This window comes from Thermobacillus sp. (assembly GCF_003390775.1).
GTDB lineage: Bacteria > Bacillota > Bacilli > Paenibacillales > Paenibacillaceae > Thermobacillus > Thermobacillus xylanilyticus.
Genome location: NZ_QEWA01000038.1, coordinates 56601 through 113984 on the forward strand (window position 1 = coordinate 56601; position 57384 = coordinate 113984).

Genomic DNA, 57384 nt, shown 5'->3' on the forward strand with positions numbered 1-57384 from the left:
GACGAGAAAATCGGCGGCTCCGTCCATCTCGCGCTCGGCCGCGCCTACGAGGAAGCGGGCGGCGGCAACCAATCCGCCATCCACTGGGACATGGTGAAAAACCTGAAAGACGGCGGCGAGATCTACCTCGACGGCGAATTGGTGCAGAAGGACGGCAAGTGGCTGTTCTGATCCCCCCATCCGGCAAACATGAAACCCGCGGTGAGCGGAGCTTGCAACGAATGCAATGCGCCGTCCCGCGGATTTTTGCGTTTACGTAATGAAGTTTCAAGCCCGGCCTTCCTTGACGTCGAGCACGGCCCGATGAATCGTGTCAAACAGCTCCTCCAGATGCTCCTCTTCGATGCACGAGAACGCGACGCGCAGATCCGTCTCGCCCAGCGCGATCGTGCCGACGCCATAGGCGTCGAGCAGCCGCTTCCGCACCTGCTCGGCGGAAACGCCGTTCAGCTTCAGGCACATGAAATATCCGGAGTTGAACGGGTAATAGTCCCACGCGCCCGCGTACCGGCCGCTGTCGAGGAGCTCTTTCACGCGGTTCGCGCGCCCTTTCATGATGTTGTACTTCTCCAGCTTCTGCGCTTCGAAATCCGGCGACTGCAGCGCGCGCAGCACGAACGTCTGCGAAGGATGCGGACCGCTCGAAATCGTGGCGCGGATGATGCCGAGCGTCTTCTGCTCCAGGGCGTCGAGCAGCGCTTCGGACTCCGACGCAAACGTAATGAATCCGACACGGAAGCCCCAGACATATTCTTCCTTCGTGGCTCCGTCGACTTTCACGGGCAGGACGCGGGGGTGCAGACCGGCCAGCTTGCCGAACAGCGATTCGTGCAGCGAATCCTCGAAGAACAAGGCGAAATAGGCGTCGTCCGTCACGGCCACGACGTTCACGCCCGCTTCGGCCGCGTCCCGGATGGCGGCGACGATCTCGTCCCCCTCTTCGCGGGTCGGCGTGTATCCCGTCGGATTGTTCGGGAAGTTCAGGATGACGATCGCCTTGCCGCTGCGGTTCCTGCAGGACAGAAGCGCGTCGCGCAGCCCGGCGCTGTTGAACTTGTTCCGCTCGTCGTACAGCGGATAATGCACAATCTCGGCGCCGCGGCGGATGCCGAAGGTCAGCTCGTAGTTCTCCCAATTTTTATCGGGGATGATCACCGCGTCGCCCGGGCCGGCGAACAGGTCGGCGACGATGCTGAGGCCGTGCGTGAGCGCGTTCGTCGCGATCGGCAGGCCGAACGACTTGCCCGCGAGCGACGGATTGTCCTTCAGCATCTTCTCGCGCCATGCCTTGCGCAGGTCGGGTTTGCCGGCCGGCGGGGCATAGTCGTACAGATCCTTCGGTTCATATTCGGAGAGCGTCCGCTGGATGACGTCGAGGTGCATCGGCACCCCCTTCTCCAGCGCGATGCCGATCGTCGCGTTGAAGCGGTTCGCCTTCGCACGCGCCTCTGCAGACTGGCTCAGAATCCCGACTTTCGGAAAATAGATCGCCCGTCCCAAATCCGACAACATGGCATAAACGTGGGCGTTCTCGCGTTCAATCGTCTCATTCAGTTGTCTGGCTTGCGGATTCATGGTCAATCGTTCCTCGCATCCTTTCCGTAGAAGCTGTCGTCCGGGCAGCCGGACAACGTCCGATGCCGAATATTATAACATCCCGGATGCCCGAAACGCCATGAATTTCCGAACAATGGCCCGCGATTTTCCCCGGACCGGTTGTGTTGCGCGCCGTTTTGCGGCTGATGTATGATGGGTTCAGAACGATGCGGACATGAAATGAGGTGGCCACATGCTGAAATTGTCACCGAATTCGCTTGTGCTGCTGCCGGCGCTGGCCAAAATCAGCTGTGAGCCGAACTGGCGCTGGCAGAAACGGGAGAAGCCGATGCCCAATTACGATCTGTTCTACGTCTGGAGCGGCCAGGGATGGCTGGAACTGAACGACAAGACGTACGAGATCGGCAAGGGCAGCTGCTTCCTGTTCCGTCCGGGCGACCACCCGACCGCGACGCACAATCCGCAGAAGCCGCTCGTGCTGACCTATATCCATTTCGATGTAACGGAACCGGTCGAGATCATTCCGAAATCGTACCGGGTGCTTCAGGAGACGGTCGAGTTCGAACATCTGCTGTCCCGGTATGTACGCATGTTCCTCATCAAGACTTACGCTGCCGAGGAAGAAGCGCGGCTCATCCTCAAAATGCTGCTTATCCATCTGCTGCGCGAGGACTACGGCCAGCCGCCCGAGAAAAAAGCAAGCAATCATCTGACCGAGACGATTCACGAGATCGCGAACTACATCCGTCAGCATCCGGGCATGCAGCACCGCGTCGAGGATCTCGCGAGACGCGCCAACCTGTCGCCGCGCTATTTCGCGATCAAGTTCAAGGAGCTCACCGGCATGTCGGTGCAGCAGTTCCTGATCCGCTCCCGGATCGAACGCGCGCAGCATCTTCTGATGCACACCGGGATGAATGTGACGGAAGTGGCGGATGCGCTCGGGTATCGGGACATCTTTTTCTTCAGCAGGCAGTTCAAACAATATACGGGCAAGAGTCCGTCGGAAGTCCGGTAACGTAAGCCGTCCGCCGCAATCCCGCAGGCAGGCGGCTTTATTGTTGCGGCGCGCCCGGGCGGTACCGCTCCATCAGACCGGCTGTCTCCCGATCGAGCGGAAGTCCGCGCTCCAACAGTCCGGCGGTAGCCGCCGAACGTGCCTTGTCCGACAAGTTCTGGCCGAATTTGAACTTGGCGGTGATGGAACTCGGCACGAGTTTCAGGACGGCGACGCTTTTCAGCCGCGGAGCGTAGCGCGGATCGTCCGGACGGATCGGTTCATAACCGCCTTCCGGCTGCAGTTTCTTCATCATCGCTTCGAGGGCCATGGCTTTCTCCGCAATGTCCTCGACGATTTCGATGCGGCCCGCGATCAGCACCGATTTGAAATAGGCCGACGCCCGACAGGCCATGACCGGATCGGTAAAATAGGACGGAATGATCGCATACTCCCTGGCGACGGCGAAGGCCGCGTGCGGATTGCTGCGGATCGCGTCCATTTTGTCTCCGGCCCGGCTTCCGTGGAAGTAGACCGCACCGTCCGCATACACGAAATTGAGCGGCGTGATGCTCGGCCGTCCGTCCGGGCGGACCGCCGACAGAAAGCCGAAGCTCGATTCCTCCAGAAACTGCTCGATTTCCCGTTGATCCGTCATTTCAAATTCCCGTCTTCTCATTCCGGAATCCCCCTTTCGTGTGAAATCGATCATAAACTGACGATTGACAGAACAAAAGTGCCATTTCATAGTGAGAAGAACAGGTCCATTTTCAAAGGGTGTCGGGGGGAAACGAAATGAGCGGTTTCGAGATCGCGGTCAAACCGCTGTATTTGAGGTTTTTGCAGGAAGGATACGGCAAACGCGATGCCCTCTACGAGGCGATCCGCGCCGCGATGCTGGCGGGGGCGGTGCCGGAAGGCGCGCGTCTGCCGGCCACCCGGCTGCTCGCCGCTTCGTTCGACGTTTCCCGGGGAGTGGCAGCGGCCGCTTACGATATGCTGCATGCGGAAGGCTATGTGCGGACCGCCGTCGGTTCGGGAACGTATGCGGCGTACCGCGCCCCGGTCGGCGGCCTGATCAAGGAGACGGCGGATCCGGTTCATCCGGCGGGCACCGAGAACGCGCGAACGGGCAAGGTGCAGCTGTCCTCGCTTGGCAGGCGGGTCGTTGCCGCGGGCAGGCGCATGGAGCTTTCCCTGAATGACCGGGTGCCGTATGATCTGCGGATCGGACAGCCGGTGATTGCGGATTTTCCGTATGATGATTGGAAGCGGGCCGTCTATGCGGAGATTCGCCGTTTTCCGGGAAGGCTGCAGGAAGACGCTTTTCGGGCCGAAGGCCATGAACCGCTGCGCAGCGCGATTGTCCGCCATCTGGTGACAACGAAGGGCATAAGGGCCAATCCGGAACAGGTCGTCGTGACGAACGGATCGATGCAGGCGCTCGCGCTGATCGCGATGCTGCTGCTCGATCCGGGGGATCCTGCCGTCGTCGAGGACCCGGGCTATCCGGGGACGTGGGCGTCGGTCGAGGCGGCCGGCGGGAGACTCATCGCGGCGAAGGTGGACCGGAGGGGCATTGTGCCGGAAGACTGGCCGGCGCGGCTGCTGTTCGTGACGCCGAGCCGGCAGTTCCCGACCGGCGGCGTATTGCCGATGGAACGGCGCGCCGCATTGCTGGATTGGGCGGCGCGGCGCAATGCCGTCATCGTCGAAGACGATTACGACAGCGAGTTCCGCTGGGGCGGGCGGCCGGTGGAACCGCTCAAGGCGATGGACCAGGGCGGCTGCGTGATTTATATCGGAACGTTCTCGCGGACGATGTTGAGGGATGTCCGAATCGGCTATGCGGTGCTGCCCGATGGGCTCGTCGAGCCGTTTCGCCGCGCGAAGGCATGGACCGAGCCGCATCCGACGGATCTGATCTGGCAGCGGGCGCTTGCGCGCTTCATGGCCGCGGGCGCGTATGCCCGCCATTTGCGGCGCATGCAGCGCATTTGCGGGACGAGGATGCAGCGGTTCTGCGAACGGCTGGAGAAGCTGCCGGGAGAGCCCTTCGACTGGTATCCGTCCGTCAGCGGGATGCATGTTTACGGCGAATGGCGCAGGGATCCCGGCGAATACGACGCGTTCCGGGCAGCATGTCTGGAGCGGGGCGTCGTCTGGACGGACGGGGACCGGTATCGGCTCACCCCGCCCGTAAGGCGCAGCGCGATGTTCGGCTTCGCCCATCTCGACGACCGGACGATGGACGCTGCCGCGGAGCGGATGGCGGATGCGCTGCTGCGCCTGCGCAGCCGGCGGCGCTAGACTTCGTACCGCATGAGCGTCGGCTTTGCAAGGATAGGGTGCGGCTCCCGGAGCGGTCAGGATCGGGTCTTCAGCAGGCGGCCGAGCGCTTCGCCCATGCGGACTTTGGCGCCGGGCGCCAGATCGCTCCGCGGTTCGAATGTTCCGTTCTCGGTGAGCAGGACGACGGTCGAGCCGAATTCGAACCAGGCCAGTTCGCCGCCGCGGCTGAGCCGGTCCGCCTTCGGATCGGCATAGCGTATGCCGCTGACGTTGAGCGCGCCGACTTTCACGACCGCCGTCTCGCCCGTTTCATGGCGGATATATGTGACAAGGCGTTCGTTCCGGCTGAGCACCCGCGGCATGTGGGTGAGGCCGAAGTCGTTGACGGGATATACGCGTCCCGGCAGATGATGGCGTTCGACGACGACGCCGTCCACCGGCGAATGGATGCGGTGGTAGTCGGACGGACTCAGGTAGAGCACGATGCCGTATCCGTTCCGGTAGCTCTCCGCGCGCGGATTGCCGCCGAGCAACTCGTCGATCGTGTAGTCCTGGCCTTTCACGTTGAAGATCGTTCCCTGGCGGATCGGTCCCATGCCGGTGATCCGCGCGTCGACCGGACTGACCAGAACGCCGGGCGCATCATCGACCGGACGGGCTCCCGGTTTCAGCCGGCGGGTGAAAAACTCGTTCAGTGTCGCATAGTCCCCGATCGCTTTCTCCGCTTCTTCCACCGCGATGCCGTAGACGCGCGCGAATCGCGGTATGAGCAGCCTGCTGGCCGGCGAGTGCGCGAACCGGCCGGCGAGACGGGAAATCCATTTCCGCGAACCCAGTTCCGTGAGCGTTCTCAGCAGCCATTTGCTCAACTCCGCTTGCTCCTTCCGTGGGCTTTTGCCGCCTAGTGTGCCACAATGCCGGGGACAAATCAATAGACCGATGGACGCGGAAGATTCATAGATGCCGCATATTTCCGTACGCGGGAGCCGGGATCCGGTGCGCCGGATGCGCCGACCAATCGCCCGCCCATGGGGAGCCGCCGTGTCCGGCCGGACATTTGCCGTATATGTTGCTGGCAGGACTCATGCGAGAGGAGGTCGGGCCGATGGCGGTGCCCAGGGTGGCCTTCGTCACGCCCGGATCGTTCGCCATCCCTTCGTCCAAGGGAAGTTCGGTCGAACGCGTCATCGAATACCTCGCCCCGCGTCTGGACCGGCGGCGGTTCGAGCCCCGGATCTACGGCCGGACGGGACGCGGGCTTTCCCGCGTCGGTTCGCTCGGCGGCGTGCGGATCGAGCGTTTTCCGGCCGCCGACAAGAAGGCGTATGTGCGCGCGGTCGGCACGGCGATGCGGAAGTTCCGTCCAACCCTGATCCAGGTGGAGAACCGTCCGCTGTACGTGCTCCGGTTGAGGCGGCGTTTTCCCCGAACAAAAATTTGGCTCAGCCTCCAGTCGAAAACGTTCATCGGGAAGCGGTACATCAGCAGATCGGCGCTGAAACGGAGTCTGGCCGCGGCCGACCGCGTGCTTGTCAACAGCCATTGGCTGCGCCGGACGGTAGCGGAGATGGTGCCGGAAGCTGCGGACAAGCTGCGCGTCCTCCATTTGGGCGTCGACATCGACCGGTTCCGGCCGCCGGACGACCCGGGGAGCGGCGAGCGAAGGCGGCGGCTGCGCGAAGACCGCGGTTGGACGGACCGGACGGTCGTCCTGTTCATGGGCCGGCTCATCCCGCGCAAGGGCGTGCATCATCTGCTGGCCATCCTGCCGAAGCTGGCCGAGGCGCATCCCGACGTGCTGCTCGTCATCGTCGGCAGCCCGTTCTACGGTTCCCATCGGGATACGGCGTACTCGCTGCGGCTGAAGAGAATGGCGCGCGCGATGAAGCGGCACGTGCTGTTCGTTCCGTATGTGCCGTACACGAAAGTGCCCGACTGGTTCCTCGCCGCCGATATCGCGGTCGTGCCGTCGAAGCCGGGCGAGGCGTTCGGCCTTGTCAACGTCGAGGCGATGGCGAGCGGGCTGCCGGTCGTCGCCTCCCGGGTGGGCGGCATCGTCGAGGTGGTCGAAGACGGCGAGACGGGGTATCTTGTGAACCCTGCGAACATGGAGGCGGAACTGCTGGACCGGATCGGCGCGCTCATCCGCGATCCGGAGTTGCGCAGCCGAATGGGCGCGGCCGGCCGGAAGCGCGTCGAGGAAAAGTTCACGTGGCAGCGCACCGCCGAAGTTTGGATGGAGCTGTACGAGCGCGGATAGGCGGCGCCGGGGGGGGTGACGTGAGCGGCTGTAACGTGGATGGCACGTTACAGCGCATGTGCGGCGGTGCCGTGAGCGGTTGTAACGTGGATAACACGTTACAGCGCATGTGCGGCGGTGCCGTGAGCGGCTGTAACGTGGATGGCACGTTACAGCGTCTGTGCGGTGATGCCGTGAGCGGCTGTAACGTGGATGGCACGTTACAGCGTCTGAGAGGTGGTGCGGTGAGCGGCTGTAACGTGGATGGCACGTTACAGCGTCTGTGCGGCGGTGCCGTGAGCGGCTGTAACGTGGATAACACGTTACAGCGTCTGAGAGGTGGTGCGGTGAGAAGTTGTAACGTGGATGGCACGTTACAGCGTCTGCGGGCGGTGCTCAAATGAATTCACAACTCCGGTTGACAGTTGCAGGAAACTCCTGTATAGTCAAAGGCGAATCCACTAGGGGCGCCCTTGCGGGCTGAGATAAGGCGAATCCGCCTTGGTCCCTTTGAACCTGATCTGGGTAATGCCAGCGTAGGAAAGTGGGAAGGCTTCGGAATTCGGAATACGATGCAGCGTGCACCCGGCGTGCCAACGGACCGCCGTATGTCCGTCGTGTGCCCGCCGTGCCCGTCGTATGCGAATGAGCCGCTTCCCCGTGAAGCGGCTTTTTGCATATGCGGGATCTTGCGGGCGGGATAGGCCTTGGCATACTGTGTGCAGGTGCATTGTGGAAGCATGCTGACGGCGGCGATATGCTGCAACCGGAGTGACTCCATGCGCGGAGATCGTTTTGCGGCGATCGCTGCACCGCGCATGAAGGCCGCGAGGCAGCAGCACTCGTCAGGCAGGTTTGTCTTGCCGCATGCATCACACCGCCGAATGTCATGATCCGGAGCCGCCGGCGCTGGCCTCCTATTGGATTCACATCATCCAAACGGGAGGTCTTTTTTCATGTCCATTCACCTCTCCACATCCCCGATTCCCGGAAGCCGCAAAGTGTATCTCACCGGCAGCCGCCCCGATCTGCGCGTGCCGATGCGGGAAGTCGCGCTCGCCCCGAGCCGGACACCGCAGGGCGAGACGCCGAATGATCCGGTCCTGCTGTACGACACCAGCGGACCGTACACCGACCCGGAGGCCGGCATCGACATCCGCCGGGGCCTGAATCCGCTGCGCGGCACCTGGATCGCCGAGCGCGGCGACACCGAAGCGTACGAAGGCCGCGCCGAACGGCCGGAAGACAACGGCTGGCGCACGCCGGAACAGGCGGAGCGGGCGGGCATCGAACGGTTCCCCGGCCCGCCGAGGCGGCCGCTGCGCGCGAAACCCGGCCGCGCCGTCACCCAGATGCATTACGCCAGAAAAGGCATCATCACGCCGGAGATGGAATTCGTCGCGATCCGCGAAGGGATGGATCCGGAGGTCGTCCGCGCCGAAGTGGCGGCCGGCCGCGCGGTCATCCCGGCGAACATCAACCACCCCGAGAGCGAGCCGATGATCATCGGCCGGAAATTCCATGTCAAGATCAACGCGAACATCGGCAACTCCGCCGTCGCGTCCTCGATTGAAGAAGAAGTCGAGAAAATGGTCTGGGCCACCCGCTGGGGCGCCGACACGATCATGGACCTGTCCACCGGACGCAACATCCATGCGACCCGTGAATGGATCATCCGCAACTCGCCCGTTCCCGTCGGCACCGTGCCGATCTATCAGGCGCTCGAGAAAGCGGGCGGCAATCCCGCCGATCTGACGTGGGAGATCTACCGCGACACGCTGATCGAGCAGGCGGAGCAGGGCGTGGACTACATGACGATCCACGCGGGCGTGCTGCTCCGGTACATCCCGCTTACGGCGAAACGGGTGACGGGCATCGTCTCGCGCGGCGGCTCGATCATGGCGTCCTGGTGTCTCGCGCATCACGAGGAGAACTTCCTGTACACCCGGTTCCGCGAAATCTGTGAAATCTTGCGCGCCTACGACATCACCGTCTCCCTCGGCGACGGACTCCGTCCCGGTTCGATCGCCGACGCGAACGACGAGGCGCAGTTCGCCGAACTCGAGACGCTGGGCGAGCTGACGAAGATCGCCTGGGAGCACGATGTGCAGGTGATGATCGAAGGTCCGGGCCACGTCCCGATGCACATGATCAAGGAGAATGTCGACCGCCAGGCGGAAATCTGCCAGGATGCGCCGTTCTACACGCTCGGTCCGCTGACGACGGACATCGCGCCCGGCTACGACCACATCACGTCGGCCATCGGCGCCGCGATGATCGGCTGGTTCGGCACGGCGATGCTCTGCTACGTGACGCCGAAGGAGCATCTCGGCCTGCCGAACAAGGACGACGTCAAGGAGGGCGTCATCGCCTACAAGATTGCCGCCCACGCCGCCGACCTCGCCAAGGGCCATCCCCGGGCGCGCGCATGGGACGACGCGCTGTCCAAGGCGCGCTTCGAGTTCCGCTGGCGCGACCAGTTCCATCTGGCGCTCGATCCGGAGCGGGCGATGGCGTACCACGACGAGACGCTGCCGGCCGAGGGGGCGAAGACGGCCCATTTCTGTTCGATGTGCGGACCGAAATTCTGCAGCATGAAGATGTCGCAGGAGCTGCGGGACTATGCGGCGAGCCGCGGCATGAGCCTCGAAGAAGCGGTGGAAGCGGGGCTCAAGGAGCGCGCCGGCGCGTTCCGCGATGCGGGAGGAAGCCTGTATGGCTGACGATCCGGACAAAGAATGCGGCATGGCGGAACATATCGCGGGGCTGACGAACGGTTCGGAACAGACGGCTGCCGGTCGGCAAAAGGAAACGGCGGAACCCGGACGTTCGGCGGATCGGACGGACATGGAGCGGTACAGCCGGCAGATCCGGTTCACGCCGATCGGTCCCGAAGGACAGCGCCGGCTGCTTGAAGCTTCGGTGCTGATCGTCGGAGCCGGCGCGCTCGGCGCATCGCTCGCCCAGCATATGGCGAGGGCCGGCGTCGGCCGCATCCGGATCGTTGACCGGGATTTCGTCGAGCCGAGCAATCTGCAGCGGCAGACGCTGTTCGACGAGGAGGACGCCCGGCTGGCGCTGCCGAAAGCGGCGGCCGCCGCGGCGAAGCTGAGGCGGATCAACAGCGGCATCGCGATCGAGGAGCATGTGGCGGACGTCACTTCGGCGAACGCGGCGGCGCTTGCCGAAGGGGTGCAGCTCGTTCTGGACGGCACGGACAATGCCGCAACGCGGCTGCTCATGAGCGACGTCTGCTTCGCCCTCGGCATTCCGTTTCTGTACGGCGGAGCGGTCGGCGCGTCGGGCATGAGCGCGGCGCTCGTCCCGGGCGAGACGGCCTGCCTGCGCTGCCTGATCGGCGGGGAGCAGGAGGCGGCGGACGCGGGCACATGCGAGACGGAAGGCGTCATCTCGCCGGTCGTCGAACTGGTCGCCGCCCTGCAGGCGGCCGAAGCGCTCAAATGGCTGACCGGCCGCCGCGAGGCGCTGCGCCGGACGTGGATTTCGGCGTCGCTCTGGCCGTCTGAATGGCGAGAGTGGCGGCTGCCGGGCCCTTCGCGGGATTGCGCGGTATGCGGGCGGGCGAAGCCCCCGGCGGAATCCGGCTTGCCGATGGAACGGGCTGAGGCCGGGCCGAAGCGGCTTGCCGTCCGGGAAGAAGCGTCGGCGGCCCCGTCACCGCGTCCGGCCGCCGGCCCGATCCGCGCCGCGGTCCTGTGCGGCCGGGATACGGTGCAGTTGACGCTGGACCATCCGCTGCCGCTCGAGCGGATCGAGGAGCGGCTCCGTGCGGACGGCTGCATCATCACGCGCAATCCGTGGCTCATCCGCGCGGAGACGGGGGACGGCAGGCGGTTTGTTGTGTTCCGCGGAGAAGGGCGCGTGCTGGTGCAGGGCGTCTCGGATGCGGAAGAAGCGGTTCGCGGACTGACGGAGCTTTTGCATCAACCGAATGAAGAAGGAGTGACGGTGCGATGAGCCGTGCGGCGTTTGATTTCCGGCTGTATGCCATTACGGCCGAGTCCTGCCACCCCGGCCGGGATCTGATCGAAGTCATGGAAGCGGCGATCCGCGGCGGCGCGGACATCGTGCAGCTGCGGGACAAGGAGACGCCGCCGGAACGGCTGCTCGGGAAAGCCCGCGCGCTCCGGGAGCTTACGCGGCGCTACGGCGTGCCGTTCATCGTGAACGACTATCCGGAGCTGGCGCTTGAGGCGGAGGCGGACGGCGTCCATCTCGGCCAGGAAGACATGCCGATCGCGGAGGCGCGCAGGCTGCTCGGCGAGGACAAGATCATCGGCATCTCGACCCATTCGATCGAGCAGGCGCGGGAAGCGGTCCGGGCGGGCGCCGACTACATCGGCGTCGGGCCGGTCTATCCGACGCCGACGAAGCCGGGCCGGCCGGCGGCCGGATTGGAATACGTCCGGCTGGCCGCGGCGGAGATCGCCATCCCGTGGGTCGCGATCGGCGGCATTACACTTGACAATGCGAACGAAGTGCTGGACGCAGGGGCGCGCCGGCTGTGCGCGGTGTCCGCCATCGTCGGCAGCCCCGACCCCGAGGCGGTCAGCCGGGAGCTGAAGGCCCGGATCACCGCCCGGGAAGCGGGGCAGGCGGCAGATGCAGCCCGTGCGGCGGAAGGCCCGATTCGGCTTCGCCTCAACGGGCGCGATACGGAGACGACGGCGCGAACGCTCGGCGAACTGATCGAGCGGCACGGCCTCAAGGACCGGCGGATCGTCGCCGAGGTGGACGGCGAGATCGTCACACGTTCCGAATGGAGCCGGACGCCGCTTAAGGCCGGCGCCGCCGTGGAGCTGGTCCATTTCAGGGGAGGGGGGTGATCGGATGCACGAGGCGTTTTATCGCGTTCCGCCGCTCGTCATCGGCGGCCGGACGCTGCGGTCGCGGCTGTTTCTCGGCACGGGGCGGTTCCCGAGTCCGGCGGTCATGCTCCAGGCGCTGGAGGCGAGCGGGGCGGAAGTCGTCACCTTCGCCGTCCGCAGGGTCAATCTGGACGAAACCGCCGACGACTCGGTGCTGCAGCATCTGGAAGGACGGGATCTCATTTATCTGCCGAACACGTCGGGCGCATCGAGCGCCGCCGAAGCGGTGCGCATCGCGAAGCTGGCCCGCGCCGCCGGGCTCGGCGATTGGGTCAAGGTCGAGATCAGCGCCGATCCGCGCACGCTGCTGCCGGATCCGGTCGAGACGCTGAAAGCAACCGCGATGCTGGCGGAAGCGGGATTTACCGTGCTGCCCTATACGTCCGACGATCCGGTGCTGTGCCGGCGCCTCGCGGAGGCCGGTGCGGCCGCCGTCATGCCCGGCGGATCGCCGATCGGCACCGGGCTCGGCATTCTGAATCCGTACAATCTGCGCCTGATCGCGGAAGAGGCGAACGTGCCGGTCATCGTCGACGCCGGCCTAGGCTCGGCTGCTGACGCTGCGCAGGCGATCGAGCTCGGCGCCTCCGGCATCCTTGTGAACACGCCGGTCGCGAAGGCGCTCGACCCGGTCGCGATGGCCCGCGCGATGGCGCTCGCCGTCGAGGCCGGCGCGCTCTCCCGCGCGGCCGGGCGCATTCCGAAGCGGCTCTATGCGACGGCAAGCAGCGATCCGGACGGCGTGCTCGAGCCGCTGGCGGACCTCGCGGCCGAACAGGCCGCGGCCGGCCGGCGGGTGACCGGCGGATGAGCGGGCGGGTCGTCATCCTCGGCGGCGGCATCATCGGCCTGTCGGCAGCGTTCGCGGCGGCCGCAAGGGGCTTCGGCGTCACCGTCGTCGAAGCCGGAAGACCCGGCGGACAGGCGTCCGGCGCGGCCGCCGGCATGCTGGCGCCATATACCGAAAATCCCGACGGGCCGGACCCGTTCTTCGCGCTCTGCCTCAAGAGTCTGCGGATGTATCCCGACTGGGCGGCCGAGATCGAAGAAGCGTCCGGGCGGAAGATCGAGCTGCGGCGAAGCGGCAGCCTCGCCGTCGCGTTGGGCGAAGCGGACGTGCTGCCGCTGACCGCGCGGATGGCGTGGCAGAATCGGTACGGCGCCCGCGCCGAACTCGTCGGTTCGTCCGAATTGCGGCAGCTTGAGCCGCAGCTCGCGCCGGACATCGAGACGGCGCTCTACATCCCGGAGGAGGGCCATGTGTACGCGCCGGCGCTCGTCGAGGCGCTCGAGAGCGCCTGCCGCCGCCGGGGCGTCGCCATCGCCGCGGAGGCCGGCCGGACCGTGCGGCTGAACCTGGGCGCGGACGGGGTCGAAATCGGGACGGAGCGGGCCGGAACGTTCACCGGAGACGTGCTCGTCGTCTGCACGGGCGCCTGGACCGGGCTGTTCGAACGGGAGCTCGGCCTGCCGCTGCCCGTCCATCCGATCCGCGGGCAAATCTGCGCCTATCCGATGCCGGCCGGGCTCATCCGGCGCATTGTCGTCTCGCCGCAGGCGTACTGGACGGCCAAAAACAACGGCACGCTCGTCTGCGGCGCATCGGAAGATGTCGCCGGATTCGACACTTCCGTCACGGAACGCGGCATTGCCCGGCTCGTCCGCTGGGGGCCGAAGGTGTTCCCGATCCTGAAGGATCTTGAGCCCGTGCACCGGTGGGCGGGCCTGCGCCCGGGCACGCTGGACGGCCGGCCGCTGATCGGCCGTCTGGGGCATGCGCCGCGCGTCGTGATCGCGGCCGGCCATTACCGCAACGGCATTCTGCTGGCGCCCGTGACGGGCGCGGCCGTCGCCGCGCTGCTCACCGGCGAAGCGCCGCCCGTGCCGCTGGACGCGTTCGATCCGCTCCGGTTCACGGCGGTGCGGCAGATCGAGTTCGGAGGGATGAGGGCATGATGCAGAACGCGAAACGGCATTCCTTGCCGCGCGCGCTGACGATCGCCGGCTCCGATTCCGGCGGCGGCGCGGGCATTCAGGCCGATCTGAAGACGATGCAGGAGCTCGGCGTATTCGGCATGAGCGCCGTAACGGCCGTTACGGCGCAGAACAGCCTCGGCGTGCAGGCGGTCTGCCCGCTGCCGCCGGAGGTCGCGGCGGCGCAGATCGATTCGGTGCTCGGCGACATCGGCGCCGACGCGGTCAAAACCGGCATGCTGCACGATGCGGCCGTCATCGAGGCGGTGGCGGACGCGCTGGAGCGCCGTCCGGTTCCGAGTCTGATCGTCGACCCGGTCATGATCGCGAAGAGCGGCGACCGACTGCTCAAGGCGGACGCGGTTGACGCCCTCAAGCGGCGGCTGCTGCCGATGGCCGAGCTCATCACGCCCAACATTCCCGAAGCTTGCGCGCTGCTTGGCATCGGGGAGGGCGAGATCCGCACGGAACGGGACATGATCGAAGCGGCGCGGGAACTGCTCGCGCTCGGCATCCGCAACGCGCTGCTGAAAGGCGGCCATCTGCCCGCCGCCGGCGGCACGTGCGTCGACGTGCTCTGCGGCGCGGATGCAGCCGATCCGGTCATCATCCGCGCGCCGCGCGTCGAGACGCGGCATACGCACGGCACCGGCTGCACGCTGTCGGCCGCGATCGCGGCTTTCCGGGCACGGGGCGCGCCGCTCGCCCACGCGGTCCGATCCGCGCGGCGGTTCCTCGGCGAGGCCATCGCGCATGCCGTCCCGACCGGCGGCGGCATCGGTTCCCTGTGGCATGCGGCGCATCGGCTGAAGCCCCCTGTTGCGGCTGAAAGGTGACATCGGCGGCGGGAAGGCGCTTTCGTTCCGACCGGTACTTTTTCCTCCCGCAACCGTTGAACCTGCCCATAGACGTTTGCATATGATGCAGATGACTCTATGGTGGCAAAGAAGGAGTGGCCCATGGCGAAAAAACGGAGGGGAAGACCGGTCAGAGCGCGAAGACCGCTCTTTTATGTCGATGATCCGAATCGTTCCGAACTGACCTGGCTCGACGAACAGCCGGCGGAACGGCCGAAGGCGCCGGAAGTCAAGCAGGCCGAGGTGCTCGGAACCGTCGTGAAAGAGGCGGAGACGGCGTCCGTTCAGGCCGTCGAGGAGGCGATCCGGGAAGCGGAGCAGGAAACGATCCGCGAGACGGAAGCGGTTGAAGCGCTTGCGAAGGCCGAGGCGGAAAGGGAAGCGAAGCTGGAGAGCATTGAGGAGAAACGTTCGCCGCTCAAGCCCGAGCCGATCATTTTTACGGACGATCTGGCGGACGAGTCGGTGACGCGCGAGAAGCTTGCCCCCGGCGCGGTCGACACCGTCCGGATCCAGCCGGGCGCGGTCGTGACGCATACGATCGGCGACTACGCGGTGGAGAGCATCAAAATTGCGGACGGGGCCGTCACGTCGGCCAAACTGGCGCCCGAATCGGTGACCGGCGAGCATCTGGCGCCGAATTCGGTCTCCGGGGACAAACTGCTCGATCGGTCGATCGGCGGGGAGAAGCTGCGCGACGGGAGCATAACGCCGGACAAACTGGCGGACCGCTCGATCAGCGGCGACAAGATTGCGGCCGGTTCGATCGAAGCGAAGCATTTGCAGCCGAACATTCTGACGAGCGAGATGATCGCCGACCATGCCGTCGCGACGGATAAACTGCGCAGCGGCGCCGTTACCCGCGACAAGCTGGCGAATGAGGCGGTCGACACATCCAAACTCGCCGAAGCGTCCGTCACGACCTCGAAGCTGCGGGACGGCGCGGTGACCGGCCCCAAAATCAAGGAAGGTGCGATCGAGGGCGTCCATCTGAAAGAAGGGATCCTGCTTGCGCATCACGTGTCGCTGGGGGCCATCCAGGGAAAGCATCTCGCTCCGGGCGCCGTCGAAGCCGTCCATCTCGCCGAATCGGCGGTCGCAAGCCGCGCGCTCGCGCCGGAAAGCGTAAAGACGGAACACTTGGCGTCCGGAGCGGTCCAGTCCGAACAAATCGCCGCAGCAGCGGTCCGCGGCGAACACGTCGCCCGCGGTGAGATCGGCACGGAACAGTTGGCGGACCAGTCGGTGACGGCCGCCAAGCTGGCCGACGGATCGGTCGGCACGATCAAGCTGGTCGATCACGCCGTCACCGCATCCAAACTGGCCGACCAGAGTGTCAATGCGACGAAGCTGGCGGACGATTCGGTTCATCTGCGCCATATGGCGCGCCATTCCGTCAATGCGGACAAATTGGCCGACCGTTCGGTTCACTCGCGCCATCTGACGGATCTCAGCATCGAGGCGCGGCACGTGCAGCAGAACGCGATCGGCACCGCGCATCTGCAGGATGAAGCGGTGACAAGCGACAAGCTGGCGGCGTTCGCCGTGCAGGAAGACCATATCGGCCCGGGCGCCGTCGGCATGACGCAGCTGGCGGACGGCGCGGTCGGGAACACGAAGCTGGCCGAGGGCAGCGTCCGTTCGGCGAACATCGCGTCCGGCGCCGTCAGGACGGAGCATCTGGCGGACGACGCGGTGACATTCGACAAGCTGGCGCCGGGGGCGCTGCGCACATTCCATTTCACCGAAGGGGCCGTGACGGAGGAGGCGATCGCGCCGGGAGCCGTCACGTCCGAGCGAATCCGGGCGAAGGCGATCGGTGCGGCGCATCTGCTGGAAGGAGCGGTCGAGACCCGGCACCTGGCGGAAGACGGCGTAACCGCGGAGAAACTGGCTTCCGGCGCCGTGCATGACCGCCATATCCGGCCGGGGGCGGTGAAGCCGCACCATCTGGAGGACCATGCGGTCACTTCGTTGAAACTGTCGCCGGAGAGCGTGTCGACTGACAAGCTGGCGGATCAGGCCGTGACGGCCGCGAAGCTGGCGGACGGCGCGGTGACGCAGGAAAAGCTGGCTCCGGGATCCGTCGGTCCGGATCAGCTGGCCGGACGGATCATTGCGGCGGAGCATCTCGCGCCCGGATCCGTCGGAAGCGATCATCTGCAGCCGGGAGCCGTCGGCGGCGCGCATATCGCGCAGGGTGCCATTACCACCGAGCATCTGGCCGTGCGGTCAATCGGCGGCAAACTGCTGGCCGACGGGGCGGTCGGATCGAAGCATCTGGCCGGCGAGGCGATCCGGAGCCGGCATCTGGCGGACGGCGCGGTGCTGGGCATTCACATCGCCGGCGAAGCGGTGCGGGAGCTGCATCTGGCGGACGGCGCGGTCACGTCCGGCAAAATCGCCGCCGGCGCCGTGACATCCGGCCATCTGGCGCCCGGTTCGGTCGGCGCGGAGCAGCTGCAGCCGGAGACGGTGGACGGCGCGCACATCCGGCCGGGAGCGGTGGCGCAGCATCATCTGGCGCCGGGATCGGTCGGAAGCCGGGAGCTGCAGGAATCCGCCGTCGGGTCCGAGCATCTGGCGCCCGGTTCGGTCGGCCCGGAGCATCTGGCGGAGTCCGCCGTGACGTCGGCTGCGCTCGCCCAGGGTGCGGTCCGGACGGAGCACCTGGCGTTGGAATCGGTCGGCAGCAAGCAGCTGAAGGCGGAAGCGATCCAGGGTTACCACATCCGCCGCGGCTCGATCACGCTGGCGCATGTGGCCGAGAATCTGCTGCAGCCGGATCGTCTGGAAGACGGCTCGGTGTCCGGGCGGAAGCTCGCGCCCGGCTCGGTGACCGGGGACCGGCTGGCGCCGGGAAGCGTCGGCGGCGCCGCCATCGCCGACGGCGGCGTATTCGCGGCGCATCTGGCGGACGGCGCGGTGACGGCGGAGAAAATCGCATCCGGCGCCGTCGCAAGCATTCATCTCGCGCCGCGGTCGATCGGATCGGAGCATCTCGGCGAAGCGGCCGTAACCGGTGAAAAAATCGCGCGCGGTTCGGTCACCGCGGACCATCTGGCGGCGGATTCGGTGGGCGGCCGTCAGCTTCAGGCCGGCGCGGTCGGCGGCGAACATCTGGCGGACGGAGCGGTGACAACGGACAAAATCGCTTTCGGCGCCGTCGATGGCGATCGTCTCGCGCCGCAGTCGGTCGGCACGGAGCATCTCATCGAAGCGTCCGTGACGGGAAGCAAAATCGCCGGCGGATCGGTGACGGCCGACCATCTGGCGGCGGACGCCGTGGGGAGCGGGCAGCTTCAGGCCGGCGCGGTGGGCAGCGTGCACCTGGCGGCGGATGCGGTGGGCGGAAGGCAGCTCCAGGCCGGCGCCGTCGGCAACGAGCATCTGGCGGACGGCGCGGTGACGGCGGAGAAAATCGCGCCCGGTTCCGTCGCGGGCATTCATCTTGCGCCGCTGTCCATCGGTTCGGAGCATCTCGGCGAAGCGTCCGTCACGGGCGGCAAGATCGCGCGCGGTTCGGTGGGCGCCGCGCATCTGGCGTCGGATGCGGTGGGGGGCGAGCAGCTCCAGGCCGGCGCGGTGGGCAGCGTGCATCTGGCGCCGGACGCGGTGGGCGCCAAGCAGCTCCAGGCCGGCGCCGTGGGCGGCAGGCACCTGCAGGCCGGCGCGGTGGGCGCCGACCATCTGGCGGCGGATGCCGTGGGCAGCAGGCATCTGCAGGCCGGCGCGGTGCGGGCCGGGCATCTCGCGGCCGGTTCGGTGGGCGGTGCGCAGCTGCAAGCCGGCGCCGTCAGCGCCGTCCATCTGGCGGACGGCGCGGTTACGGCCGCGAAGCTGGCGAGCGGCGTCATCGAAGCGCTGGCGGAAGCCGCGCGCGCGGCGGCCGCGCTGGCTCCGGGCGGCGGGTCGTCGGCATCCGCCGACGGCGCAACGGGTGTGATCGACGGCTTCCGGATTGCCGAGGGCGCGGTGGACGGCCGGCACATCGCGGTTGAAGCGATTAGCGACCGCCATGTCCGGGACTACAGCCTGCCGGCGTCGAAAATGGCGTTCAATCCGGTCGCGGCGCCGGAAGGCGGAGGCGCGGTGCTGCAGCAGTTCGGACTGACGCCGTTCGCGTTCACCGGGCTGGAGGAGCAGATCGAAGTCGCCCTGCCGTTCGACGAGACGTACGCCGACGATCAGTATGCGCTCACAGTGACGGCGGATCAGCCGGGCGTCATCGCATCGATCAAGGAAAAATTCGCCGAGTACGCGGTGGTTACGGTGAGCCGGCTGCGGATCGGACCGGCGCCGAACGGGATGTTGAACTGGATTGCGGTTGGGTATCGGTTTTGACGAGCATTTTGGCGGCATTTCTACGGTATTCACTGGAACAGTGATATGGGGGATGCCGCTTTTTTTCTATTTACAGCTGTAGCTTTTCAAAGGCAGATGGGATAGTTGTAAAGGTTTGGATACCGAATCACTAATCATAAACATCACTGTACTTTCGTGCTGGTATGCAGATGGGGACTTGTTTGCTATCAAATTAGATGCTCCGTAATTCCTACGGAAATTAGGATTTCAAACGATCCTGAATTATGTTGTCAAGTGAGATGCGAAACCGGTGTAACAAATTTTTATACTTCACAGAAAATCTCCCCTCAAAAGTAGTCCTGATAATTGTTTCAGGTGTCTACTATGAGGGGAGTTTACAAGTGTGTTTTACTTTAGAATAGATTAATCATTGCGACTTAGATAGACTTTATGACCCAACTGTAAAATTAGTTGTCCAAGTGAAGTAATCTCCAGTTCCGCTGAATGTAAAGGATGCCCAACCAAGGTTTATTGTTACCCTATCCATAAATGAAGGCAGCCAGGAATGTGCGTATGCAGAGCCGAATACTTCAGTTTGTCCATATCTCGAATTCGGAATTCTTACTTCTTTCTCAAATTGTTCTAATAGCCTTTTTAGACAAAATCAATATACATACTATATTTAGGTAATTTATCCACCATTTATTATCTTTGTTATTAATAAGTGTGCCAAGCGGTGATAAGTTAAAATGACAAAAAAAATATCTATTTCATTATTTGCATTTTTATTCCTCATTTTACTAACATCCGCTTTTCTTGTGAAAGGTTTTCTCTTGAAAGAGTCTGAAGTTACTGCTGAACTGGCTGAAGTAATAAACATTGATCGAGATCAATCAACGATTGTGATTAGAAATGTAAGTGGGCAAGAGACATTGGTGAATGTCAAAGTAAAGGACATTGATAATTTTCAGTTAAATTCTTTTTATTGGATTGAATATAAATCTTTTTTGAGAGGCATGCCCAAATTGATCTCCTATAAACTTATAAAGTTCGATGGTTAATGCAATTCCTGTTCCCCTATTCGTTTGTCCTCACAACCAGTTGAGGCATGCACAGTTTAGAGTTTTATGGCAACTGATGTTCAGCAAAACGGTCGCGATTGATAATCAACCTTATCCCCATACGCCGCTGCGTCATGCCGATCGTCATGCCGGAAATGTCGGTCGAATGGACAATAGGCGGCGTTTTTGCTTTCTCTCCTTTATCCTGCCTCGCGGTAAAATTGTCTTTCAGCTAGCATCTCAATTTTTCTGATCGTATGAATTTATGAAATCTGCACCACATTTATCGAGTACATTTTTGTGTTATTTTGTCGTGTCGTTATACGGGTGCGGGTGTCCCGCCCACGAGTCATTTGCCGTTGCGCGCTCGTCTCCGGTACATACAATGGGATGGAAAAGTTCGGCCAATGCCGATCTTCCGGGGGTGATGGCTGTGCGGACATCCAGGAGGGCGCGGCGGACCGGGGGCCGGCGGCAGGCAGCATCCCGCAGGCCGCGGTCAGGCCGAAGCGCGGCGCCGCTCAGGCCGCCGTATGGACGGGCGGCGGGAAGCCGAAGCCGCACCGGCGGCAAGCGGCGGGGCATCCCCGCTCGGCGGGGCGCCGTGCGCATCGAAGCGGGACAAGCGCCCACGGCGGCCGCCGATCCGATGGCATTCCGGATGGAAGACAGCACTGCTGCTGCCGGGACTGCCGCAGACGCCAGGCCGCTCGTGTCGGTGATCATTCCCGTCATGAACGAAGTCCGCACGATTGCGGCGGCCGTGCGGGAAGCGCGCGGCGTCCATCCCCGCACCGAGGTGATCGCCGTCGTGAACGGCTCGACGGACGGGTCCGCGGCCGCCGCCGGACAGGCCGGCGCCCGGGTGATCGCGTTCCCCGAGCCGCTGGGCCACGACGTCGGACGCGCGGTCGGCGCGCGCGCCGCGCGCGGCGACATCCTCCTCTTCATCGACGGCGACATGGTCATTCGAAGGGACGTGCTTGCGGCGTTCGTCGCGGCGGTCGAGGCGGGCGCGGACGTCGCGCTGAACGATTATCACGGGCCGACCGGCAAGAGCCGCGTCCACGGGGTCGTGCTGGCGAAGCACGCGCTGAACGCAGCGCTCGGGCGCGCCGATCTCGGCGGAGCGTCGATGACGGCCGTGCCCCATGCGATCAGCCGCCGGGCGCTGGAGGCCATCGGCGCGGACGCGCTGGCGGTGCCGCCGCTCGCCCAGGCGAAGGCCGCCGCCGCCGGCCTGAACATCCGCCTCGCCCGCCGCGTGCCGGTCGGGCGGCTCAATCCGCCCCGCCGGGCGCGGGAGCGAAGCCGGCCGCTCGCGCCGCTGATCGTGGGCGACCATCTCGAAGCGATCGCCTGGCTGTCCGAGCGGATGGATCCGCGGGGCGGATTCAGCGACGGGGATCGCAGGCGGAACAAAGTGAGGTGAGAGCCGTTGAGAAGCAGGCGCAAGGCAGGAACGAAGCAACGCGCGCATGCGGCGCGCAGGCGGCGGACGCTGGCGCCGCGCCGCCGCGCGGGGCGGCCCGGCTCCGTACGGCGCCGGAGAGTGCAGCGCGGCAAGGCGGTCCGCCGGCAGCTGCGCCGGCACGCCGCTCGGCCGCCCGAAGCCGGCGCAGGCCGGCTGGCCGTCATCATAACGGCCTGCAACGAAGCCGCGACGATCGGCGGCGTCATCCGCGAGGCGCAGGCGCTGCATCCGGATGAGCTGATCGTCGTGCTGAACGGCTGCACGGACGGCAGCCTGGCCGTCGTCCGCGCGATTCCCGGCGTGACGATTCTCCATTATCCGGAGCCCCTCGGTCACGATGTCGGCCGGGCGGCCGGCGCCGCCGCGGCGGACGCGGACGTCCTGCTCTTCCTGGACGGGGACCTTGCGATTCCCGCGCGGCAGCTCAGGCCTTTCGTCGACGCCGTCCGGCGCGGGGCGGACGTGGCGCTGAACGGGCTGGGCCGGCAGCTCGGCCCGTTCAGCCGGTGGGACGATGTGACGCGGCTGAAGGCTTTCCTGAACCGCGCGCTCGGCCGGCCGGATCTGGGCGCGGCTTCGATGACCGCGGTGCCGCATGCGCTGAGCCGCCGCGCCGTCGAGCGGCTCGGTCCGGCGGCGCTCGCCGTGCCGCCGAAGGCGCAGGCGCTCGCGCTCGCCTCCGGCCTGAACGTGCGGATCGGCGGCTCCGTCGATGTCATCACCCGCAACCGGCTTCGCGAAGCGAACACGGGCAAGGCCAATCCGGTGTCGCGCATGATCATCGGCGACCACATCGAGGCGCTGCGGGCGGTCATGGACAAGACCGGGTCCCGCCTTGCGCATCCCGACGCTTCGCGGCGCCGCGATGCGGCGAAGGGGGAATCGCTGTGCGATACGGCCTGACCAGCATTGTGATTCCGAGCGTGAACGGTCTGATGCTGCTGCGCCGCTGCGTCGCGTCGATCCGGCGCCATACGGATCCGGAGAAGACGCCTTACGAGATCATCGTCGTCGATGACGGGTCGGCCGACGCCACGGCGGAATGGTGCGCGGACGAGCGGCTGCCGTTCGTCCGGCTGCCGGTGAACGCCGGTTTCCCGCGGGCGTGCAACAAGGGGCTCCGCATGGCGTCCGGCGATCAGCTGCTGCTGTTCAACAACGACGCGATGGCGACGCCCCGCTGGCTCGAAAATCTGCTCGACGCGCTCCACAGTTCGGACGAGATCGGCGCGGTCGGGCCGGTCTCCAATTACGTCGGCGGCCGCCAGCGGGTCGACCTTGCGTTCGACGGTCCGGACGAGTTCATGCGGATCGCCGAACGGATGAACGTGCCGGACCCGGCGAAATGGGAGCCGGCGCTCCGGCTCGTGGGTTTCTGTCTGCTGTTCAAGCGGGCGGTGTACGAGCGGGTCGGCGGTTTGGACGAACGATTTTCGCCCGGACACTATGAGGACGACGATTACTGCTTCCGGATCCGCATGCTCGGATACGGGCTGCGCATCTGCCGGGACACGCTCGTCTATCACGAAGGAAGCGCCAGCTTCCGGCTTGGCGGAGAAGCGGCGCAGCAGGCGCTCATCGCCCGCAACCGGGCGTTGTTTCTGGGCAAATGGCAGGCGGACCCGGCATGGTTCCACTGACCGCGAAGCTCGAGGGGGGAACGGCTTGAAGGCAGTGCTGTTGGCCGGGGGCACCGGAACGCGTCTCCGGCCGCTGACGAATCTGTACAACAAACATATGCTGCCCGTCGGCGACAGGCCGATGATCGGCCACGCGATCGCCAAGGTGAAGGAAGCCGGCATTACGGATGTCGTCCTGGTGACGGGCAGGGAGGCCGCCGGCTCGTTCATCGCCTATCTGGGCAGCGGGCGCGAAGAGGGACTGTCGATCACGTACCGGATCCAGGAGGAAGCGGGCGGCATCGCGGAGGCGCTGGCGCAGGCCGAATCCGCCGTGGATCCGGACGACAAGATCGTCGTGCTGCTCGGCGACAATCTGTTCGAGGAATCGCTGAAGCCCCATGCCGAGGCGTTCGCCGCCCAGCCGGACGGCGCGATGGTGCTGCTCAAGCGGGTGAGCGATCCGAGGCGGTACGGCGTGCCGGTCTTTGACGAGTCGGGCCGCATCGTCCGGATCGAGGAGAAGCCGGAGCAGGCGGCGACGAATCAGTGCGTGACGGGGATTTATTTCTATCATGCGGACGTGTTCGGGATCATCCGGCAGCTCAAACCGTCCCGGCGCGGCGAGCTGGAGATTACGGACGTGAACAACGTGTATGCCGCCGCGGGTAAATTGACCCACCGGACGCTCAAGGGCTGGTGGACGGATGCGGGCACGTTCGATTCTTTGTATGAAGCGGCAAACCGGGTACGGAGGGGTCGGCGATGAACGGAGTGGTGTTGCCGGAAGCGTCTGCGGTGCCGGAAGCCCGCCCGGTGCGCCGGGTTCGCGGCCCGCGGCGGAAAGCGCGGGGAACGGGCGTCGTCCGCGTCCGGAGGCGGAAGCGGACGGCCGGCGCGCTCCGCAGGCGCGGTGCGGCGGCCGGAGCGGCGGTTGGCAGGCGGAAGGGCGGACGCCGGCGCTACCGAATCGGCGGGAAGCGGCCGGCCGTCCTGCAGCGGCGCCGGCTTCCGGCGGGGACCGAAGGGACGGAAGCCGGCCGGGAGCGCACGGAAGCGGGCCGGTCCGCCGCCTCGATCGAGGAAGCGCTGGAACGGGGCCGCTACGAAGGCGGCGAGCTGCTGTTGGAGCAGGCGGTGCCCGCGGGCTTCACGCTCGGCGATCTGACGCTGCAGGACGTGATCGCGGCGGGCGTCGACGCCCTGCGGCCGCGTCTGCTGCCGCTGATTGATGCGGCCGGGGTCTTCCATGAATTCGAAGCCGCGCTCGCGGAGGGGCGGCCGCTCTCGGTCGTCCGGCTCGGCGACGGGGAGCTGCTGGCGCTCTCGCACGACAGGGTCTATGAAGCGGCGGTGGTCCGGCGCGAAGCCCCGTTCCTCGCCGGCGCGGGGATGGCCGTGCCCGATCACGCGGCGCGGGACCGGCTGGCGGCCGCGGTGCGGCAGGCGTCGATCGTCGGCGTGCCGCTGTCGCGCCGGCGCCACTACGGCCCGCTGCTCGGCCCGGCGCTGGCCGGAAACGGAATCGACATCCGGTCGCTCCGGCTGACGGAGTCGACGATCAATTACAGTCTGTATCAGACCGGGCTGCTCGCGCGGCTCATGCAGGGCAGGCGCCTGTTGGTCATCGGCAACGCGGCGCCGGGGACGGCGGCTCGGCTGGCGGCCGCGGGCTATGCGGTGACAGGCGTCATTTCGCCGGTCCGCGGATTCGCGGACATCGACCGGGTGATCGGTGAAGCGGCCGCCGCGCGGGACAGCTATGATCTGGCGCTTGTCGCCGCGGGCATTCCGGCCGTCGTCATCGCCGCTGCGCTGGCGGCGGAGTTCGGCAAGGCGGCGCTCGATTTCGGCCACCTCGCGGATCATATCGCCGCCCGGCCGCCCGGTGAAATCTAGCGGCCCGCCCGCTTGAGGCGGCGCGTGCGGCTGGTCCGCGATAACCGGAAGGGGTGAGAACATGAGAGCACTCGGTGTAGCGGCGCGGATGCGCGGGCGCCGCCGCCGGCCGGGCAAGGCGCGTCCCGGGCGTGCCAGGAAGGCGGCCGGACCGGCCCGGAGGTTCGGAAGGGCAGGCGCAGGTGCAAGCGCGGTCCGCGGTGCCGGCGCGAGCCGGCGGGCCGAAGCGATCCGGCCGCGCCCGCTGCGCGGAGAAGAACGGAGCGCCTACGAGGCGGGCCGGGAAGCCGGATACCGCGAAGGCTTCGAAACCGGACTGCACGGTTTCGGCCGCCTGTTCGAAGGGACCAGCATCATCATTCCGACGCTGAATCAGCTGGAATATCTGCGGATGTGCGTGGACAGCATTTTCCGGCATACGGATCTTCCCTATGAAGTCATTGTGGTGGACAACGGTTCCACGGACGGGACGGCGGATTATCTCGAGGCGATGCGCGGCCGTGTCCGGTACCGGCTGCTCGATCGCAATTATGGGTTCGCGGGCGCGGTGAACCGCGGACTCATGATGGCGAAAGGGCAGACGATCGTGGTGCTCAACAACGACACGCTGGTGACCGAGCGGTGGCTTGACAATCTGCTCGCCTGCCTCGCGAGCGACGACCGGATCGGGCTGGTCGGACCGGTGACGAACTATATCGGCGGCGAGCAGCGAATCGAGGTGCCGTATCGCAATCTGACAGAAATGCAGGCGTTCGCGGCGGCGCATAACCGCTCCAACCCGGCGCTGTGGCAGGACGTCGAGCGGATCACCGGGTTCTGTCTCGCGTTCCGGCGGGAGTTGTGGGAGCGGACCGGTTATTTTGATGAAGGATACACGGTCGGCAATTACGAGGACGACGACTATAACATCCGTGTCAAGCTGCTGGGCTTCCGCCTGGTGGTCGCCCGCGACACGTTCATTCACCATTTCGGCAGCGTCAGCATCAAGGCGCTCGGACCGGCGCTCGAAGCCGTGAACGAGCACAACGCGGCGTATTACGGCGAGAAATGGGGACACGATCCGCACGGATTGGTCGGAAGGGTGCGCGACTGGGTCCGGGCGCGGCAACCGGGAGGCGTGGAGAACGGATTCCCCGCCGCGTTCAGCGAAGCGGATTTCTATCCGCGCCATGTGGCGGTGCGTGCCTTAAGCGGCACGGTTTACTGGCTCGCTCAGGGCGAGCGCCGGCCGGTGGAAGGGGAACTCCATATTCCCGTGGTCCGGCTGACGATGGTCGATCTGATGCGCTGGCCGATCGGCTCGCCGATCGCCGCCGCGGATGCGGAGCGGCTCTGGCACGGCGGCACGTCCGGCGAAGGTCAGGCGGGCGCGATGCTCATCCGCATGCCGGACGGTTCGCTGCAGCATCTGGAGGAAGGCGTCCGCCGTCCGATTGCGTCGCGGCTGGCCGCGGAAAGCTGGGGATTGGCGGCGAAACCGGCCGTTCCGCTGACGGAAGCGCTGGCGGCGGCGCCGGAAGGGCTGCCGATCATCGCGCCGGTGCACACGGAGCAGCGGTTGTGACTGCAAGTGGCAGCGGGCTGATTTTCGCATATGCTGTAACGGATACGGCGGGACACAGGGAGGCTGAGCGGTGTCATGCAGCATTTGCTGGACGAACTGATCCACCATCTGTCCGAGGCGCACCGCCAGGCGGCGCGCGTACTGGAAGCCGAGCGGCATGTCGCGGTGCGGATGGCGCAGATCATCCATGCGATGCCGGACCAGCAACCGGATCTCGGCGCGTTCGACGGGCTGATGGAGCATTCCCAGGCGATCGGCAAAAATATCGTCGCCTATCTGAACAACATCGCCGATCTGCAGGATTCGATGGCCGAGCATCTCGCCGCCGTCATGAAAGAACTGGACGGAGCTTCCGAAGAATGAGCGGGAGGATGGACGCAAGGTGAGCCGGGAGCAAGCGTATATGCGCATGTTGAATGCCGCCGCGAACATCGAATGGAACGTCGCCATGATTCTCGAAGCCAAAGCCGTCGAAGCGGAAAAAATGCGGAACTGGCTGATCAACCACGTCACGTCCGACGCTTTCGCCGATCATGAGAGCCAGGTCAAGCAGCCGATTGGCGTGCATGAGCATGTGCTGGAGACGATAGAAGGGCTGACGAAGCTGAACCGCGGCCTGACGGGCGTCCTCAAGGCGGTGCTCGGCGGGAACGAGGACGATGGCGGCAATTTCGGCGGGTTGTTCGACGGCAAAATTGATTTCGAGGATCGATAGCGATGCCGCGGCTGAACCGGGAGCGTGAAGCGAAGCTGGCGCTCCTCGAAGCGCTGGCGTCGAGCCAGCGGGCCGTCGCGCGCATGCTGGACAGCACGGCTGACCTGAACGCGCGCTTTCCGGGAGGGAAGCCGGAAGATGTCGCGGCGATGCTGGCGCGGCTGGCCGGACTCCAGCTGCGCATGTGCGAATCGCTGCTTGGCGTGAAGCTGCGGCGCGTCATGCAGGGCCGGCCGGCCGGTCCGTGGCTTTCGGACGAGCGGCTTCGGATGGATGGCGGGCAAGGCGAGGCGCCGGGCGGCGCGCCGGCGCGCATGGCTTGCCTGCAGGTGAATGCGCCTGCCGGCAAAGCCCGTTCAAGGGAGATGCGGCGGGGCGGCGGGCCTGTCGGTCAGGCGTCGGAATAAGCGGCATCTGGATGCGAACAGCAGGTTGAACGGACGGGAGGGAGCCGGTATGATCAGGCGAAGAAGCAGGCGGCGGCGCTCCGGGACGGGCCGCCGGCGCGTACGGACCGGAGGAACGGCTCGGCGGCGGCTGCGCCGCAAGACGGGAGCGGCCGGCAGACCGAACCGGACGGTGCGGCGCAGGCGCGCGGTCCGGCGCATCCGCGGCCGGCAGGCGGGCCGGGCTTCCCGGCGCCTTCGCAGGCGGACGGAACGCGGATCGGCGGCTTACCGCAGGGGCTACAACGAGGCGTACAATGAAGGGTACAATGCCGGGTTTGCGCAAGGGTTCGAGGACGGACATCAGCTTGCGTACGAAAGCCAGCCGTAGCGGGCTTATCGTGTGCGCACGCAATAGAAATCCGTTGGAGACGAAACGTTCGGTTTCGTTCCAGCGGATTTTTTTTGCGCCCGGGACAGGCAGAAGCCTGTTTTTGCGGCGGGCGGACAAGTGACCATGTGCGTGTGGCCGGCCCGGCATATATTACCCAGGACGGCACAAGAAGGCGCAAGCCGCACAAGGCCGGCGCCTTTCGCTTCATTTGCAGCCGAATCTGCGGAGAAGGCGGTGAGCCGCATGCAACAACGGCCATTGAGCCGCAAACGCAGCACGCCGCGCGTCCGAACGGCCCGGCGCAGCGCGTATCAGGCGGGCAGGCGGGACGGCTGGCGGGAAGGGTGGTCGATCGGCTGGCGGGAAGGCGCCGCGGCGGCGGCGGCCGCTGTCTTCCCGCCCGCAGCGCCCGAGCGTCTGCCGATCCGGGTGCTCTATGTGCCGCAAGGGTTCGAGTCGATCGACGACGGCATGATCGGCGCGCTGCAGCTTCATGCGGCGGAGCTGCATGTCGCCGATCCGACCCGGATGGCGGAGATGGCGGCGCTCATCCGGCCCGATCTGGTGCTCGTGCTAAACGGCTTGCACGTGTTTCCGGATGACCATCTGGAGCAGGTGGACCGGATTCGGGAAATGGGCATCCGGACGGCCGTCTGGTTCGCGGACGATCCCTATGTGACGGAGCAGACGGTGGCGATCGCGCCGCACTATGACGTCGTCGTGACGCATGAGCGGTCGACGGTGGAACTGTACCGGTCGCTCGGCTGCCCCGAAGTCCATCATCTGGCGTTCGCCGCCGATATCGAACGGTTCCGTCCGGTGACGCCGCCCGCCGCCTACCGGTGCGACGTCTGCTTCATCGGCCAGGCGTTCTGGAACCGGGTCGAGACGTTCGACGCGATCGCGGAGGAGCTGGCGGACCTCAATGTGTTCATCGCCGGCGGCCTGTGGGAGCGGCTCAAGTCTTACGGGCTGCTGAAACGCGCGATTCGGCCGGGCTGGCTGCCGGTTGACGAGTCGGTGCTCTATTACAACGGGGCGAAAATCGTCATCAACCTGCACCGCACGGCGGAGCCCGGCTCCGACAACGCGAATGCGAGCGGACTGCCCGGGCTGTCGGTCAACCCGCGCACGTTCGAGATTGCCGCCTGCGGCGCCTTCCAGCTCACGGACCGGCGCGAAGATCTCGAGACATATTACCGGCCCGGGCTTGAACTCGAGACGTTCGACAGCCCTGCCGAACTGGCCGTGAAGATCCGGCACTATCTGAAACACGACGACGAGCGGCGCCGGATCGCCGTGCGCGGGCTCGCCCGGACGCTGCGCGAGCATACGTACACGGTCCGCGCGGGCAGCCTGCTGCGGCTGCTCGGTTACGGCGGTTGATCGTGCGGCGGATGATCGTGCAGCTGAAGATCTTGCGGCAAGGACGCGGAATCTGCGAGAGGACAAAGGGGTGATGCGTGTGACCGCCGCTGCAAGAAAACGTTCCGTCCGGAACAGGGCGTACGCCGGCCGCTATGCCGCCGGCAGGCGCGACGGCTGGCGCGACGGCTGGCGGGACGGGTATTGGATGGGACTGTGCGAGCGGACCGTCCGCGCCGCCGAGGCGCCGCTGCCGGTGCGGGACGTTCATGTCATGTATGTGTCGACGGGCAAAGGGTTTCCCTATTCGCCGATCGACGAGGCGATCGCGGGAAGCCTGGAGCAGCTGGTGACGCGGCTGACCGTCGTCGAGCGGAAGGAAGAGGCGCCTTCCGCGGCCGCGGCCGTCCGTCCGGATGCGGTGCTGTTCCTTGACGGCCTGCATGTCCCGCCGGACATCCCGGACCGGATCCGGGAGCTCGGCATCCGGACGGTCATCTGGTTCACGGATGATCCGTACTATACCGACATTACCGCTTCGCTGGCGCTTCATTACGACGACGTGTTCACGCTGGAGGCGAACTGCGTCGAATTCTACCGCGCCGCCGGGTGTCAGCGCGTCTGGCATTTGCCGCTGGGCTTTTATCCCGGTCATTTCCGACCGCAGAATGCGCCGGCCGGCGTCCGATGCGACATCGCGTTCGTCGGATCGGGGTACTGGAACCGGGTGGCGTTCTTCGACCAGCTGCTGCCGTACCTCAAGGGCCGGGATCTCAGGATCATCGGCTACTGGTGGGAGCGGCTGCGCGACTACCGGCAGTTCGCTTCGCGTATTGAGGGGCGCTGGATGACGCCGCAGGAGACGGCGCTGGTTTACGGCGGGGCAAAAATCGTCATCAACATGCACCGGGAGCCCGACGACGGCACGTTCAACAGCAACAGCGTTGGATTGGGCGCGGTGTCGCCGAATCCGCGCACGTTCGAGATCGCGGCCTGCGCGTCGCTGCAGCTGACGGACGTCCGCAGCGAGTTGGCCGCTTATTACGTGCCCGGGCGGGAGATCGAGACGTACGCCTCGCCGGAAGAGCTGGCGGCGAAGATCGATCATTATCTCGTGCATGAGGATGAACGGCGGGCGATTGCGCTGAACGGATTGTACCGGACGATGCGCGATCATTCGTACGCCCGCAGGCTGGATGCGATGCTTGGGGCATTGTTCGGATGACCATCGGACGGCGCGCAAGATGTGCATCCGGCGCCGGGCCAAATGCCGGGCCGTGTTGTCCGCCTTCCCCATATGGTGTAGTACACGCAAAGGAGGTGCCGGGCTTTCAGGCGCCCGAACGATGTGATGAATGCATGGCGCAAACCGCGGCTCGTTGTATTCGCCCATCTGTGCAACCCCGACTTCGTCACCGGAGCGGAGAAACTGACCGCCTTCATGCTGCGTGAACTGGCGGCTTACTACGACTGCATCCTGGCGGTGCCGGGTGAAGGACGGATCGCGGCGGATGCGCGAGCGGCCGGCTTCCGGACCGTCGTGCTGCCGCTTCCCCTCGCCGTTTCCTTCTATCTCGGCCTGCCCCATTGGCAACAGGAAGTGCTGGGCGGGATGGCCGACGAACCGTTCCGGCAGCTCGTGCGCTGGCTGGCGACGGAAGAGCCGGCGGCCGTCGTCACAGCCACCTGCGTCCATCCGCTGCCGGCCATAGCCGCCCGCGCGCTCGGTATTCCGGTCGTCTGGGCCGTAATGGAGACGATGCAGGAGACGGCGCACACGGCGCACATTGCCGCCTTCATGGGCGGGCATGCCGACCGGATCATCGGGATCTCCGAATCGGTGCTCGCGCCGTTCAAGCTGGCGGACACCCAGGCGAAGTCGGCGTTGCTGCCGCCGTCGTGGGATGAGCGGGAGCTTCGGCCGGAGGAATGGCCGCTGAACCGCGAAAGCATGCGCCGGATGCTCGGCGTAGGCGACGGGCAGCCGCTCGTCGGATTCATCGCCTCATCCATCTATGCGAACAAAGGCTTCCATCATTTCATGGAAGCGACGCTGACTGCGGCCGCCCGCCATCCGGAGGCCCGGTTCCTGATCGTCGGCAATCCGGTCGACCAGCCGTATTTCGATGCCGGGCTCGGGATGGCGCGGGAGGCCGGCGTGATCGACCGCTACCGGTGGATCCGGTACGAGTCGCGGATCGAGCGGATTTACCCGGCGCTCGACGCGCTCGTGGTGCCGAGCGTGGCGGCCGAAGGGTTCGGCCTGACCGCCCTCGAGGGGATGATGTTCGGCAAACCCGTCATTTCGTACGCCTCCGGCGGGCTGGCGGAGATCCACGCCGCCACGGGCAATACGGAGCGGGCGGTGCCGCCCGGCGATGCGGGCGCGCTGGCTGCCGCGCTGATCGGGCTGCTCGATCATCCCGACCAGATGGCCGGGATCGGGGCGCGCAGCCGCGAGGCGGCGATCGCCGCCTACGGCATCGACGCGTACCGGGCGAGGCTGCAGGCGTTCCTCGCCGCGTTCCGTCCCGAGTCGATGCCGCGCGCCGTCTTGATCCGCGGCAGCGGGCCCGCGATCTATCTGCGCCAGGGGATCGCGCTGCGCCGGTTCGCGTCGAGGGCGGCGTTCCTCGCCGCCGGGCACCGGTTCGAGGAAGTCCGGCAGGTGCCGGACGAGGTGATCGCGGCGCTGCCGCACGGTCCGGCCATCGGGGACGGCGCGTCCCGCGGCGGAAGGCGCCGCCGCCGGCGCGCGGGGCGCGGGAGGAGACGGCTGCGGAGCCGCAGGGCGAGGCGGCTTGCGCGCCGCGGCAGGCGCGCCGCCGTTCGCAGGACGGCTTCGCGGCGCGCCGCTGCGGCAAGGCGCGGACGGCATCGGCGTGCGACAGGCAGCAGAGGGCGGACGGCCAGGAGGACCCGCAGCCTCGCTCGGCGCCACTAACGGCATGGTGTGCCGTTAATCAGCCAGATCGTGCCATGCGGGCGGGCAATAACGGCATCGGATGCCGTTAAACGGCGGAATTGCGCAGATCCTGCATTCGCTGGGGACAAACAACGGCATGACGTGCCGTTAATCAGCAAGTTCGTGCCGTGTAGACGGGCAATAACGGCACCGGATGCCGTTAATAGGAAAACGGCTTGCGTATTCTGCGTACTTCGCAGCATTTCGGAACCTGAACACCCTTGTTCGGCAGCTTCGGTTGATCCTTGTAGGAAGGCAGGTGGGCGAATTGCGCGTCGCGACGATTCTCGGCACGCGGCCGGAAATTATCCGGCTCAGCCTGATCATCGAAAAGCTGGACCGGCTGGCGGATCGGCATGTGCTCGTGCATACGGGACAAAATTTCGATCCGCGGCTCAGCGATATTTTTTTCACGGAACTCGGGGTGCGGAAGCCGGACTACGCGCTGCCTGCCGCGGCGGACGATTATTCCGTCGGCGGGCAGCTCGGCAAGATGTTCCGCGAGACGGGCCGCATTCTGGCGCAGGAGAAGCCGGATGTCGTCCTCGTGCTCGGCGATACGAACAGCGCGCTGTGCGCGGTGCTGGCCGAGCGGATGGGCATTCCGGTCGTGCACATGGAGGCGGGCAACCGCTGCTACGATCTGAAGGTGCCGGAGGAGAAAAACCGGCGGGTCATCGACGCGGTGTCGACGATCAACATGCCGTACACGCCGTACAGCAAGCAGAATCTGCTGCGCGAGGGATTCCCGAGCGAACGGATCGTCATCTCGGGCAACCCGATCCGCGAGGTCATTCTCCATCAGGAAGACCGCATCCGGGCGAGCGATGTGCTCGACCGGCTGGCCCTCACGCCTGGCGAATACATCATCGTGACGGCGCACCGGGCGGAAAACGTCGACGTGCCCGAGCGGCTCGCCTCGATCGTGGAAGGGCTGAACCGGACGGCGGAACGGACGGGCAAGCGGCTCATCTGCAGCGTGCACCCGCGCACCCGCCACCGGATCGAGTCCGGCGGGGCGGCGATTCAGCGCCATCCGCTGGTCGAGTTCCATGAGCCGTTCGGGTTCTTCGACTTCGCAAGGCTTGAGCAGTCGGCGTTCTGCGCGATCACGGACAGCGGCACGGTGCAGGAGGAATGCTGCCTGTTCCATGTGCCGACGGTGACGATCCGGGACACGACGGAGCGGCCGGAGACGGTGGACTGCGGCAGCAATGTCGTGTGCGGCGTGGCGGCGGAACGGATTGCGGAAGCCGTCACGGCGATGACGTCGCTGCCGGCCCGCTGGAAGGTGCCGGAAGGATACGATGCGGACAATGTGTCGGATATCGTGGTCAAATTTTTGCTGGGAGGGAAATGGGGTGTTCACTAATGCACGCATCCTCGTGACGGGCGGCACCGGTTCGTGGGGACACGAGCTGGTGCGCCAGCTGCTTCCCCAGGACCCGGCGGAAATCATCGTCTTCTCCCGCAGCGAAGCGGCGCAGGTGGCGATGAGCCGCGAGTTTGAGGACCGGCGCCTGACGTTCCGCATCGGCGATATCCGGGATCGGGAAGCGCTGGTTGCCGCCTGCGCCGGCGTCGATTACGTGTTCCACCTGGCCGCGCTGAAGCATGTGCCGGTCTGCGAGGAGCAGCCGTACGAGGCGCTCAAGACGAACGTGCTCGGCACGCAGCATGTCATCGAGGCAGCGATCGCGAACAAGGTGAGGCGGGTCATCTACATTTCCACCGACAAGGCGGCGAATCCGTCGAATTTCTACGGCATGACGAAGGCGATCGGCGAAAAGCTGATCGTGTACGCGAATCTGCTGCGCAGCGGCACGACATTTGTCTGCGTCCGGGGCGGCAACGTGCTCGGCACGAACGGCAGCGTCATTCATCTGTTCCGGCAGCAGATCATGGAGAAGCAGGAGGTCCGGATTACGGATCGGCGCATGACGCGGTTCTTCCTGACGCTGGAGGATGCGATCCGGCTGCTGTTCAAGGCGTCGGCGGAAAGCGTCGGGGGTGAAATTTTCGTCATGATGATGCCGACCTGCCGGATCGTCGATCTGGCGGAAGTGATGATGGAGTCGCTCGGTCGGCGGGTGCCGATCGTGGAGACGGGCATCCGTCCGGGCGAGAAAATCCACGAGATTCTGCTCACCGAATTCGAGAGCCAGAGCACGGCCGTCTATGACCGGGAGTATCTGGTCATCCTGCCGCCGCTCCCGATTCCGGGGCTTGCGGAGCGGTATGCGGGTCATCCGCGGGTGGCCTTCCAAAGTTTCAGTTCTGCCGATTCGCTCATGACGAAGGACGAGATTCGCGCGATGCTGATCCGGGGAGGGTTCCTCTCATGAAAGTGCTTGTCATCGGCGGCAACGGCATGGCCGGGCACATGATGGTCCGGTATTTCCGGAAGACGGGCGCTGATGTGTGGTACACGGTGCGGAGGCTTTCCGGAGGAATCGGGGAGCTAAAGCTCGATGCGACGGACCTCGACGCCGCCGCGGAGACGATCGGGCGGGTCTGTCCCCATCTTGTGATCAATTGCGTCGGGGTGCTCAATCAGGATGCGGAGCGCCGGCCGAAAGAAGCGTATCTCGTGAACGGGCTGCTGCCGCACTGGCTGGCGCGGGCGGCGGAGGCGGTGGGCGGCCGGCTCATCCACATCAGTTCGGATTGCGTTTTCCTTGGCGATCGGGGCGGGTACCGGGAGTCCGACCGGCCGGACGGGGTGTCGGCGTACGCGCGGACGAAGGCGCTCGGCGAGGTGCACGATCCGCGGCATCTGACGATCCGCACGTCGATCATCGGGCCGGAGATCCGCCCGGATGGGATCGGACTGCTGCGCTGGTTCCTGCAGCAGAAAGGGACGGTGAACGGCTATGCCCGGGTGCTGTGGAACGGTGTCACGACGCTTGAACTGGCGCGGGCGGTGGAATATGCCGCCGGCCGTCCGGAGATCGGCGGACTCGTGCATCTGACGGCGCCGCGCATCGTCAGCAAGCTGGAACTGCTCGGCATGTTCCGCGAGGCGTTCGGCTGGGACGATGTGACGATCCGGCCTTCGGATGAGCCGCGCATCGACCGGACGCTGGTCCGGGAGCGGACGGACTTCGATTATATGCCGCCCGATTATCCGGAGATGCTGGCGGAGCTGGCCGACTGGATGCGGGAAGGGTGACCGGCATGGTCGGCATCCGGCTGCTCGTGACGGGCGCGGGCGGCTTCTGCGGCCTGCACGCCTGCCGGTATTTCGCCAGGCAGGGGTTCGATGTGGTCGGCGTGCTTCGGACGACGGACGATCCGCGCGCGGTGGTGCTGCGGCGTGTGGGGGCCGCGGTGGAAGGATGCGAGCTGACGGATCGGCATGAGGTTGAGCGCTTGATCGCCCGGGTCCGGCCGGACTGGATCCTGCACCTGGCGGGCTTGAGTTCCGCCGGACCGTCCTGGCGCGAGCCGGCGAAGTATATGGAAGCCAACGTGATGGCAGCCGTCTATCTGCTCGAGGCGGCGCGGCGGGAGAAGGGCAGGGACTTTCGGTTCGCGGCCGCCGGCTCGATGCTGCGCTTCGACTGGCCGGCCGCCGGCGGGGCGCCCCGGCCTCCCCACCCGTACAGTCTGAGCAAGACACTGCTGACCGCGGTCGTCCGCAGCTGGCATCATCTGTACGGGACGGCGGCGGTCGTCGCCGAGCCGGCCAATCTGATCGGCCCCGGATCGTCCATGGGGCTGCCGGCGCTGATCGCCGCGCATATCCGCGCGCTGCGGCGGGCCCGGCTGGTCGGCGCGCCGGACCCGGCGCCGTTCCGGCTGAGCAGCCTGGTGGAGCGGCGCGATTACGTCGATGTCCGGGACGCGGTGAAGGCGTATGCGCTGCTGCTCGAGCGCGGCGAGCCCGGCGGCGTCTATCCGATCGCGTCGGGCCGGCAGCGGACGCTTGGCGAAGTGGCGGCGGCGTACGAGAGGGCGGCGGGTTTTCGCGTCGAATGGTCGGTCGGCGATTCGGATGCGCCGTCGCCGCGGCCCGCCGATCCGTCGGCTTTGAATGCGCTCGGCTGGCGGCCGGAGATTCCGTTTGCGCTGTCGGTGGCGGATACGCTGGACGATGATGCCGGAAGCGTCGCCTGGTTCATGCGGCCGGGGGGAAATTGATTTGGCTTCCGGCGATGGATCGGGTCTGAAGAGATGGAGCGGGCAGCCTGCGGCATGGATGACCATTCGGTATGTATGCGGTTGTCCAGAATGTCGGCGTTTGCGCAGGGGGTGCTGTGAATGGCTGACGCGACGATCGTGATTCCTTTTTACAATGATCCGTATGTCGAGGAGGCGGTGGAGAGCGCGCTGGCGCAGACGCATCCGTCGGTCGAAGTCATCGTCGTCGACGACGGATCGACGGTGCATGCCGATCGGCTTGCGCCTTATCTGGACCGGATTCATTACATCGGCAAAGCGAACGGCGGCACGGCCAGCGCGCTCAATGCGGGTTTCCGGCTCGCCTCCGGCCGTTACGTCGCGTGGCTCAGCTCGGACGACCGGTTCCGTCCGGAGAAGATCGCCCGCCAGATGGCGGCGATGGAGGCGGCGGGCGCGTGGATCGGCCATACGGCGTTCGCGGTCATCGACGGTGAGGGGCGCGTGACGAATCCGCATGTGTCGCTGGCGGGAGACCGGCCGGATTTGTTTTATCGGGCTTTCGTGAACGGCAATCCGGTGAACGGCTGCACGGTCATGATGCGCAAGGAGCTGTTCGAGCCGCTGGGCGGATTCGACGAGGGGCTGCTGTACACGCATGATCTCGATTTCTGGTATCGGGCGATGTTGGCGGGGGTCCCTTTTCACTATATCGGAGAGCCGCTGACGGAGTACCGCATACACGACGCCATGGGCACGGTGCGCCACCGGGAGGCGATCCGGGCGGAGGTGGCGGAGACGTTCGCGCGGTATGCGGGGCGGTGGAGCGCTTTTCTGCGGCAGCTCGGGATTGCGGTGTAGGTTGGCGGCGGGATTGCGGCGATCTGCCATACACTTCAAGCAGGAAATGGCATGCTTGAAGTGTATTTTTTTATCAAAGCATCGAGAAGGGAAAGAAAGCATGAGACTTGGTTGAGCAGCACGATTACCGTTGCGGTCATCGAAGACAAATTTGTTGAAAAAGAGAAAAAGTACATTCATATCCGAACAGAAGGCGGGCAACGGACAAAAGTCGAAGTTTCCGAAATCGCATGGCCTCTTGTTGAAGTTGGCTCGGAATATAGCGCGAGGCCAAGCTGCCCCGTAGCTAGCAGGCAACTTAGGGCGAAATCCGTGGGTTGAAGCCCTGCGAAAAGCATGCCAGAAGCATGTGAAGCAACTCCGCAGGCCGTAACATGAAGTGAATCCTGCCGCATCGTCAATTTTAACCCGAAAGGGACAAGAGGGTGCCGAGCGCCGAGAGGAAGCGCGAAGGCCATGGAACGTGTGAAGAACTTGGAGCAGCACGGAAGAACCCTCCGGTGTATGGGGATCGGCATGTGGAGACCGTGATGTCTGGAACCAGGGAGAGCCCTCCCCCACACGGCGAAACACGCCGTAAAGAGCGAACCTATAAGCCCTGCAAGGTGAAGTGGCAAGCTGTGGGAAGGGAGTGAAGATCGACTGGTACCTCATCAAGAGGCTCATGATCTTCTGCCGGAAGAAGTACAAGAAGTGGTCGCTGAGACGATCCCGCTTCTACGAGATCCTGAGGGATGCCAGACTGCGATCCGCAACCACGTGGCGAAGTACGTATTGCGCAAGGTGAAGAACGCCGGAAAGCCGTATGCGGGAAAACCGCACGTACGGTTTGATGAGGAGGGGCTGGTCCCCCAGCCCTTTACTCTACAAATCGGAATCAGCCTCCGTTGCACCCGCCAATGAGCGGGACAGCCGGAGGCTTTCTCGTGTTCACGCAGCGCATCCAGACCCGCTCAACCCGGCATAGCGTTCACGCGGTGTTCGAGCAGCCAGCGGTAGCGGTTTTGCACCATTTGCACTTCGGCCTGGATGGCGGGGAAGTGGAGCATCGTGCCCATGCCGGCGTGGCGGCGGTAGATCGTGAGCGGTTCGTTGATGAAGTGAAAGTCGATGCCGGAGAGCAGCGCGCGGATCCACAGGTCGTAGTCGTGGGTGTAGGGCAGCGATTCGTTGAACCAGCCGAGCTCGGCGACAAGCGTCTTCTTCATCATGACCGTGCAGCCGTTGACGGGGCAGAAGGTCAGGAACGCGGCGGCGAACTGCTTGGCCGTCGGGAATACGGCGGCTCCGTTGTGCTGGACGATCCCGCCGCTCTCGTTCATGACGTGGAAGTTGGTGTGGCAAATGCGCGCGCCGGTCTGGTGCATATGCATGACCTGACGCTCGATCTTCGTCGGCACGAACCGGTCGTCGGAGCTGAGCCAGGCGACGTACTGGCCGGACGCCATCCGGATGCCGTGGTTGAGCGCGCTGGCGGTACCGCCGTTCGCTTTGCCCAGGTAGTGGATGTGGCGCCGGTACGGGTCGAGCAGATGCTGACAGGCGGTCGAGCCGTCGTCGACGACGATCACTTCGGTGTACGGGTATGTCTGGCTCAAGGCGCTCTCGACCGCCTGCGCGATATACGGGTCGTTATGAAAAGGAATGATGATCGATACGGTCGGTCCCATGCGCTTCATTCTCGCCTCGATTCCATGGTGATCTCTCCTACACGATACGGCGCCGTCACCCGGCCGGTCACGACACCTGTCTTCGTACGGGAGCGGTTCCCCGCAGGTTCAGCCGGCTGCCGCTTGTCAGCCAGGAGGCCGGATGCCGAGCGCGACGAGCACATTGTGAAAATCGGAGGCGTACCGCGCGGCGGAGAAGTTCTCCTGCACGTAGTTCTCGCCCTGCAGCCGGATGGCGGTGCGCAAGGCGCTGTCCTCGATGAGCGAAATCGCCTCCTGCACGCCGCTGTTTAAGTCAGGCGGGATCAATTTGCCCGTGATGTTGTGCATGATCGTGTTGCGCACGCCGTCGGAGTCGGTCGAGAGCACCGGACAGCGGCAGGCGGCTGCTTCGGCGACGGCGTACCCGAATCCCTCGACATGCGAGGTCGAGACGAGCAGACCGCCGGAGTCGCCGATGGCCGAGTAGTAATACGGCATATGATCATGCGGGATGTTGGGGAAAAGCCGCAGTCTGTCCTGCAGTCCGAGCGTATGGGCGGTCGCTTCGAAGGCGGCCCGCTGCCACGGTTCGCTGATGTTCGGATCTTCGAACATCCACAGTTGCAGGAGCGGATAACGCTGCGCCAGCGCCGCGCCGAGTTCCAGGAAAAGCTGCCAGTTCTTGTTCGGCTCGATGCGTCCGACCCAGGCGAGAATCGGCGCGTTCGTCGGATTGAGCCACGGGGCGGGCCGGTAATGGAAAAGGGTTTTGTCAACGATGTTCTGCAGGAAGAACCGCGGAAAGTCCGGGAACACGCCGTTGATCAGCTCCAGCATGTGCGAGGACGGCTGGGCGAGGACGGCGTTGCCGTACATCCGGACGAAGAAGGAAGCGGCATGCAGGGTGCCGACGGCGGCTTCTCGGCTGCCGTAGCCCTGGGCGTCGTACAGGATCGGGCCGCCGTAGCCAAGGCCGCGCAGCCGCTGCAGCATGAGATGGTCGCAGACGGTGACGATGGCGTCGTAGCGATAGGTGTTCAGAATGTTGACGATGTCGACGTCGTAATTCGTGATGAAGAGCGGAATGTCGCGGATGTTCTGCCGCCCGGCGCCGTCGTGCAGGTAGAGCAGATGCCCTTCGATGCCGATCTGGCGAAGCGCGATGCAGCGCGTCCGGTTCAGCGTCTCGACGCCTCCGCTCGGAACGAAGTAGGTGAAAAGAATTCTCATGGCATGCAGTCAGCCCGCTTTCGCATAGGGTGTTGAACCGTTCGGTTCATCCTATGCGGACAGGAACCGCCCCGCAAGGGACGAGTGTTTAGCGGGCGGGGAATTGGACTGCGTGCATCGAACTGGCGTTGCGCGGCGTTACGTCAATGTCCACTTGAGCAAAAGCCCCGCCTGCGTCAGCCCGCCGCCGAAGCCATGGAGGAGCAGCGTGTCGCCGCGCATGAGCCGGCCGTCCCGGACCGAGAGATCGAGGGCGAGCGGGATGGTGGCGGCCGACGTGTTGCCGAACCGTTCGGCGCTCGTCAGCGTCCGCTCGTACGGAATGCCGATCCGCTCGCAGATGGCGGCGATCATCCGCAGATTCGCGCTGTGCGGCACGAACCAGTCGATCTGCTCCGGTGACATGCCGCAGGTGTCGAGCGTCGTCCGCACCGCCTCCGGGACATGCTCGACGGCCCAGCGGTAAACTTCGGGTCCGTTCTGGATCAGCTTGCCGTTTCGGGTGATCGGCGTACCGCGAAGTTCGGAAGCAAGGGACGACAGGTACACGTGATGGCCGATGCGGCCGTCCGTCGATGCGCCGCCGGCCAGGAATGCCGGAGGTTCGCCATCAGGCTGCGCTTCGACGAGGACGGCGCCCGCGCCGTCGCCGAACAGGATGCAGGTCGTGCGGTCGGTGTAATCCGTCACCTTGGACAACGTATCGGCGGCGATGACGAGCACTTTGCGGTACAGGCCGGACAGAATCAGGCCGTTCGCCATCTGCAGCCCGGAAACGAATCCGGCGCAGGCGGCTTGCAGATCGACGGCCGCGGCCGTCCGGATGCCCAGTTCGGCCTGCACGAGGGCGGAGACGCTCGGAAAAACGGCGTCGGGTGTCGAGGTGGCGGTCAGGATGCAATCGACGTCGTCGATCGGTTTATTCCAGCGGGCGGCGAGATTCCGGACGGCTGCCGCCGCGAGATGGCTTGCATATTCGCTTTCCGAGGCGATGCGCCGTTCGCGGATGCCGGTGCGTCTTGTAATCCACTCGTCGCTCGTATCCACCATTTGCTCCAGATCGGCGTTCGTCAACACCCGTTCGGGCACGCAGGTTCCAATGGCGGTGATGGCGGCGTTAGAACGAATGCGGGAAGCATGGTACATGGCCGGCACTTCCTTTCGTATCTTTTCAGGAGTGTATGGAAGAGGAACTGTCATCTGATATTAGTACCTGGTACTAATACTAGGCATAATATTTTGGAGTGTCAAGCGAGACCCAATAGCAAAAAGAAGGAATAATAATTTTTGGTGTTATGATCTTGGTTGTATCAAGCAGGGGAGGGCAAGCCGCCGGTGCGCATCGATTAGCGGCTTGGAGAGGCGATTGCCGTCCGCCATGAAGCCCGGTATCCCGGCTCATTTTTTGGTATAATGGCAGCGAATGGAGCGTGAAGCATGATGCCGTATGCATTGAAGAACAAGGAAACCTCCGAATTGTTCTCCTGCGCGCTGGAGAACATCTACGGGATCCCTTACCATGGCGTGAAGCTCTGGGAAGACCGGGAGGCCGCCGAAGCGGACGCCCCTTCCTTCCTCGTGGAGAGGGGCGTTGACGACCCGTGGCGGTGGGAAGTCGTGAGCCTGGACGAGCACCAGGCGAAGCTCTGCAACGTGAAGCTGAACAACGACCCGAAGCGGCGCGTTTTTTTGACGGATGATGGCAGGATTGAAGCTCAACAGGGCACGACCTGAAACGCCGAAAACCGTTCGATCACCGAATCGCGGAACGCCGCAGCGGCCTGCGTGAAGCAGCGGTCCCTAGTCGATCATCAACCGCATCTCATAATCGCTCCACCGTTCGCCGTTTGAAGCTTGGCATACCTTTTCGTTCCTGGTGCAGATCCGAAGCTTCTCGTAGCATTTGATGGCGGGCAGGTTGAAGTCGAAGACCCGAAGGGATAACTGCCGCAATTGAAACTGCTGGACGGCCTTGTCGATCAATTTCCGAAGCGCCGCGGTGCCCACGCCTTTGTTCCGCAAGTGCTCCTGAATCCAAAAACGTTCCACGACGGCTGTTCTCGCTGTCCGGTCGATGCGGCACAACTGAATCATGCCTGCCGCTTCGCCAGTCAACTCATCCATGATCTTGTATACGAATGTTCTCGAAGTCTCATGGTTTATCCCTTCACTGTAATGATTCAATAATTGCTCGACGGTCAGGGGATAAGTAAACGTCGGCCCGGCCCATTGAAGCAACAGATCCGGCGATTCCCGGCCAAACCATTCGACAATCATACTGAAATCGTCTTCGGACATGCATTCCAATTGAACCATTTGGCACCTCCCCTGCAAGATTCGCTTTTGATCCAGGCTGTCGCTGGCGACGAGTCGTACGATGATACCAATACGCGCGAAACCGCGTCAGAACCGCTTAACAAAACGGTGGCCCGTCACCTGGAAGCCGTAGTCCTTATAGAACTTGTGCGCTTCCTCTTCACGGCCGAAACCGCTCACCAGCCACAGGCCGATGCATTATAAAAATCCGAATACGGCGAATCCGGCAATCGCTTTGATGATGCGGAGCCCTCCCTTTCGGGACGGTCGTACCAAGCGGAGGACGCCGGCATAGAGCAGCAGATACAATACGATGAACGCGAGAAAAAAGAACGATTCGAAATGCTGGCGCGGGGCCGCCCATATTGCCGCGCCGACCGCGATGACAAAAGATAAGCATGCATATCCCGCAAAGGCGAGCGCCGCCATTACATACTTCAACGTCTTCACCGTGTGCAATCCTCGCAATCGTATGGCGCAATCGGTGCGTCAGTGAAATGAATCAACAATACCTACCTATTATTACCATGACCAGGCATATCCGGTTTCAACTTTTTTCCACGATAGGCAAGGCGGCGCAATCGATTCTCATGCCATCATGAGGTTGCAAGCTTCCCCGCCTTGGCAATGCGCAGCGACATCAGGGCGGCGAAGAGGCAGATAAACCCGGCTACGACAAACGGGACGTTGTATGTGCCGAACCAGTCTCTTGCGGCACCGGCTGCGTAGGCCGCCGCGGCGGCGCCGACTTGATGCGCAACGACGACCCAGCCGAAAATCATGCCCGCCCGTTCCTTTCCGAATTCCTGGATCGACAGTTTGACCGTGGGAGGCACCGTGGCCAGCCAATCGAGGCCGTAGAACACCGAGAACACCATCATCGTCGCCGGACCGGCGCTGAGCGCATGGGGCAGGAATATGAGCGACAGCCCTCTCTGGCCGTAGTACCAGAACAGCAGCTTGCGGCTGTCGAACCGGTCGGACAGCCACCCCGACAATGTGGTGCCGATCAGGTCGAAAATCCTCATGAACGCGAGCAGGCCTGCCGCCACCACTTCCGTAATGCCGTAATTGCCGCATGCCGGGATCAGGTGCGTGGTGATCAGACCCTGGGTGGAGACGCCGCAGAAGAAGAACGTACCCGACAGGAGCCAGAACGTGGAATTCCGCGAGGCCTCTTTGAGCACTTGCAGCGGGGTCAGAAAAATCCGACCGCTGAACTCGGCGGGTTTGGACACCTGATCCGAGCCGTACGGCGCCGCGCCGATATCGTACGGATGGTTCCGCATCCCGACCGCCACGACGATCAGGACAAGCAGAACGGCGGCCGCGGCGACAAGGACGGCATGGCGCCAACCCTCGGCGAGGTGATGTTCGCCAGCATGGGCAGAAAGATCAGTTGTCCGCTCGCCGCACTGGCGGTCAGAATGCCGACGACGAGTCCCCGGCGCTCCTTAAACCAATTGCCCGCGACCGTGACGCCGAGCACGTTCGCCATCATTCCGGTAGCCAGCCCGGACAGAAGTCCCCACAACAGTTCGAACTGCCACAGCGTCTGCATGAGCGGTGTCAGGGCAAGGCTGGCCGCGAGCAGGGACAATGAAATCACGGTAACGCGCCGGATGCCGTATTTCTGCAGCAGAGAAGCGGCGAACGGCCCCATCATGCCGTACAGAAAAATCCCGACGGACATTACGCTGGAAATCGCGCTCCGACTCCATTGGAATTCATCCGCGAGGGGCAGCATCAGAATTCCCGGCATGGAGCGAACTCCGGCAGACACCACCATCGTTGCAAAAGTTACCGCCACGACTATCCATCCGTAGTGCCATTTGAGCTTTCCGGTTGCATGCACAGCAGGTTCCTCCCATTCGTTAGTTGTACATACAAAATAGAAAATGAGACAGCGGTGTTCAGTTCTGCTCCAGGGTTTTGCTAGTTCTCAAGACGGCTTTCGTAATAGCCGCGGCAGTCTCTGGGCCCAGAATGGCGTCGAGCCGGGCGTGCAGATTGTGCGATGCCCGGAGAATGGATTCTTCCATCGCTATCGCCTTGCCGGTCGGGTACACCTGTACGGTCTTCCCGAGCACCCGGCGTTTTACCAATTTCCGCGTTTCCAGCTTGTCGACGAACCGGGTCAGCGTGGAGGGAGCGACGGACAGCTTCTCGGCCAATTCTTTCTGGGAGATGCCGGGTTTTGTGTGGTTGGATAATTCGGAGCGGCGGCCGACGCCAAATTCCCGGCCACCATGACCGCAAGAAGCCAGATAGTCAGCGGTTTAGAAAGCCCCGCAGCCAAATGCAATAACGCACATTAATGTGCTATAGTAACAATTATGGAACGATCGAGCATGATCGGGGCCTGGGCATGCTGGCCGAAAAGAAGAGGCAGTTCACGGAAATCAAACGCGAGCTTCCGGAGATTACGCAACGGATCTTGACCTTGCAGCTGCGTGAGTTGGAGGCTGACGGCATCATCAGCCGGACTTTGGTCACATGACAGCTCCAAAAGAGGAGGGTCGGCGGTGCGTTTTCCAACCCATATCGTATCGGCGGGCGGCTTCGTGGAGGACGGAAACGGCAATCTTCTGCTCGTCAAAGTCAAGGATGAAGGGTGGGTGATTCCCGGCGGCATAACGGAAGTCGGGGAGAATCTGATCGACGGCCTGATTCGCGAAATCAAGGAAGAAAGCGGAATTGACGCCGAGGTTGGCCATCTGGTCAATGTCGTGTCCAATACGGGGATTCACAAATGGTACGACGGTGTGACGGATGTCCCGACCAAGGTCGGGTTTGATTTTGTCTGCCGGGCCGTCGGCGGACAATTGGCCGCATCCGACGAGACGAGCGAGTGCAGATGGGTGCCCCGGGATCAGGTGCTGGATTACATTGCGGTGCCTTATCTCCGCACGCGTTATGAGAGTTATCTGAACTACAGCGGCTTCGTGAATTACATTGAATATACGACGCCCGCGCATATGGAGTGCATCGTCAAACTGCAGCGAACGATATAGCGGAACAGCAAAGCAGGAGGCAGCGTCCGACCGTCGCCGGATCGGCGCTGCCCCTTCCAATGTCAGTAGAGCCGGACCAGTTGCCACTTCTGGGCGCCGGTGCCGTTGTCCGTCCAGATCTGGACGTTCGTGCCGTCAGCCGTGCCGGCCGAGGCGACATCGAGCGCCTTGCCGCTGTTCGGATTGATCAGCTTGTACGTGCCGTCCGGGTTTTTGACGATGTTCCACTTCTGGGCGGCGTGCCCCGTGTCTGTCCACACCTGCACGTTCGTGCCGTCCGCTGTTCCGGCCCCCGCGACGTCGAGCGCCAAGGCGCTGTTGGTGTTAATTAACTTGTATGTGCCGTCCGCGTTTCGATAGATCGTCCAGCGCTGCGCGCCGGTGCCGTTGTCCGTCCAGATTTGCACGTTCGTGCCGGGCGTGGTGCCGGCTCCCGCGACATCAAGCGCCTTGCCGCTGTTCACGTTGATCAGCTTGTAGGTGCCGCCGGAGACGATCTCGTCCGAGGGATTCGAGCCGCCGACATCCTGATAGACGCGGACGTAGTCGACGTACATCTTCGCCGGAAACGGCGTCGACGCGTTCGGCGGTCCCGGCCAGTTGCCGCCCACCGCCATGTTCAGCAGGATGAAATGCGGCTTGTGGAACTCCTCCGTCGAGTTGATGTTGTTCTGGATGTTGGCTTCCCAGAATTGGACGCCGTCCACGAACCATTTGATGTAGCTCGGTGTCCACTCGATGGAGTAAACGTGATACTGCGTCACATCGAACGTAAAGCTGGAGCCGCCGTAGGAGGCGTGTCCGCCCGCATCCCAGTGCATGTAGCCGTGCGTTACGTCTTCGTTATTGACGTGCTCCATGATGTCGATCTCGCCGCTTCTCGGCCAGCCGACCGTCGCAATGTCTTCGCCCAATGTCCAGAACGCCGGCCACAGCCCCTGCCCTTTCGGCAGTTTGATCCGAGCTTCGATCCGGCCGTATTTGAAGTTGACTTTGCCCTGTGTCTTGAGCCGCGCCGAGGTATAGTTCATGCCGCCGTACGATTCCCGGCGGGCTTCGATGACCAGGTTGCCGTTCTCGATCCGTGCGTTCTCCGGCCGGCTGGTATAGTATTGCAACTCGTTGTTGCCCCAGCCGTTGCTGCCGGTGCCGATCTCGAAGGTCCAGTAATTGGTGTTGATCGAAGGTCCGTTGAATTCGTCGCTCCAGACGAGCTGGTAGGCCGCTTCCGCTTTCGGGACGGGAAGCAGCATCGCCATGAGCGCCGTCATCAAGAGCAGCACAAGCCATTTTTCCCGCTGCCTTGCGAGAATCATCATCGTCAATGACCTCCTTTTTGATCAAGAATGTGGATCCGTGGAGTTTCGACCTTTGCATGCCTCCTTCAACGCCGTTGCTTGAGAAAAAGCCAACCCGATACGACAACTTTGCTACCGGACCGGAACCGACATCACCTCCTTCGCCATATTCGAAGACAGCATCAACCGAAGGATAAAACAGAAAAAATCGGAAAATTCTGTCTTCTACTTTAATTTTGGAAACTACCAACCTTAAAATAAAGGCACAAAATTATGGATTGATGGACAAGATTATGGATTTTCGCAAGGAGGCGAGGCCCATGGAAGCTCCGATCGTTCGCAAAGCCGCGGCGGAAGACGAACCGTTCCTGCGGGAAATGCTGTATCACTCCCTGTTCGTTCCGGAAGGCGAAAAACCGTTCAGCCGCACGATTCTGCAGGATCCGGCCGTCTCGAAATATGAAATATATAGAGGGATGGGGGCGAACCGGGGATATCGGCTATATCGCGCTGATCCGTGATGTGCCGGTCGGTTCGGCGACGGCCAGATTTTTCAGCAGGAAGAATCCGGGGTACGGCTTCATTGACGAGTCGATTCCCGAACTTGGGATGGCCGTCTTGCCGGAGTATCGCGGGCGGGGAATCGGAACCTTGCTGCTGAGGACGTTGATGCAATCGCTAACCGATCGGGGGATCGGCGCCGTATCGCTCAGTGTGGACGTCCGAAATCCTGCCGAAAGACTCTATGAGCGGTTCGGTTTTTATGAAGTCGGCACAACGGGCCGCTCCATGACGATGCGGGCCGATCTGACAGACGAGGGTGCAAATCATGAATAATCTGCGGAAATAGCGGCCACAATGGAATAATGAGGCATTGACGTGCGGCTCCCACTGGCTGCGGCTGGCGCTGCTGGAACGCCACACCAGGAAATGTTGTCAATTTTGTTACAAAAAAAATTTCGATTTGACACTTCTTTTGACTTAGTTTAAATAAATAAATAGACTAAAAAACTACTCTCAAGAAACAGGAGGAGAGAGACCTATGCCATTGGTTGGTAGCAAAGTGCTGCCGTTCAAGGCGCAAGCCTATCAGAACGGCAAGTTTCTCGAAGTGACGGATGCGGATTTTCAAGGCAAATGGAGCGTTGTCTGCTTCTATCCGGCGGACTTCACGTTCGTATGCCCGACTGAGCTGGAGGACCTGCAAAACCATTACGCCGAGCTGAAGAAGCTGGGCGTGGAAGTTTATTCCGTCTCCACGGATACGCATTTCGTGCACAAAGCATGGCATGACACCTCGGAAGCCATTGGCAAGGTCGAATACATCATGATCGGCGACCCGTCCCATGAAATCTCCCGCAACTTCCAGGTGCTGGACGAAACGACGGGCCTGGCGCAGCGCGGCACGTTCATCATCGACCCGGACGGCGTCATTCAGGCTGTCGAGATCAACGCCGACGGCATCGGCCGCGACGCCAGCACGCTGGTTCGCAAGATCAAGGCGGCGCAATATGTCCGGAACCATCCGGGCGAAGTCTGCCCGGCGAAGTGGGAAGAAGGCGGCCAGACGTTGAAGCCGAGCCTCGACCTGGTAGGCAAAATCTGAGGAGACGCCACAGATCATGAAACTGGACGCAGACATTCGAGAACAACTGCAGCAGTATCTTCAGCTTCTTGAAGGCGACGTTGTGATCAAGGTCAGCGCCGGTTCGGATAGCGTATCGAGAGACATGCTGGACTTGCTGGACGAGCTGACCGGCATGTCTTCTCGTATTACGGTCGAACGGGCGGAGCTGGCCCGCACGCCGAGCTTCAGCGTCAATCGTCCGGGCGAGGATACCGGCATCGTATTCGCCGGCGTTCCGCTCGGCCATGAATTCACTTCGCTCGTCCTGGCGCTGCTGCAAGTGAGCGGGCGCCCGCCGAAAGTTGACGATGAAGTGATCGAACGGATCAAGTCCATCAAGGGCGAGTACCGTTTCGAGACGTATGTCAGCCTGTCCTGCCACAACTGTCCGGACGTCGTGCAGGCGCTCAACGTCATGAGCGTGCTGAATCCCGGCATCTCCCACACGATGATCGACGGCGCCGCTTATAAGGAAGAAGTCGAGCGCAAGGAAGTCATGGCCGTGCCGACCGTCTACCTGAACGGCGAGTTCTTCGAGAGCGGCCGGATGACGCTCGACGATATTCTGAACAAGCTCGGCGTATCCGCCGACGCGGCGGCCTTCGCGAACAAGGAGCCGTTCGACGTCCTGGTCATCGGGGGCGGTCCGGCGGGTTCGAGCGCCGCGATCTACGCCGCGCGCAAAGGGATCCGCACCGGCATCGTCGCCGACCGTTTCGGCGGCCAGGTGAACGACACGCTGGGCATCGAAAATCTGATCAGCGTGAAGCATACGGAGGGCCCGCAGCTCGCCGTTGCGCTTGAAGAGCATGTGAAGGAATACCCGGTTGACATCATGAAGTCGGTTCGGGCGGAGAAGCTCGAGAAGAAAGATCTCATCGAGGTCACCTTGAACAACGGCGCCGTGCTGAAGAGCAAGACGGTCATCATCGCGACGGGCGCGCGCTGGCGCAATCTGAACGTGCCGGGCGAGGAGGAGTTCAAGAACAAGGGCGTGGCGTATTGCCCGCACTGCGACGGTCCGCTGTTCGCCGGCAAGCAGGTGGCGGTCGTCGGCGGCGGCAACTCCGGCGTCGAGGCAGCCATCGATCTGGCCGGCATTGCGGCGCATGTGACGCTGTTCGAGTTCATGCCCGAACTGAAGGCGGACCAGGTGCTGCAGGACCGGCTGTACAGCCTGCCGAACGTGACGGTGCACAAGAACGCGCAGGTCAAGGAAATCACCGGCAGCAGCAAGATGGAAGGCATAACGTACATCGACCGCGCCACCGGCGAAGAGCATCACCTCGCGATGGACGGGGTGTTCGTCCAGATCGGACTCGTGCCGAACACCGAGTGGCTGGAAGGCGTGCTCGAGCGCACGCGGATGGGCGAGATCGTCGTCGACAGCCGCGGCGCGACGGCCATCCCCGGCGTATTCGCCGCGGGGGACTGCACGAACAGCGCTTACAAACAAATCATCATCTCCATGGGATCGGGCGCAACCGCGGCGCTCAGCGCCTTCGACTACCTGATCCGCAACTGACCGCTCCGGCGGCTCGCCAACCCGAAGGTCCGGCATTCCGAATGCCGGGCCCTTTTGTTTACGAACGCCCGCATACATCGAATAATCCTTCGTATGCACGATGATGCCGTTTTTGACGTTGAAGAGGTTCTTGAGGAAGAAGACGCCCTCGACGCAGGAGAGGATGTCCCCGATGTCGACCGGGCGGTTGTACATGCCCAGCGTGAGGGCCAGCTCTTCTTCGTTCATGCAGACGATGTCCACTTCGGGGTATAGCGTTTCGATGCACAGTTTCCGGATATCGAGGCTGTGGTAATGGGCATCTTCGAAAAATATGACGCCGGCCGGGTTGTTTTTCTTGTACGCCCTGACGTGCCGTTTGACCGCGTCGAGCCGTTCCCGCAGCACCCGTTCGTCCTTGATGCAATTGAAGCTGGACAGCACGTTGCTGCTGATGGATTTGGCGTGCCTTACAATGTAGTCAAAATAAGGTTGCGAGAAGGGCACGAATTCGTTGACGGTGACCTTGGTAACGATCAACCGGTTGGACGCCGGGATTTCGACGGTCTGGTCGCGGGAACGGATGATGTCCCCTTTTTTGAACTGGCAGGCGGTTCAACACGTCGATCCTGAAGTCGCACAAAATGTCCAGGTTGCTTGTATAGCCCATCGCGGGTAAATGCCGGCCGATTTGCGCGATTCGATCGTTTGCTCCATTTTTTCGCCACCGCAAGGGGACGAAGCCTACTACACCGTGTTTCATGAGATCGTTCTTCATCCCGGCGATCAGTACACGATTCCGCCCAACGTCAAACATTGGTTTCAGGCAGGAGACGAGGGCGCAGTGGTAAGCGAATTTTCCTCGCTCAGCCTGGACGAGAAAGATATTTTCACGGATCCGCGCATTGTTCGCGTGCCGCAATGATTGCAGCCGATCGCAGGTCACACGCATTCTGAGCCGGCTTCCGATGATTCGGAGCTGGTTTCGCTCCACAATATAGACAGTATAGGCTATCCGGGAAAAGCAGACTTTCTTTTCGGATATCGGCCTGCTCACCCGAAGGTCCGGCATTCCGCATGCCGGGCCTTCATCCATGTTCATGACAGTTTTTGGCTATTCCTTGATCGATCGAATCAGGTATGATAGAGATGCGCATGAACGGAATCGTATAGGGACAAGGGGAGAGATGATGAGATTGTCGCTGCTGCCGAGACTCGACAATATCCGCCTGCGCAACAAGATGCTGATCGTGTACATTTTCTGCGTGCTGCTGCCGATCGTGCTGACCAACGTCGTCTTCTACCAGGTGACGACGAACAATGTGAAGAACCAGCGCATGCGGGACATCTCGCGTGCCCTCGAACAGGTGCGGAACGAGTTCCGGGGGGAAATCGACGTCGCGGTCCGGGTGTCCGACGTGTTCATCACGGACTACCTGCTGAACGAGATTCTGGAGACGGAGTATGCGAGTCCGCTGGACTACATCGCCGCGTACGATTCGTATTTCCGCAAGATTTTGAACAGCTACACGCCGCTCTACACGTCCATGCAGAACATCAAGATCTATCTTGACAATCCGACGCTGCTCCATTCCGGGGGAGTCGGCAACCTCACGTATCAGGTCCGGAATTCCGACTGGTACCGGGCGCTGGAGAAAGTGAAAGGCTCAACGCCCGTCCTGATCCGGACGGCGCGCGAGAACCGGATCCAACCTGCAGCGAACGTCCGCGACACCTTCGTCATCGTGCGCCGGATGAACAATCTGGCCTATTTCGGAACGAGCAAGTGGGAGAAAATTTTGAAGATCGAACTGCGCCCCCAGGCGATCGAACAGGTATTCTCCAACCTCAACCTGAACGGCCACATCTACCTGCTCAACGAGTCGGGCCAGGTGGAGTACGCGACGGATCCGAATGTCAACTGGCAGACGGAGACGATTTTCTTCCACGAACTCGCGCTTCCGGATGATGCGATCGAATTCGCGACCGCTTACAACGGGGTTGAATATCTGGACAGCTGGAAGCTCGTCGGCGTGATCCAGGAGGAGGAAGTGTTCCGCGAGGTGCAGAAGCCGCGGGAATTCATCGTCTGGCTGGCGCTGATCAACCTGCTCGTCTCGACGGCGATCATCTTCTGGGTCTCCCGGTCGATGAACGTCCGGCTGATCAACATTCTTCGCCACATGAAGAAGGTGAAGAACCAGCAGTTCGTGCCCATCGAGCACCGGGAAACGCTGGATGAGATCGGTCAGCTGCAGAACGAATTCAACCGCATGACGATGCAGATCAAGAGTCTGATTCACGACGTGTACATCGCCGACATACGCAGGAAAAGTCTGGAGATCGAGCATCGCAAGGCCCAGTTCAATGCGCTGCAGAGCCAGATCAATCCGCATTTCCTGTTCAATTCGCTGGAAACGATCCGGATGCGCAGCCTGATCAAGAACGAGACGGAGACGGCCCAGATCATCCACAAAATGGCCAAGCTGCTGCGTTCATCCCTGACATGGAACAAGGACCGGATCAAGGTCGAGGAGGAGCTCGAGTTCATCCACTGCTTCCTCGAGATCCAGAAATACCGCTTCGGTGACCGGCTTACCTACCGGCTGGACGTCGATCCGGAAGCCCGGAGCGTGATCATCCCGAAAATGGTGTTCCTGCCGTTCGTCGAGAACGCGAGCATCCACGGCATCGAACCGATGAAGCACGGCGGCGAGATCGATATCACCATCCGGCGCAGCTCCCACGATCTGGAGTTCTCGATTCGGGACAACGGCGCCGGCATGAATCCGGAGCAGGTGGAGCGCTTTTACGGCTATCTGGAGAACGAGGCGGAGGAACTGGGCGAACGGATCGGCGTGCAGAACGTGATCTACCGGCTCAGGATGCTGTATGGCGACAGGATCCGGCTGTTCATCGACAGCGCACCGGGCCAGGGGACGTGTATCCGGATCACCCTGCCCGCGCAGGATGAGGCGGACGGGTCCGCGGCCCTCCTACCGCGGACATAAACAGACATTAAATTTTTTAAGCATGACCTTTAGTTTGGTGGGTAAACAAAGCGCGGGACGGGGCATTATACTGAAAGTGCTTACAATCCATCCTGAATTGAAAGGGGTTCAGAAAAAAGTGTCGAAAAAGAGATGGCTTGCTTCGACGTTGTCCCTCATCATGGTGCTGGCCCTCGTCCTGACGGCCTGCTCGGGCAAGAAGGAAGCGGGCAACTCGAACTCGGGAGCTTCGGGTTCCTCGCCAACCTCGAATTCCTCCGATTCCGGAGGCGACAGCGGCGGCGCGGCGCAGGACAAGGTCACCTTCACAATGTTCGTCGCCGTCCAGGGTGAGAAAGACGTCAACACCAACGAGACGGTCATCGGCAAGAAGCTTGAAGAACAGACCGGCGTCAACTTCAAGATCGAGCATCTCGTCGGCGACCTGCAGACGAAGATCGGCACGATGATCGCGTCCAACGATTATCCGGACGTGCTCGTTCCGGACGACGGAATCGAGAACGTCATTGAAGCGGGCGGCTTCATCGACCTGACCCCGTATATCGACAACGACAAGTATCCGAACATCAAGAAGGTGTACGGTCCTTACAAGAACCTGATGAAATGGGATGACGGCAAGATCTACATCTTCCCGTTCTCCACGGTGGTCGGGGAGTACAATCCCGATCCGAACATCAACCAGGGCGCGTTCTGGGTGCAGCGGCGCGTGCTGGAGTGGGGCGGCTATCCGAAGATCAAGACGGTCGAGCAATATTTCAAGCTCATTGAAGATTTCGTGAACGCGCATCCTGACGAAGACCTGATCGGTTTCGTAACGCTGACCGACGACTGGCGCTTCTTCGCCACCACGAACGTGCCGAACCATCTGGCCGGCTACCCGAACGACGGCGAAGTCATGGTCGACATGCAGACGCACGAGGCCAAGATCTACGCCGGCACGGATTGGGAGTACCGCTGGTACAAGAAGCTGAACGAGATCAACGCGAAAGGCCTGTTCGACAAGCAGTCCTTCGTGGACAACTACGACCAATACATCGCGAAGCTGACGTCGCACAAGGTGCTGGGCTTCTTCGACTACGGCTGGCAGGTCGGCACCGCGAACAATGCGCTGCGCGACGCCGCGCTTGCGGACCCGTCGCTGGACGGTTACCGGTACTTCCCGCTGCCGGTCGTGTTCGATGAAAACATCAAGGACCAATACCTCGACCCGCCGGGATACGTCGCCAACCGCGGCTTCGGCATCACGTCGAGCGCGAAGGATCCGGAACGGATCATCGCCTTCATCGACACGTTGCTTTCGGAAGAGAACCAGATTCTCGTCAAGTGGGGCATCGAAGGCGAGACGTATCTGCGCGACGAGAACGGCCGCATGTACCGGACCAAGGAAATGGTCGACAAGATGACGCAGAAGTTCAACGAAGACTACGGATTTACCGTATTCGACTGGGATTGGCCGCACTACGGCACGAACTCGACGCTGTCGGACGGCAACGCCGCATCGCCGGGGCTGCAGCCGGAAGTGTTCCAGATGACGCTCACCGACGCGGACAAGAAGATTCTGTCGGCCTACGGCGTGCAGACTTACGCCGAAATGTTCGCCGATCCGGACGAGCGTCCGTGGTACCCGGCATGGGGCTTCGCGAAAGACGAACCGCGGCAGCTGTTCGAACAGCAGAAATCCGACCTTCAGCGGAACCACATCCCGAAACTCGTGCTTTCGAAACCCGAGGAATTCGACAAGGCCTGGGATGAGTACACGAAAGCCCTGGGCAAACTCGACGTCCAGGGATACGAACAGTGGTTTACGCAGAAAGTCAAGGAAGTTGTCGCCAACGCGCAAAAATAATCAGGCTTGCCTGACAAATCGAGCAAAGGCCGGCTTAACTGCAAAAACGCCGCTAAGTCCGGCCTTTCTCTCGTTATTTTCAAGTATCGCGATCCCCGACCGGCGGACCGGTGTGTAAGGAGAGAAAGACGATGGACAACAACCATGTGCTCACGGGCGTGTCCGTGGCCGCAGAGAAAAAACCGAGGGGATTGAAACGATTTTTCAAGCTGCTCTATCAGCAACGCGCGCTCGTCCTGATGTCCGTGCCTTTCGTCATCTGGCTGTTCATCTTCCGATACTTGCCGATCTGGGGATGGACGATCGGGTTTCAGAACTTCAAGCCGGCCAAAAGTTTCTGGGAGCAGGAGTGGGTCGGTTTCTATCATTTCGAGTTCCTGTTCGGCGATGAGCGTTTTCTTCGTGTGTTGCGCAATACGCTTGTCATGAGCACGATCAATCTGGTGCTCGGTTTTGTTACGGCGATCACCCTCGCCCTGTTGCTTAATGAAGTGCGCCACCTCGTGTTCAAAAGAGTGGTGCAGACCGTCAGCTATCTGCCGCACTTCCTGTCCTGGGTCGTCGCGGCGGGCATCATTCGTGTCACCCTTGCGCCGGACGGCATCATCAATGAACTCTTGATGCGCCTCCATCTGATCGATGAAGAACTGCTGTTCCTCGGGATCGGCGAATGGTTCTGGGGCATTTACGGCGCCAGCATCGTCTGGAAAGACGTCGGATGGAACACGATCGTCTACCTTGCCGCGATCACGATGATCGATCCGACGCTCTACGAAGCCGCCGAGATCGACGGCGCGGGGAGATTCCGGAAGATCTGGCATATCACGCTGCCCGGCATCCGGCCGGTCATCACCGTGCTCCTCATCATGAACATCGGATATTTGCTGGAGTCCGGATTCGAACCGCAATACCTGCTCGGCAACGGCATGAACATGGACTATTCGGAAAACCTTGACATATTCGTGCTGAAATACGGCATCAACCAGTTCAACTACTCGCTCTCTGTGGCGGCCAGCATCTTCAAGACGGTGGTCAGCTTCATCCTGCTGTTCGCCGCCAACAACCTGGCGAAACGCATGGGCGAGACGAGACTGTACTGAGGGGAGGCGTCACACATGGCCGAAATGACAATCGAGAAACCGAGACGGCGGCGTGTCCGGATGTCCCTCGGCGACCGCATCTTCGACGCGGTGAACTACACGCTGCTCTGCCTGCTGATGGTCGTGACGCTCTATCCGTTCCTGAACACGCTGGCCGTGTCGTTCAACGACGCGACCGACTCGCTCCGCGGCGGCATCTACCTCTGGCCGCGAAAATGGACGCTGGAAAACTACAAGTTCGTGTTCGAGGAAGCGACGATCTTCCAGGCCACGCTGACTTCCGTGCTGCGCACCGTGATCGGCACCGTGCTGACCGTGTTCTGCTCCGCCATGGTGGCCTACACGATCAGCCGGCCGGAATACGTGCTGCGCAAGTTCGTCACCATCGCGTTCATTCTGACGATGTACATCAACGGCGGGCTCATTCCGACGTACCTGCTCATCCGCGATCTCGGGCTGATCGGCAGCTTCTGGGTGTACATCTGGCCGGGGCTGATCGGCGTGTTCAACCTGATCATCATCCGTTCGTTCATCGAGAACCTGCCGGACAACATCCTGGAATCGGCGAAGATCGACGGCGCCGGCGAGTTCCGCACCTTCTTCTCCATCGTGCTGCCGCTGTGCACGCCGGTGCTGGCGACCGTGGCGCTGTTCACGGGCGTCTGGCAATGGAACTCCTGGTTCGACGTGTTTCTGTACAACTCGTCGTATGAGCATTTGAGCACGCTGCAGTATGAATTGCAGAAGATTCTGCAGTTCTCGAACGCCAGCACCCGTTCCGTCGACTTCACCGCCGCCGGGGCGCAGCAGGGCCTCAGCCAGGTGACCCCGTATGCGATCCGCGCGACGATGACAATCGTGGCGTCCGTGCCGATCATCATGGTTTATCCGTTCCTGCAGAAATATTTCGTGAAAGGCATGATGGTGGGCGGCGTGAAGGAATGACGGGCCGCGGCAATTTCGTGCTTCTGCTCGCCCGGGTTTGAAGGTATAATTTTATAGAAGACATGGGGCCGGCCTCTTGGGTTCTGAGCGATCTGAGGGCCGGTTCTCGTTTTCAGAAAATGATGCAGGGGTGCCGGATGAAGCGTGTCATTCTGATCGGGGCGTTGCTGCTCGTCGCGGCGGCAGCGGTTGGTCTCGCGTATTGGTTTTATCCCAGAACGGTCGATTTTGAGGCCCAGGGGATGAAGTATCGGCTGGGCACAGAGGCAGCGGTGGAGGAGAGGCCGCTCAAGGTAAGCATTCAGG

54 protein-coding genes, 2 pseudogenes and 1 riboswitch (2 of these 57 running past the window's edge) are annotated in these 57384 nt (G+C 63.1%); of the genes and pseudogenes, 43 read left to right on the plus strand and 13 right to left on the minus strand.

All coding sequences use genetic code 11. From position 1 onward, the window contains the following. Positions 1-171, plus strand: partial view of an aminopeptidase gene (locus C6W55_RS10080; protein ID WP_286892548.1) — the end only. Its footprint begins 897 nt before the window's first position; 171 of the gene's 1068 nt are visible here — the last part of the coding sequence; the start codon falls outside the window, past its left edge; its stop codon occupies positions 169-171. A 96-nt stretch (positions 172-267) separates the two neighbouring features. Here C6W55_RS10080 and C6W55_RS10085 read toward each other — a convergent pair whose 3' ends face one another. Continuing rightward, positions 268-1575, minus strand: a complete 1308-nt coding sequence (locus C6W55_RS10085) for an aminotransferase class I/II-fold pyridoxal phosphate-dependent enzyme (RefSeq protein WP_286892549.1) — start codon at positions 1573-1575, stop codon at positions 268-270. Between the two features lie 214 nt (positions 1576-1789). Between C6W55_RS10085 and C6W55_RS10090 the strand changes: the two genes are divergently transcribed. Continuing rightward, positions 1790-2575 (plus strand): helix-turn-helix domain-containing protein, encoded by a 786-nt coding sequence (locus C6W55_RS10090; protein ID WP_286892550.1) that lies wholly within the window; start codon positions 1790-1792, stop codon positions 2573-2575. 37 nt (positions 2576-2612) lie between these two features. On the opposite strand, the gene C6W55_RS10095 is transcribed toward C6W55_RS10090, so the two are convergent. Beyond that, complete coding sequence (locus C6W55_RS10095; RefSeq protein ID WP_286892551.1) at positions 2613-3233, minus strand: pyridoxamine 5'-phosphate oxidase family protein; 621 nt, start codon at positions 3231-3233, stop codon at positions 2613-2615. Positions 3234-3349: 116 nt separating this feature from the next. On the opposite strand from C6W55_RS10095, the gene pdxR reads away from it, so the two are divergent. Further along, positions 3350-4864 (plus strand): MocR-like pyridoxine biosynthesis transcription factor PdxR, encoded by a 1515-nt coding sequence (gene pdxR / locus C6W55_RS10100; RefSeq protein WP_286892552.1) that lies wholly within the window; start codon positions 3350-3352, stop codon positions 4862-4864. A 56-nt stretch (positions 4865-4920) separates the two neighbouring features. On the opposite strand, the gene asd is transcribed toward pdxR, so the two are convergent. Then, positions 4921-5715, minus strand: coding sequence for an archaetidylserine decarboxylase (gene asd, locus C6W55_RS10105; RefSeq protein WP_213485254.1), 795 nt, complete (start codon positions 5713-5715; stop codon positions 4921-4923). A 236-nt stretch (positions 5716-5951) separates the two neighbouring features. Between asd and C6W55_RS10110 the strand changes: the two genes are divergently transcribed. From C6W55_RS10110 to C6W55_RS10245, 27 genes are all read left to right on the plus strand, one after another. Further along, positions 5952-7106: a glycosyltransferase family 4 protein gene (locus tag C6W55_RS10110; protein WP_286892553.1), complete on the plus strand. Its 1155-nt coding sequence runs from the start codon at positions 5952-5954 to the stop codon at positions 7104-7106. A 432-nt stretch (positions 7107-7538) separates the two neighbouring features. Further along, a riboswitch (TPP riboswitch) is annotated at positions 7539-7645 on the plus strand. 396 nt (positions 7646-8041) lie between these two features. After that, complete coding sequence (gene thiC, locus C6W55_RS10115) at positions 8042-9808, plus strand: phosphomethylpyrimidine synthase ThiC (protein WP_286892554.1); 1767 nt, start codon at positions 8042-8044, stop codon at positions 9806-9808. Continuing rightward, positions 9801-11063 (plus strand): ThiF family adenylyltransferase, encoded by a 1263-nt coding sequence (locus C6W55_RS10120; protein WP_286892555.1) that lies wholly within the window; start codon positions 9801-9803, stop codon positions 11061-11063. Before thiC ends, C6W55_RS10120 begins: the two co-directional genes overlap by 8 nt. Then, the gene (gene thiE / locus C6W55_RS10125) at positions 11060-11932 is read left to right on the plus strand and encodes a thiamine phosphate synthase (protein WP_353682031.1); all 873 of its coding nucleotides are present in this window, start codon (positions 11060-11062) and stop codon (positions 11930-11932) included. The genes C6W55_RS10120 and thiE overlap by 4 nt, the downstream gene beginning before the upstream one ends. 4 nt (positions 11933-11936) lie before the next feature. Then, entirely contained in the window at positions 11937-12785 is an 849-nt protein-coding gene (locus tag C6W55_RS10135; RefSeq protein WP_286892556.1) for a thiazole synthase, read from the plus strand. Further along, positions 12782-13930: a glycine oxidase ThiO gene (gene thiO, locus C6W55_RS10140; protein WP_286892557.1), complete on the plus strand. Its 1149-nt coding sequence runs from the start codon at positions 12782-12784 to the stop codon at positions 13928-13930. The genes C6W55_RS10135 and thiO overlap by 4 nt, the downstream gene beginning before the upstream one ends. Beyond that, the gene (gene thiD / locus C6W55_RS10145) at positions 13930-14784 is read left to right on the plus strand and encodes a bifunctional hydroxymethylpyrimidine kinase/phosphomethylpyrimidine kinase (RefSeq protein WP_286892599.1); all 855 of its coding nucleotides are present in this window, start codon (positions 13930-13932) and stop codon (positions 14782-14784) included. The genes thiO and thiD overlap by 1 nt, the downstream gene beginning before the upstream one ends. A 123-nt stretch (positions 14785-14907) precedes the next feature. Beyond that, positions 14908-19149, plus strand: coding sequence for a WIAG-tail domain (locus tag C6W55_RS10150; RefSeq protein ID WP_286892558.1), 4242 nt, complete (start codon positions 14908-14910; stop codon positions 19147-19149). Positions 19150-20775: 1626 nt separating this feature from the next. Next, positions 20776-21603: a glycosyltransferase family 2 protein gene (locus C6W55_RS10155; RefSeq protein WP_286892559.1), complete on the plus strand. Its 828-nt coding sequence runs from the start codon at positions 20776-20778 to the stop codon at positions 21601-21603. 6 nt (positions 21604-21609) lie between these two features. Further along, a complete protein-coding gene (locus C6W55_RS10160; protein ID WP_286892560.1) occupies positions 21610-22548 on the plus strand; it encodes a glycosyltransferase family 2 protein in 939 nt (312 codons plus the stop codon). Beyond that, a complete protein-coding gene (locus C6W55_RS10165; RefSeq protein ID WP_286892561.1) occupies positions 22533-23285 on the plus strand; it encodes a glycosyltransferase family 2 protein in 753 nt (250 codons plus the stop codon). The genes C6W55_RS10160 and C6W55_RS10165 overlap by 16 nt, the downstream gene beginning before the upstream one ends. 25 nt (positions 23286-23310) lie before the next feature. After that, positions 23311-24033, plus strand: a complete 723-nt coding sequence (locus tag C6W55_RS10170; RefSeq protein ID WP_015254078.1) for a sugar phosphate nucleotidyltransferase — start codon at positions 23311-23313, stop codon at positions 24031-24033. Then, on the plus strand, positions 24030-25163 hold the full coding sequence (locus tag C6W55_RS10175; RefSeq protein ID WP_286892562.1) for a GT-D fold domain-containing protein: 1134 nt from the start codon (positions 24030-24032) through the stop codon (positions 25161-25163). The genes C6W55_RS10170 and C6W55_RS10175 overlap by 4 nt, the downstream gene beginning before the upstream one ends. 61 nt (positions 25164-25224) lie before the next feature. Beyond that, positions 25225-26727 carry a glycosyltransferase family 2 protein gene (locus tag C6W55_RS10180; protein ID WP_286892563.1) on the plus strand — a complete coding sequence of 501 codons (1503 nt, stop codon included), beginning with the start codon at positions 25225-25227 and terminating at the stop codon, positions 26725-26727. A 75-nt stretch (positions 26728-26802) separates the two neighbouring features. Then, complete coding sequence (locus tag C6W55_RS10185) at positions 26803-27090, plus strand: nucleoside-diphosphate sugar epimerase (protein WP_286892564.1); 288 nt, start codon at positions 26803-26805, stop codon at positions 27088-27090. A gap of 19 nt (positions 27091-27109) precedes the next feature. Continuing rightward, positions 27110-27442, plus strand: a complete 333-nt coding sequence (locus C6W55_RS10190) for an alpha-helical endospore appendage domain-containing protein (protein WP_286892565.1) — start codon at positions 27110-27112, stop codon at positions 27440-27442. A 2-nt stretch (positions 27443-27444) separates the two neighbouring features. Further along, positions 27445-27849 (plus strand): hypothetical protein, encoded by a 405-nt coding sequence (locus C6W55_RS10195; RefSeq protein ID WP_286892566.1) that lies wholly within the window; start codon positions 27445-27447, stop codon positions 27847-27849. Positions 27850-27898: 49 nt separating this feature from the next. Then, positions 27899-28219 (plus strand): hypothetical protein, encoded by a 321-nt coding sequence (locus C6W55_RS10200; RefSeq protein ID WP_286892567.1) that lies wholly within the window; start codon positions 27899-27901, stop codon positions 28217-28219. A gap of 246 nt (positions 28220-28465) precedes the next feature. Then, a complete protein-coding gene (locus C6W55_RS10205; RefSeq protein ID WP_286892568.1) occupies positions 28466-29608 on the plus strand; it encodes a CgeB family protein in 1143 nt (380 codons plus the stop codon). A 73-nt stretch (positions 29609-29681) separates the two neighbouring features. Next, positions 29682-30812, plus strand: a complete 1131-nt coding sequence (locus tag C6W55_RS10210) for a CgeB family protein (protein WP_015254086.1) — start codon at positions 29682-29684, stop codon at positions 30810-30812. Positions 30813-30938: 126 nt separating this feature from the next. Next, entirely contained in the window at positions 30939-32531 is a 1593-nt protein-coding gene (locus tag C6W55_RS10215; RefSeq protein WP_286892600.1) for a glycosyltransferase family 4 protein, read from the plus strand. 289 nt (positions 32532-32820) lie between these two features. Next, the gene (wecB, locus tag C6W55_RS10220) at positions 32821-33924 is read left to right on the plus strand and encodes a non-hydrolyzing UDP-N-acetylglucosamine 2-epimerase (RefSeq protein WP_286892601.1); all 1104 of its coding nucleotides are present in this window, start codon (positions 32821-32823) and stop codon (positions 33922-33924) included. After that, entirely contained in the window at positions 33914-34897 is a 984-nt protein-coding gene (locus C6W55_RS10225) for a polysaccharide biosynthesis protein (protein WP_286892569.1), read from the plus strand. Before wecB ends, C6W55_RS10225 begins: the two co-directional genes overlap by 11 nt. Further along, positions 34894-35724 (plus strand): dTDP-4-dehydrorhamnose reductase family protein, encoded by an 831-nt coding sequence (locus C6W55_RS10230; RefSeq protein ID WP_286892570.1) that lies wholly within the window; start codon positions 34894-34896, stop codon positions 35722-35724. The genes C6W55_RS10225 and C6W55_RS10230 overlap by 4 nt, the downstream gene beginning before the upstream one ends. Before the next feature lie 5 nt (positions 35725-35729). After that, positions 35730-36695, plus strand: a complete 966-nt coding sequence (locus C6W55_RS10235; RefSeq protein WP_286892602.1) for an NAD-dependent epimerase/dehydratase family protein — start codon at positions 35730-35732, stop codon at positions 36693-36695. A 120-nt stretch (positions 36696-36815) separates the two neighbouring features. Then, positions 36816-37535: a glycosyltransferase gene (locus tag C6W55_RS10240; protein WP_286892571.1), complete on the plus strand. Its 720-nt coding sequence runs from the start codon at positions 36816-36818 to the stop codon at positions 37533-37535. Between the two features lie 51 nt (positions 37536-37586). Then, positions 37587-37856: a hypothetical protein gene (locus tag C6W55_RS10245; protein WP_286892572.1), complete on the plus strand. Its 270-nt coding sequence runs from the start codon at positions 37587-37589 to the stop codon at positions 37854-37856. Between the two features lie 632 nt (positions 37857-38488). Here C6W55_RS10245 and C6W55_RS10250 read toward each other — a convergent pair. From C6W55_RS10250 to C6W55_RS10260, 3 genes are all read right to left on the minus strand, one after another. Continuing rightward, positions 38489-39205 (minus strand): glycosyltransferase family 2 protein, encoded by a 717-nt coding sequence (locus tag C6W55_RS10250; protein WP_353682033.1) that lies wholly within the window; start codon positions 39203-39205, stop codon positions 38489-38491. A 126-nt stretch (positions 39206-39331) separates the two neighbouring features. Next, positions 39332-40417 (minus strand): glycosyltransferase family 4 protein, encoded by a 1086-nt coding sequence (locus tag C6W55_RS10255; RefSeq protein ID WP_286892574.1) that lies wholly within the window; start codon positions 40415-40417, stop codon positions 39332-39334. A 138-nt stretch (positions 40418-40555) separates the two neighbouring features. Beyond that, complete coding sequence (locus tag C6W55_RS10260; RefSeq protein ID WP_286892575.1) at positions 40556-41563, minus strand: ketoacyl-ACP synthase III; 1008 nt, start codon at positions 41561-41563, stop codon at positions 40556-40558. A 291-nt stretch (positions 41564-41854) separates the two neighbouring features. On the opposite strand from C6W55_RS10260, the gene C6W55_RS10265 reads away from it, so the two are divergent. Next, a complete protein-coding gene (locus C6W55_RS10265) occupies positions 41855-42151 on the plus strand; it encodes a hypothetical protein (protein WP_286892576.1) in 297 nt (98 codons plus the stop codon). 66 nt (positions 42152-42217) lie between these two features. Here C6W55_RS10265 and C6W55_RS10270 read toward each other — a convergent pair whose 3' ends face one another. The 5 genes from C6W55_RS10270 to C6W55_RS10290 all read right to left on the minus strand — a co-directional run bounded on the left by C6W55_RS10270 (position 42218) and on the right by C6W55_RS10290 (position 44907). Continuing rightward, on the minus strand, positions 42218-42733 hold the full coding sequence (locus C6W55_RS10270; protein WP_286892577.1) for a GNAT family N-acetyltransferase: 516 nt from the start codon (positions 42731-42733) through the stop codon (positions 42218-42220). 198 nt (positions 42734-42931) lie between these two features. Then, positions 42932-43183 (minus strand): hypothetical protein, encoded by a 252-nt coding sequence (locus C6W55_RS10280; RefSeq protein ID WP_286892578.1) that lies wholly within the window; start codon positions 43181-43183, stop codon positions 42932-42934. Between the two features lie 146 nt (positions 43184-43329). After that, positions 43330-44034: an MFS transporter gene (locus tag C6W55_RS18125; protein ID WP_353682034.1), complete on the minus strand. Its 705-nt coding sequence runs from the start codon at positions 44032-44034 to the stop codon at positions 43330-43332. A gap of 5 nt (positions 44035-44039) precedes the next feature. After that, complete coding sequence (locus C6W55_RS18130) at positions 44040-44495, minus strand: MFS transporter (protein WP_353682035.1); 456 nt, start codon at positions 44493-44495, stop codon at positions 44040-44042. Between the two features lie 151 nt (positions 44496-44646). After that, on the minus strand, positions 44647-44907 hold the full coding sequence (locus C6W55_RS10290; RefSeq protein ID WP_483316361.1) for a hypothetical protein: 261 nt from the start codon (positions 44905-44907) through the stop codon (positions 44647-44649). Between the two features lie 194 nt (positions 44908-45101). Here C6W55_RS10290 and C6W55_RS10295 point away from each other — a divergent pair, with 194 nt between their 5' ends. Both C6W55_RS10295 and C6W55_RS10300 read left to right on the plus strand, forming a co-directional pair. Then, a complete protein-coding gene (locus tag C6W55_RS10295) occupies positions 45102-45233 on the plus strand; it encodes a winged helix-turn-helix transcriptional regulator (RefSeq protein ID WP_286892579.1) in 132 nt (43 codons plus the stop codon). Positions 45234-45258: 25 nt separating this feature from the next. Next, on the plus strand, positions 45259-45747 hold the full coding sequence (locus tag C6W55_RS10300; protein ID WP_286892580.1) for an NUDIX hydrolase: 489 nt from the start codon (positions 45259-45261) through the stop codon (positions 45745-45747). Between the two features lie 62 nt (positions 45748-45809). Here C6W55_RS10300 and C6W55_RS10305 read toward each other — a convergent pair whose 3' ends face one another. Then, positions 45810-47066 (minus strand): RICIN domain-containing protein, encoded by a 1257-nt coding sequence (locus tag C6W55_RS10305; RefSeq protein WP_286892581.1) that lies wholly within the window; start codon positions 47064-47066, stop codon positions 45810-45812. A gap of 299 nt (positions 47067-47365) precedes the next feature. On the opposite strand from C6W55_RS10305, the gene C6W55_RS10310 reads away from it, so the two are divergent. The 4 genes from C6W55_RS10310 (at position 47366) to ahpF (ending at position 50197) form a co-directional block, all read left to right on the plus strand. Then, positions 47366-47566 carry a hypothetical protein gene (locus tag C6W55_RS10310; protein WP_286892582.1) on the plus strand — a complete coding sequence of 67 codons (201 nt, stop codon included), beginning with the start codon at positions 47366-47368 and terminating at the stop codon, positions 47564-47566. Further along, a complete protein-coding gene (locus C6W55_RS10315; RefSeq protein ID WP_286892583.1) occupies positions 47505-47882 on the plus strand; it encodes a GNAT family N-acetyltransferase in 378 nt (125 codons plus the stop codon). Before C6W55_RS10310 ends, C6W55_RS10315 begins: the two co-directional genes overlap by 62 nt. 205 nt (positions 47883-48087) lie before the next feature. Further along, positions 48088-48651 (plus strand): alkyl hydroperoxide reductase subunit C, encoded by a 564-nt coding sequence (gene ahpC / locus C6W55_RS10320; protein ID WP_015254102.1) that lies wholly within the window; start codon positions 48088-48090, stop codon positions 48649-48651. Positions 48652-48667: 16 nt separating this feature from the next. Further along, complete coding sequence (ahpF, locus tag C6W55_RS10325) at positions 48668-50197, plus strand: alkyl hydroperoxide reductase subunit F (protein ID WP_286892584.1); 1530 nt, start codon at positions 48668-48670, stop codon at positions 50195-50197. Between the two features lie 132 nt (positions 50198-50329). On the opposite strand, the pseudogene C6W55_RS18135 reads toward ahpF, so the two are convergent. Beyond that, a pseudogene (locus C6W55_RS18135) lies at positions 50330-50764 on the minus strand (ADP-dependent glucokinase/phosphofructokinase); the annotation flags it as partial. A gap of 136 nt (positions 50765-50900) precedes the next feature. Between C6W55_RS18135 and C6W55_RS10335 the strand changes: the two are divergent. The 6 genes and pseudogenes from C6W55_RS10335 to C6W55_RS10360 form a co-directional block, all read left to right on the plus strand. After that, positions 50901-51101: pseudogene (locus C6W55_RS10335) on the plus strand (cupin domain-containing protein); the annotation flags it as partial. 265 nt (positions 51102-51366) lie between these two features. Next, positions 51367-53187 carry a sensor histidine kinase gene (locus tag C6W55_RS10340; protein ID WP_015254112.1) on the plus strand — a complete coding sequence of 607 codons (1821 nt, stop codon included), beginning with the start codon at positions 51367-51369 and terminating at the stop codon, positions 53185-53187. Positions 53188-53305: 118 nt separating this feature from the next. Beyond that, entirely contained in the window at positions 53306-55033 is a 1728-nt protein-coding gene (locus C6W55_RS10345) for a type 2 periplasmic-binding domain-containing protein (protein WP_041854217.1), read from the plus strand. Positions 55034-55164: 131 nt separating this feature from the next. Next, positions 55165-56133, plus strand: coding sequence for an ABC transporter permease (locus tag C6W55_RS10350; protein ID WP_015254114.1), 969 nt, complete (start codon positions 55165-55167; stop codon positions 56131-56133). A 15-nt stretch (positions 56134-56148) separates the two neighbouring features. Beyond that, positions 56149-57078 (plus strand): carbohydrate ABC transporter permease, encoded by a 930-nt coding sequence (locus C6W55_RS10355; RefSeq protein WP_015254115.1) that lies wholly within the window; start codon positions 56149-56151, stop codon positions 57076-57078. Between the two features lie 137 nt (positions 57079-57215). After that, a protein-coding gene (locus tag C6W55_RS10360; RefSeq protein WP_213485305.1) for a hypothetical protein crosses the window boundary here: on the plus strand, positions 57216-57384 show its 5' portion. The gene runs 371 nt beyond the window's last position; only the first 169 of its 540 coding nucleotides appear in the window; it begins with the start codon at positions 57216-57218; its stop codon lies off the right edge, out of view.

Excerpts from the sequence above, each read along its gene's own strand:
- C6W55_RS10195 (WP_286892566.1), top strand. The coding sequence starts at position 27,445 with ATGCCGCGGCTGAACCGGGAGCGTGAAGCGAAGCTGGCGCTCCTCGAA.
- C6W55_RS10240 (WP_286892571.1), top strand. The coding sequence starts at position 36,816 with ATGGCTGACGCGACGATCGTGATTCCTTTTTACAATGATCCGTATGTC.
- C6W55_RS10230 (WP_286892570.1), top strand. The coding sequence starts at position 34,894 with ATGAAAGTGCTTGTCATCGGCGGCAACGGCATGGCCGGGCACATGATG.
- C6W55_RS10215 (WP_286892600.1), top strand. The coding sequence starts at position 30,939 with ATGAATGCATGGCGCAAACCGCGGCTCGTTGTATTCGCCCATCTGTGC.
- C6W55_RS10350 (WP_015254114.1), top strand. The coding sequence starts at position 55,165 with ATGGACAACAACCATGTGCTCACGGGCGTGTCCGTGGCCGCAGAGAAA.
- C6W55_RS10255 (WP_286892574.1), bottom strand. The coding sequence starts at position 40,417 with ATGAGAATTCTTTTCACCTACTTCGTTCCGAGCGGAGGCGTCGAGACG.
- C6W55_RS10185 (WP_286892564.1), top strand. The coding sequence starts at position 26,803 with ATGCAGCATTTGCTGGACGAACTGATCCACCATCTGTCCGAGGCGCAC.
- C6W55_RS10180 (WP_286892563.1), top strand. The coding sequence starts at position 25,225 with ATGAGAGCACTCGGTGTAGCGGCGCGGATGCGCGGGCGCCGCCGCCGG.
- thiE (WP_353682031.1), top strand. The coding sequence starts at position 11,060 with ATGAGCCGTGCGGCGTTTGATTTCCGGCTGTATGCCATTACGGCCGAG.
- C6W55_RS10200 (WP_286892567.1), top strand. The coding sequence starts at position 27,899 with ATGATCAGGCGAAGAAGCAGGCGGCGGCGCTCCGGGACGGGCCGCCGG.
- C6W55_RS10120 (WP_286892555.1), top strand. The coding sequence starts at position 9,801 with ATGGCTGACGATCCGGACAAAGAATGCGGCATGGCGGAACATATCGCG.
- C6W55_RS10090 (WP_286892550.1), top strand. The coding sequence starts at position 1,790 with ATGCTGAAATTGTCACCGAATTCGCTTGTGCTGCTGCCGGCGCTGGCC.
- C6W55_RS10175 (WP_286892562.1), top strand. The coding sequence starts at position 24,030 with ATGAACGGAGTGGTGTTGCCGGAAGCGTCTGCGGTGCCGGAAGCCCGC.
- C6W55_RS10135 (WP_286892556.1), top strand. The coding sequence starts at position 11,937 with ATGCACGAGGCGTTTTATCGCGTTCCGCCGCTCGTCATCGGCGGCCGG.
- thiO (WP_286892557.1), top strand. The coding sequence starts at position 12,782 with ATGAGCGGGCGGGTCGTCATCCTCGGCGGCGGCATCATCGGCCTGTCG.
- C6W55_RS10295 (WP_286892579.1), top strand. The coding sequence starts at position 45,102 with ATGCTGGCCGAAAAGAAGAGGCAGTTCACGGAAATCAAACGCGAGCTT.
- C6W55_RS18130 (WP_353682035.1), bottom strand. The coding sequence starts at position 44,495 with ATGCCGGGAATTCTGATGCTGCCCCTCGCGGATGAATTCCAATGGAGT.
- C6W55_RS10315 (WP_286892583.1), top strand. The coding sequence starts at position 47,505 with ATGAAATATATAGAGGGATGGGGGCGAACCGGGGATATCGGCTATATC.
- thiD (WP_286892599.1), top strand. The coding sequence starts at position 13,930 with ATGCAGAACGCGAAACGGCATTCCTTGCCGCGCGCGCTGACGATCGCC.
- pdxR (WP_286892552.1), top strand. The coding sequence starts at position 3,350 with ATGAGCGGTTTCGAGATCGCGGTCAAACCGCTGTATTTGAGGTTTTTG.
- C6W55_RS10205 (WP_286892568.1), top strand. The coding sequence starts at position 28,466 with ATGCAACAACGGCCATTGAGCCGCAAACGCAGCACGCCGCGCGTCCGA.
- ahpF (WP_286892584.1), top strand. The coding sequence starts at position 48,668 with ATGAAACTGGACGCAGACATTCGAGAACAACTGCAGCAGTATCTTCAG.
- C6W55_RS10270 (WP_286892577.1), bottom strand. The coding sequence starts at position 42,733 with ATGGTTCAATTGGAATGCATGTCCGAAGACGATTTCAGTATGATTGTC.
- C6W55_RS10250 (WP_353682033.1), bottom strand. The coding sequence starts at position 39,205 with ATGGGACCGACCGTATCGATCATCATTCCTTTTCATAACGACCCGTAT.
- C6W55_RS10110 (WP_286892553.1), top strand. The coding sequence starts at position 5,952 with ATGGCGGTGCCCAGGGTGGCCTTCGTCACGCCCGGATCGTTCGCCATC.
- C6W55_RS10095 (WP_286892551.1), bottom strand. The coding sequence starts at position 3,233 with ATGAGAAGACGGGAATTTGAAATGACGGATCAACGGGAAATCGAGCAG.
- C6W55_RS10150 (WP_286892558.1), top strand. The coding sequence starts at position 14,908 with ATGGCGAAAAAACGGAGGGGAAGACCGGTCAGAGCGCGAAGACCGCTC.
- C6W55_RS10340 (WP_015254112.1), top strand. The coding sequence starts at position 51,367 with ATGAGATTGTCGCTGCTGCCGAGACTCGACAATATCCGCCTGCGCAAC.
- thiC (WP_286892554.1), top strand. The coding sequence starts at position 8,042 with ATGTCCATTCACCTCTCCACATCCCCGATTCCCGGAAGCCGCAAAGTG.
- C6W55_RS10265 (WP_286892576.1), top strand. The coding sequence starts at position 41,855 with ATGATGCCGTATGCATTGAAGAACAAGGAAACCTCCGAATTGTTCTCC.
- C6W55_RS10260 (WP_286892575.1), bottom strand. The coding sequence starts at position 41,563 with ATGTACCATGCTTCCCGCATTCGTTCTAACGCCGCCATCACCGCCATT.
- ahpC (WP_015254102.1), top strand. The coding sequence starts at position 48,088 with ATGCCATTGGTTGGTAGCAAAGTGCTGCCGTTCAAGGCGCAAGCCTAT.
- C6W55_RS10355 (WP_015254115.1), top strand. The coding sequence starts at position 56,149 with ATGGCCGAAATGACAATCGAGAAACCGAGACGGCGGCGTGTCCGGATG.
- C6W55_RS10210 (WP_015254086.1), top strand. The coding sequence starts at position 29,682 with ATGCGTGTGACCGCCGCTGCAAGAAAACGTTCCGTCCGGAACAGGGCG.
- C6W55_RS10235 (WP_286892602.1), top strand. The coding sequence starts at position 35,730 with ATGGTCGGCATCCGGCTGCTCGTGACGGGCGCGGGCGGCTTCTGCGGC.
- C6W55_RS10085 (WP_286892549.1), bottom strand. The coding sequence starts at position 1,575 with ATGAATCCGCAAGCCAGACAACTGAATGAGACGATTGAACGCGAGAAC.
- C6W55_RS10245 (WP_286892572.1), top strand. The coding sequence starts at position 37,587 with ATGCTTGAAGTGTATTTTTTTATCAAAGCATCGAGAAGGGAAAGAAAG.
- C6W55_RS10310 (WP_286892582.1), top strand. The coding sequence starts at position 47,366 with ATGGAAGCTCCGATCGTTCGCAAAGCCGCGGCGGAAGACGAACCGTTC.
- C6W55_RS10305 (WP_286892581.1), bottom strand. The coding sequence starts at position 47,066 with ATGATGATTCTCGCAAGGCAGCGGGAAAAATGGCTTGTGCTGCTCTTG.